Annotated in this window: 48 protein-coding genes; 21 read left to right on the forward strand and 27 right to left on the reverse strand. The window is 36.8% G+C overall.

What is annotated here, in order from left to right; genetic code table 11:
• The 3 genes from ileS to AACZ30_RS01090 all read left to right on the forward strand — a co-directional run.
• Positions 1 to 2,960 (forward strand): isoleucine--tRNA ligase (gene ileS, locus AACZ30_RS01080; RefSeq protein ID WP_339646975.1); only part of this gene is annotated, 2,960 nt, incomplete at its 5' end.
• Positions 2,961 to 2,964: 4 nt separating this feature from the next.
• Positions 2,965 to 3,348 carry a TraR/DksA C4-type zinc finger protein gene (locus AACZ30_RS01085; protein WP_057482722.1) on the forward strand — a complete coding sequence of 128 codons (384 nt, stop codon included), beginning with the start codon at positions 2,965 to 2,967 and terminating at the stop codon, positions 3,346 to 3,348.
• Between the two features lie 159 nt (positions 3,349 to 3,507).
• Positions 3,508 to 4,131 (forward strand): lipoprotein signal peptidase, encoded by a 624-nt coding sequence (locus AACZ30_RS01090; protein WP_339646984.1) that lies wholly within the window; start codon positions 3,508 to 3,510, stop codon positions 4,129 to 4,131.
• Here the strand turns inward: AACZ30_RS01090 and AACZ30_RS01095 are convergent, their stop codons facing one another.
• The 6 genes from AACZ30_RS01095 to AACZ30_RS01120 are packed head-to-tail and all read right to left on the reverse strand — an operon-like array spanning position 4,132 to position 8,910.
• Positions 4,132 to 4,554: a response regulator gene (locus AACZ30_RS01095; RefSeq protein ID WP_208223331.1), complete on the reverse strand. Its 423-nt coding sequence runs from the start codon at positions 4,552 to 4,554 to the stop codon at positions 4,132 to 4,134.
• 18 nt (positions 4,555 to 4,572) lie between these two features.
• Positions 4,573 to 6,021, reverse strand: a complete 1,449-nt coding sequence (locus tag AACZ30_RS01100) for a PAS domain-containing protein (RefSeq protein ID WP_339646987.1) — start codon at positions 6,019 to 6,021, stop codon at positions 4,573 to 4,575.
• Positions 6,022 to 6,069: 48 nt separating this feature from the next.
• On the reverse strand, positions 6,070 to 6,639 hold the full coding sequence (locus tag AACZ30_RS01105) for a 5-formyltetrahydrofolate cyclo-ligase (protein WP_339646990.1): 570 nt from the start codon (positions 6,637 to 6,639) through the stop codon (positions 6,070 to 6,072).
• Positions 6,632 to 7,612: a succinylglutamate desuccinylase/aspartoacylase family protein gene (locus tag AACZ30_RS01110; protein ID WP_339646993.1), complete on the reverse strand. Its 981-nt coding sequence runs from the start codon at positions 7,610 to 7,612 to the stop codon at positions 6,632 to 6,634. Before AACZ30_RS01110 ends, AACZ30_RS01105 begins: the two co-directional genes overlap by 8 nt.
• Before the next feature lie 3 nt (positions 7,613 to 7,615).
• Positions 7,616 to 8,488 carry a 30S ribosomal protein S6--L-glutamate ligase gene (gene rimK / locus AACZ30_RS01115; protein WP_075325212.1) on the reverse strand — a complete coding sequence of 291 codons (873 nt, stop codon included), beginning with the start codon at positions 8,486 to 8,488 and terminating at the stop codon, positions 7,616 to 7,618.
• Complete coding sequence (locus tag AACZ30_RS01120; protein ID WP_075325211.1) at positions 8,485 to 8,910, reverse strand: RimK/LysX family protein; 426 nt, start codon at positions 8,908 to 8,910, stop codon at positions 8,485 to 8,487. The genes rimK and AACZ30_RS01120 overlap by 4 nt, the downstream gene beginning before the upstream one ends.
• 178 nt (positions 8,911 to 9,088) lie before the next feature.
• On the opposite strand from AACZ30_RS01120, the gene uvrC reads away from it, so the two are divergent.
• The 12 genes from uvrC (at position 9,089) to AACZ30_RS01180 (ending at position 29,974) form a co-directional block, all read left to right on the forward strand.
• A complete protein-coding gene (gene uvrC, locus AACZ30_RS01125) occupies positions 9,089 to 10,885 on the forward strand; it encodes an excinuclease ABC subunit UvrC (RefSeq protein WP_339647004.1) in 1,797 nt (598 codons plus the stop codon).
• Positions 10,886 to 10,914: 29 nt separating this feature from the next.
• Complete coding sequence (locus tag AACZ30_RS01130; protein ID WP_339647007.1) at positions 10,915 to 13,143, forward strand: patatin-like phospholipase family protein; 2,229 nt, start codon at positions 10,915 to 10,917, stop codon at positions 13,141 to 13,143.
• A 220-nt stretch (positions 13,144 to 13,363) separates the two neighbouring features.
• Positions 13,364 to 14,530 carry a homogentisate 1,2-dioxygenase gene (locus tag AACZ30_RS01135; RefSeq protein ID WP_075325208.1) on the forward strand — a complete coding sequence of 389 codons (1,167 nt, stop codon included), beginning with the start codon at positions 13,364 to 13,366 and terminating at the stop codon, positions 14,528 to 14,530.
• Positions 14,531 to 14,569: 39 nt separating this feature from the next.
• Positions 14,570 to 15,712: a 4-hydroxyphenylpyruvate dioxygenase gene (gene hppD / locus AACZ30_RS01140; RefSeq protein WP_093304593.1), complete on the forward strand. Its 1,143-nt coding sequence runs from the start codon at positions 14,570 to 14,572 to the stop codon at positions 15,710 to 15,712.
• A 299-nt stretch (positions 15,713 to 16,011) separates the two neighbouring features.
• Positions 16,012 to 16,791 (forward strand): DUF3108 domain-containing protein, encoded by a 780-nt coding sequence (locus tag AACZ30_RS01145; protein WP_339647015.1) that lies wholly within the window; start codon positions 16,012 to 16,014, stop codon positions 16,789 to 16,791.
• A 3-nt stretch (positions 16,792 to 16,794) separates the two neighbouring features.
• The gene (locus AACZ30_RS01150) at positions 16,795 to 17,763 is read left to right on the forward strand and encodes a tryptophan 2,3-dioxygenase family protein (protein ID WP_339647018.1); all 969 of its coding nucleotides are present in this window, start codon (positions 16,795 to 16,797) and stop codon (positions 17,761 to 17,763) included.
• A gap of 4 nt (positions 17,764 to 17,767) precedes the next feature.
• A complete protein-coding gene (locus AACZ30_RS01155) occupies positions 17,768 to 19,012 on the forward strand; it encodes a peptidoglycan DD-metalloendopeptidase family protein (protein WP_339647020.1) in 1,245 nt (414 codons plus the stop codon).
• Between the two features lie 114 nt (positions 19,013 to 19,126).
• Entirely contained in the window at positions 19,127 to 20,758 is a 1,632-nt protein-coding gene (gene pgi / locus AACZ30_RS01160; RefSeq protein ID WP_339647023.1) for a glucose-6-phosphate isomerase, read from the forward strand.
• Between the two features lie 189 nt (positions 20,759 to 20,947).
• Positions 20,948 to 23,494: a carboxypeptidase-like regulatory domain-containing protein gene (locus AACZ30_RS01165; protein ID WP_339647026.1), complete on the forward strand. Its 2,547-nt coding sequence runs from the start codon at positions 20,948 to 20,950 to the stop codon at positions 23,492 to 23,494.
• Positions 23,495 to 23,504: 10 nt separating this feature from the next.
• Positions 23,505 to 25,217, forward strand: coding sequence for a hypothetical protein (locus AACZ30_RS01170; RefSeq protein WP_339647029.1), 1,713 nt, complete (start codon positions 23,505 to 23,507; stop codon positions 25,215 to 25,217).
• 102 nt (positions 25,218 to 25,319) lie between these two features.
• Positions 25,320 to 26,957, forward strand: a complete 1,638-nt coding sequence (locus AACZ30_RS01175; RefSeq protein ID WP_339647031.1) for an Ig-like domain-containing protein — start codon at positions 25,320 to 25,322, stop codon at positions 26,955 to 26,957.
• A 269-nt stretch (positions 26,958 to 27,226) separates the two neighbouring features.
• Positions 27,227 to 29,974, forward strand: a complete 2,748-nt coding sequence (locus tag AACZ30_RS01180) for a TonB-dependent receptor (protein ID WP_339647034.1) — start codon at positions 27,227 to 27,229, stop codon at positions 29,972 to 29,974.
• Positions 29,975 to 30,055: 81 nt separating this feature from the next.
• Here the strand turns inward: AACZ30_RS01180 and AACZ30_RS01185 are convergent, their stop codons facing one another.
• Both AACZ30_RS01185 and AACZ30_RS01190 read right to left on the reverse strand, forming a co-directional pair.
• Positions 30,056 to 31,834, reverse strand: a complete 1,779-nt coding sequence (locus AACZ30_RS01185) for a von Willebrand factor type A domain-containing protein (protein ID WP_339647037.1) — start codon at positions 31,832 to 31,834, stop codon at positions 30,056 to 30,058.
• Between the two features lie 36 nt (positions 31,835 to 31,870).
• Entirely contained in the window at positions 31,871 to 32,587 is a 717-nt protein-coding gene (locus AACZ30_RS01190; protein ID WP_339647040.1) for an energy transducer TonB, read from the reverse strand.
• 207 nt (positions 32,588 to 32,794) lie between these two features.
• Between AACZ30_RS01190 and AACZ30_RS01195 the strand changes: the two genes are divergently transcribed.
• Positions 32,795 to 33,232, forward strand: a complete 438-nt coding sequence (locus AACZ30_RS01195; RefSeq protein WP_339647043.1) for a hypothetical protein — start codon at positions 32,795 to 32,797, stop codon at positions 33,230 to 33,232.
• A gap of 72 nt (positions 33,233 to 33,304) precedes the next feature.
• Here AACZ30_RS01195 and AACZ30_RS01200 read toward each other — a convergent pair whose 3' ends face one another.
• Positions 33,305 to 34,393 carry an endonuclease/exonuclease/phosphatase family protein gene (locus AACZ30_RS01200; protein WP_339647046.1) on the reverse strand — a complete coding sequence of 363 codons (1,089 nt, stop codon included), beginning with the start codon at positions 34,391 to 34,393 and terminating at the stop codon, positions 33,305 to 33,307.
• A 99-nt stretch (positions 34,394 to 34,492) separates the two neighbouring features.
• On the opposite strand from AACZ30_RS01200, the gene AACZ30_RS01205 reads away from it, so the two are divergent.
• Genes AACZ30_RS01205 through AACZ30_RS01215 form a run of 3 tightly spaced genes read left to right on the forward strand, consistent with a single transcriptional unit; the run spans position 34,493 to position 39,134 of the window.
• Complete coding sequence (locus AACZ30_RS01205; protein WP_339647049.1) at positions 34,493 to 37,306, forward strand: TonB-dependent receptor; 2,814 nt, start codon at positions 34,493 to 34,495, stop codon at positions 37,304 to 37,306.
• Between the two features lie 10 nt (positions 37,307 to 37,316).
• A complete protein-coding gene (locus AACZ30_RS01210) occupies positions 37,317 to 38,696 on the forward strand; it encodes a DUF5689 domain-containing protein (RefSeq protein WP_339647052.1) in 1,380 nt (459 codons plus the stop codon).
• A 30-nt stretch (positions 38,697 to 38,726) separates the two neighbouring features.
• Positions 38,727 to 39,134: a hypothetical protein gene (locus tag AACZ30_RS01215; protein ID WP_339647055.1), complete on the forward strand. Its 408-nt coding sequence runs from the start codon at positions 38,727 to 38,729 to the stop codon at positions 39,132 to 39,134.
• A gap of 12 nt (positions 39,135 to 39,146) precedes the next feature.
• Here the strand turns inward: AACZ30_RS01215 and AACZ30_RS01220 are convergent, their stop codons facing one another.
• The 13 genes from AACZ30_RS01220 to AACZ30_RS01280 form a co-directional block, all read right to left on the reverse strand.
• Positions 39,147 to 39,875, reverse strand: coding sequence for a hypothetical protein (locus AACZ30_RS01220; RefSeq protein ID WP_339647058.1), 729 nt, complete (start codon positions 39,873 to 39,875; stop codon positions 39,147 to 39,149).
• A 76-nt stretch (positions 39,876 to 39,951) separates the two neighbouring features.
• Positions 39,952 to 41,172: a GTPase HflX gene (hflX, locus tag AACZ30_RS01225; RefSeq protein WP_075325191.1), complete on the reverse strand. Its 1,221-nt coding sequence runs from the start codon at positions 41,170 to 41,172 to the stop codon at positions 39,952 to 39,954.
• Between the two features lie 223 nt (positions 41,173 to 41,395).
• Positions 41,396 to 42,289: a DUF3078 domain-containing protein gene (locus tag AACZ30_RS01230; RefSeq protein WP_339647063.1), complete on the reverse strand. Its 894-nt coding sequence runs from the start codon at positions 42,287 to 42,289 to the stop codon at positions 41,396 to 41,398.
• A 100-nt stretch (positions 42,290 to 42,389) separates the two neighbouring features.
• Positions 42,390 to 42,902 (reverse strand): DUF2480 family protein, encoded by a 513-nt coding sequence (locus AACZ30_RS01235; protein WP_339647066.1) that lies wholly within the window; start codon positions 42,900 to 42,902, stop codon positions 42,390 to 42,392.
• An 83-nt stretch (positions 42,903 to 42,985) separates the two neighbouring features.
• Positions 42,986 to 43,309 carry an iron-sulfur cluster assembly protein gene (locus tag AACZ30_RS01240; RefSeq protein WP_075325188.1) on the reverse strand — a complete coding sequence of 108 codons (324 nt, stop codon included), beginning with the start codon at positions 43,307 to 43,309 and terminating at the stop codon, positions 42,986 to 42,988.
• Position 43,310: 1 nt separating this feature from the next.
• Positions 43,311 to 43,688, reverse strand: coding sequence for a SufE family protein (locus tag AACZ30_RS01245; protein ID WP_075327872.1), 378 nt, complete (start codon positions 43,686 to 43,688; stop codon positions 43,311 to 43,313).
• Between the two features lie 43 nt (positions 43,689 to 43,731).
• Positions 43,732 to 44,160 (reverse strand): META domain-containing protein, encoded by a 429-nt coding sequence (locus AACZ30_RS01250; protein ID WP_339647070.1) that lies wholly within the window; start codon positions 44,158 to 44,160, stop codon positions 43,732 to 43,734.
• Between the two features lie 9 nt (positions 44,161 to 44,169).
• Positions 44,170 to 45,408, reverse strand: a complete 1,239-nt coding sequence (locus AACZ30_RS01255) for a cysteine desulfurase (RefSeq protein WP_339647073.1) — start codon at positions 45,406 to 45,408, stop codon at positions 44,170 to 44,172.
• 47 nt (positions 45,409 to 45,455) lie between these two features.
• A complete protein-coding gene (sufD, locus tag AACZ30_RS01260; protein ID WP_075325185.1) occupies positions 45,456 to 46,772 on the reverse strand; it encodes a Fe-S cluster assembly protein SufD in 1,317 nt (438 codons plus the stop codon).
• Between the two features lie 118 nt (positions 46,773 to 46,890).
• Positions 46,891 to 47,643, reverse strand: coding sequence for a Fe-S cluster assembly ATPase SufC (gene sufC, locus AACZ30_RS01265; RefSeq protein ID WP_075325184.1), 753 nt, complete (start codon positions 47,641 to 47,643; stop codon positions 46,891 to 46,893).
• A 42-nt stretch (positions 47,644 to 47,685) separates the two neighbouring features.
• Complete coding sequence (locus AACZ30_RS01270; protein ID WP_208223288.1) at positions 47,686 to 48,090, reverse strand: hypothetical protein; 405 nt, start codon at positions 48,088 to 48,090, stop codon at positions 47,686 to 47,688.
• 9 nt (positions 48,091 to 48,099) lie between these two features.
• Positions 48,100 to 49,545, reverse strand: a complete 1,446-nt coding sequence (sufB, locus tag AACZ30_RS01275; RefSeq protein ID WP_208223286.1) for a Fe-S cluster assembly protein SufB — start codon at positions 49,543 to 49,545, stop codon at positions 48,100 to 48,102.
• Positions 49,546 to 49,633: 88 nt separating this feature from the next.
• Complete coding sequence (locus AACZ30_RS01280; protein WP_075325182.1) at positions 49,634 to 49,963, reverse strand: iron-sulfur cluster assembly accessory protein; 330 nt, start codon at positions 49,961 to 49,963, stop codon at positions 49,634 to 49,636.
• Positions 49,964 to 50,238: 275 nt separating this feature from the next.
• Between AACZ30_RS01280 and thiL the strand changes: the two genes are divergently transcribed.
• Positions 50,239 to 51,312 carry a thiamine-phosphate kinase gene (gene thiL / locus AACZ30_RS01285; RefSeq protein WP_339647080.1) on the forward strand — a complete coding sequence of 358 codons (1,074 nt, stop codon included), beginning with the start codon at positions 50,239 to 50,241 and terminating at the stop codon, positions 51,310 to 51,312.
• Positions 51,313 to 51,343: 31 nt separating this feature from the next.
• Here the strand turns inward: thiL and AACZ30_RS01290 are convergent, their stop codons facing one another.
• From AACZ30_RS01290 to AACZ30_RS01310, 5 genes are all read right to left on the reverse strand, one after another.
• Positions 51,344 to 51,595 (reverse strand): DUF1660 family phage protein, encoded by a 252-nt coding sequence (locus AACZ30_RS01290; protein WP_208223283.1) that lies wholly within the window; start codon positions 51,593 to 51,595, stop codon positions 51,344 to 51,346.
• Positions 51,596 to 51,667: 72 nt separating this feature from the next.
• Positions 51,668 to 52,438: an alpha/beta fold hydrolase gene (locus AACZ30_RS01295; RefSeq protein ID WP_339647084.1), complete on the reverse strand. Its 771-nt coding sequence runs from the start codon at positions 52,436 to 52,438 to the stop codon at positions 51,668 to 51,670.
• 168 nt (positions 52,439 to 52,606) lie between these two features.
• Positions 52,607 to 53,899 carry an aminopeptidase P family protein gene (locus AACZ30_RS01300; RefSeq protein ID WP_339647086.1) on the reverse strand — a complete coding sequence of 431 codons (1,293 nt, stop codon included), beginning with the start codon at positions 53,897 to 53,899 and terminating at the stop codon, positions 52,607 to 52,609.
• A gap of 161 nt (positions 53,900 to 54,060) precedes the next feature.
• A complete protein-coding gene (locus AACZ30_RS01305; protein ID WP_339647089.1) occupies positions 54,061 to 54,351 on the reverse strand; it encodes a chaperone modulator CbpM in 291 nt (96 codons plus the stop codon).
• Positions 54,348 to 55,262 carry a J domain-containing protein gene (locus AACZ30_RS01310; RefSeq protein WP_339647092.1) on the reverse strand — a complete coding sequence of 305 codons (915 nt, stop codon included), beginning with the start codon at positions 55,260 to 55,262 and terminating at the stop codon, positions 54,348 to 54,350. Before AACZ30_RS01310 ends, AACZ30_RS01305 begins: the two co-directional genes overlap by 4 nt.
• A 438-nt stretch (positions 55,263 to 55,700) precedes the next feature.
• Here AACZ30_RS01310 and asnB point away from each other — a divergent pair, with 438 nt between their 5' ends.
• Positions 55,701 to 57,371 carry an asparagine synthase B gene (asnB, locus tag AACZ30_RS01315; RefSeq protein ID WP_339647095.1) on the forward strand — a complete coding sequence of 557 codons (1,671 nt, stop codon included), beginning with the start codon at positions 55,701 to 55,703 and terminating at the stop codon, positions 57,369 to 57,371.
• The last annotated feature ends 300 nt before the right edge of the window (positions 57,372 to 57,671 follow it).

A 57,671-nucleotide genomic window follows, 5' to 3' on the forward strand; every position in this document is an offset into this window, starting at 1 on the left:
ATCCATACGTTACCTATAAATCAAAATATATGGAAACAGTTTGGTGGCTGCTTTCCGAAATTTATAAAAAAGACCTTATTTATAAGGGGTACACCATTCAGCCGTATTCGCCAAAGGCAGGGACTGGACTTAGTTCTCACGAACTTAACCAACCCGGAACTTACCAGGATGTTACCGATACCACGGTTACGGCCATGTTTAAAATCACTGATGCTTCAGCAGCTTCGGTTGAAAGGGACCTGGAAGGGGCATTTTTAATCGCCTGGACCACGACCCCGTGGACTTTACCTTCTAACACTGCGTTAACCGTAGGGCCAAAAATTGAATATGTATCAGTAAAAACTTATAATCAGTACACTTTTGAGCCAATCACTATTTTGGTTGCAAAGGCATTGGCTAAAGCTCAATTCGATAAAAAATTTACAGAAGTTCAAACTGAAGAAGAACTTCAAGCTTATACTGAAGGCGATAAAAAGATTCCGTTTTTAATCGGAGAAACTTTTACAGGAAAAGATCTTGTAGGGATTAAATTCGAACAGTTGCTGCCTTATGCATTACCTGCAGAAAATCCTGAAAATGCTTTTCGTGTAATTGCCGGAGATTTTGTGACTACGGAAGACGGTACCGGGATTGTGCATACTTCGCCAACTTTTGGTGCAGACGATGCGCTGGTAGCGAAACAGGCCACGCCGCAGGTTCCACCATTATTGGTGAAAGATGAAAATGGAAACCTTGTTCCGTTGGTAGATCTTCAGGGAAAGTTTAGGCCGGAAATGGGCGAATTTGCCGGGAAGTATGTGAAGAACGAATATTATGACGAAGGGCAGGCGCCAGAGAAATCTGTAGACGTTGAAATTGCTATAAAACTAAAAGAAGAAAATCGTGCTTTTAAAGTAGAAAAATATGTTCACAGCTATCCAAATTGCTGGAGAACCGATAAACCTATTTTATACTATCCGCTGGATTCCTGGTTCATAAAAGTAACCGAATTCAAGGAGCGCATGCACGAATTGAATAAAGGCATTAACTGGAAGCCAAAATCTACAGGAGAAGGCCGTTTTGGAAATTGGCTGGCCAACGCGAACGACTGGAACTTATCCAGAAGTCGTTATTGGGGAATTCCGTTGCCAATTTGGAGAACCGAAGAAGGGAAAGAGGAAAAGCTCATTGGTTCTATTGCAGAATTGAAAGAAGAAATGGCGAAGTCGGTTAAAGCAGGCTTTATGGATAAAGATATTTTTGAAGGTTTTGAACCCGGAAATATGAGTGAAGAAAACTACGATCTGGTAGATCTTCACAAGAACGTGGTAGATGAAATCACGTTGGTTTCAGATTCTGGTAAACCAATGAAGCGCGAAGCCGATCTTATAGATGTTTGGTTCGATTCTGGTTCTATGCCTTACGCACAATGGCATTATCCATTTGAAAATAAAGAAAAAGTAGAAAAAGGTGAACGGCAGGCCGATTTCATAGCCGAAGGCGTTGACCAAACCAGGGGCTGGTTTTACACCCTGCACGCAATAGCTACGATGATCTTTGATGATGTGGCTTATAAAAACGTAGTTTCTAACGGACTTGTTTTAGATAAAAACGGACAGAAAATGTCCAAACGCCTTGGGAACGCGGTAGATCCTTTTGAGACACTTGCGGCTTACGGCCCAGATGCCACGCGTTGGTATATGATCTCTAACGCCAATCCGTGGGATAATTTAAAATTTGATATTGAGGGAATAGCTGAGGTGCGCCGTAAATTTTTCGGTACACTTTACAACACGTATTCTTTCTTTACTTTATATGCGAATATTGATAATTTCACCTATAAAGAAGAGGACGTTCCTTTAGCTGAAAGACCCGAGATAGATCGTTGGATTCTTTCTGAATTACATACTTTAATTGAGAAAGTAGATAAATTCTATGCCGATTATGAACCTACCAGGGCAACCCGTGCAATTTCAGAATTCGTTCAGGAAAACCTTAGTAACTGGTTTGTGCGTTTAAGTCGAAGAAGATTCTGGAAAGGCGATTATCAGCAAGATAAAATTTCGGCCTATCAAACCCTTTATACCTGTTTAGTGGAAGTGGCCAAACTGGGCGCGCCGGTGGCGCCGTTCTTTATGGATAGACTTTACAAAGACTTAAACAAGAGTACACAAAAAGAAAACTTTGAATCTGTACATTTAGCTGAATTTTCAAAGTATGATGATAAGTTTGTTGATAAATCTTTAGAGCGAAAAATGGAGAAGGCTCAAACCATTTCTTCATTGGTTTTATCGCTTAGAAAGAAGGAAATGATAAAAGTAAGACAACCGCTGCAAAGAGTAATGATTCCGGTGCTTGACGAACAGCAGCGTGAAGAAATTCAGGCGGTTGAAGACTTGATAAAGTCTGAAGTAAATGTAAAAGAACTTCAGCTTATAGATGATGCTTCAGGATTACTGGTTAAGCAAATAAAACCAAATTTTAAGGTTCTTGGCCCAAGATTTGGAAAGGATATGAAGCTGGTAGTCAATGAGATAAATAAATTAACTTCTGAAGACATATCAAAGATAGAGCGAGAGGGCAATATTGCGATAAATCTTAACGGAGAAATGATTAAATTAGCTACTGAAGAGGTAGAAATTACTTCCCAGGATATTGAAGGCTGGTTAGTGGCAAGTAGCGGTAATATTACCGTAGCTTTAGACGTTAGTATCTCAGAAGAATTAAAAAAGGAAGGAATTGCCAGGGAATTGGTAAACAGAATACAGAATATGAGAAAAGATTCTGGCTTTGAAGTTACCGATACTATTGATGTGACCCTACAAAAGGACGGTATTGTCGAGGATGCCGTTAACCAAAATATAACCTATATCAAGAATGAAACATTAACTGCAAGTCTCGAATTTGCGGAGGTGGTAACTGAAGGAGCCGAGGTGGCTTTTGATGATATTACCACTAAAATGTTTATTAAAAAACATTAGAATTATGGCAACTGAAGTAAAAGAACGGTATAGCGATGCCGAATTAGCTGAGTTTAAGGCCCTGATTAAAGGCAAAATCGCGAAGGCGCAGGAGCAATTGGAGATTTATCAGAATGCTTATAAAAATGATGGAAACAACGGTACCGATGATACCTCTCCTACATTTAAGGCTTTTGAGGAAGGTAGTGAAACGATGAGTAAGGAAGCGAACTCTCAATTGGCTATTAGACAGGAAAAGTTTATTCGTGACCTCAAAAATGCATTAAACCGTATTGAGAATAAAACCTACGGAATATGCCGTGTAACCGGGAAATTAATTGCAAAAGAGCGTTTAAAACTGGTGCCGCACGCAACATTAAGTATTGAAGCTAAAAATATGCAGAAATAATAAATTTCTGGATTTTATGTATACTACGTCCCTTTGCTTATGCCTTGGGGCGTTTTTATTTGAATAATTAATAAATTTGCTTGCGATAAGCTGATTTTTAGCCGTGTAAAAACTAAATAATATAGTATTTTAGCGGCGTTCTTAAATTCCACAGAGTTCATGTCCTTAAAAAAAGCGAGTGTTATAATCGTTTTGGTACTTTTAATAGACCAAATTTCAAAATTTTATATCAAAACAAATTTTTCGCTTGGCGAGGAAGTTCCGGTTTTTGATTGGTTCAGGATTTTATTTGTAGAGAACGAAGGTATGGCCTGGGGAACCAAGATCCCGGGCGAGTACGGAAAACTTTTCCTTACGCTTTTTAGATTGGTGGCCATTGTTGGTATTGGTTACTGGTTATGGGATTCGGTTAGAAAAAATGGTTCCCGAATTTTAATTACCGCAATAGCCTTAATCTTCGCAGGTGCTTTTGGTAATATTATAGACTCTGTTTTTTACGGGATTATCTTTAATGACAGCTATGGCCAGGTTGCCGAATTTATGCCGGCACAAGGCGGCTACGGCACCTTATTTCACGGTAAGGTGGTAGATATGCTTTACTTCCCACTATGGCAGGGCAATTTACCCGAATGGATTCCCTTCTGGGGCGGAAATTATTTCACTTTCTTCGAGCCGGTATTCAATATTGCCGATACCGCAATTAGCGCAGGTGTAATTTTACTGCTGCTTTTTAATAAAAGAGCTTTTCCAAAAGAGGAAGAAGAGGCTAAAGCAAGCAACTAACTAAGCGGCTGCACTTCCGTTTCTATCAAAAATCTTTTCGAATTTCTTTAATTCTATTGGCTTAATTAGATAATCGGTCACCAAATTAATAGATTTTGCGCGTTCCAAATCTCGCGGATCTATTGAAGAACTTACCACGTAAAGTGTGATCTTCTTTTCAAAGTTATTCTTAATTTTAATAAATTCATTTAGAAACTCCCAGCCATCCATAACAGGCATATTGATATCCAGGAAAATAATATCGGGAAGTCTATCTTCGGTAGCGTTTTCAAGAATCAACTTAAAATGATCTAAAGCTTCCATACCGTTTTTAAAAATGAGAAGATTGTTAGAAAGTTTTTTAATTTCAATAATCTTCTTAACCAGGTTAACGTATATCTTATCATCGTCAATAATACACGCCAATTCTACTTTTTGCCCCATGAGAATTAGTTTAATTTTTTAAAATTTAATTTTAAATGTAGTGCCTACATCTACAGTGCTGGTTACCGAGATTGTACCCCCAAGTGTTTCCACTTGATTTTTTGTAATAAAAAGGCCAATACCACGGGAATCCAGGTTCTCATGAAAGGTTTTATACATCCCAAACATCTTGTCACCATATTGATCCAGGTCAATGCCCAAACCATTATCACTAACCTCCAAAAAAGGAGTTTCATTCTTCAAATAGGTTTGAATATAAATTACCGGTTTTCTACCCGGATGTTTATATTTAATGGCATTTGTAATTAAATTTAGTAAAATACTTTCAAGATATTCAGGTATATAGCTAATTTCTTTTAGGGCGTGAAATTCAGCTACGATTTTTGCATTTTCCCGATTAATTAATGAAGAAGTTGAAGCCATTACCCCACTTAGGGCTTTTTCGAAAGAAACAATTCGGCGTTCTTTTCCTAAAACCGTTTGTTTATTTACAATTTCATTTAACTCATTTATAGCTAAATCCAGATTTTCAGAAATATCGGCTACATTAGGAATTAATTCAATTTTATCTTTATCGGTTTTGGCGTCTTTTAGTAATTCAACAATTAGACACAGGTTACTGCTATGGGAGCGTAGATGGTGGGAGACAATATGTGCGAAATTGAATAAGCGGGAATTTTGGGTGGCAACAAGGTCTAGAGAATTCTGTAAATTCAATTCGTTTATTTTCTGGTTGTTTATATCCTGAAAAACACCCCGAATTCCTATAATATCCTGGTCTTCGTTATAAACGGGTTTTCCGGTGGCGCGAACCCAGAAGTCTTTGTTGTAGAGATTCCGCATTTTTAATTCCACTTTAAATGGAATTCCATATTTCTCACATTTATCAAATGCTGAAGTTACTTCCTGATGTTCCTCGGGCGCATAAAATCTTAAATGTTCATCGTAGGGTGGTTGATAATCCAGGGGGCATCCAATTATCTTTTTTGTCACATTATCCCAATAAATATTCTTGTTCTGGGTGTCTATATACCAACCCCCGGTATTGGTCATTTGCGCGGTTTCGCGATAATAAAAAAAGTTTTCTTCAATAGTATATTGGTCGCGTTTATTTTGATGAATATTTACAAAAAGAAGTACTGCGGTTTCCTTATTATTTTCTTTATTCTTTAAGTTTCGGCATTCGAACCAGCGATATTTACCATTATTAAGTTTCAGTTTAAGCTCTATGCTAAAAGCTTCATTTTCTTCGGTAAGTTTATCAAAATAAAGCCTGAAATCGTAGCGATAATCCTGGTGCAGAATTTCCTTTAAAAAATATTCAAAATGAGATTCAGAAAAAATGGGATTCCCCACAAGTGTATCAAAATGTTCGGACCAGCTCACCTCTTTATTTAGAAGATTGATCTTCCAGTAGGCGATATCAAAATCTTCAAGAATGCTGTTTAATTGAAGGTCGTTTAGCATTAAAGGGGCGAAAGTTTTGTTAAAAATAACAGAATACTTCCTAATTCCCTAATTTTTAAAGCTATATATTTTATTGGGCGTAATGCAATAATCCAGTGGAATATCGCTGCTAAAAACTTCTTTAAATGCCGGCTCTGCTTCGAAGAATGAAAGCCCTACCTTAATTACATCAGGCTTACATTCACTTAAAAAGTTATCGTAAAAACCTTTGCCGTAGCCTATACGGTGGCCGTTTTCGTCAAATGCGAGAAGCGGTACAAAAACCACATCTATTTGGGCTGGAGCGATTGGAATACCACCCTCGGGCTCTGGAATATTCCAGCGGTTCTTTTTTATAACGCTGCTATCGGTAAGTAAAAAATGTTCCAGTTTATGTTTCTTGATATTGGTTTTAGACAGCACCACGTTCTTGTCTTTTCCCTGGAGAATATGCAAGATATTTTCGGTATCGATCTCTTTCTGTTCCGCAATGCTTAGAAAAAGGTGATAAAATTCTTTTTCCCAAACGGGTAATTGGAGTAATTGATTGGCAATTTCAAGGCTAAGCTCTTCTATTTTTGCTTCGGAAAGCTCTAAACGTAAGGCTTTGTATTTTTTTCGTAATTCGGCTTTATTCATCTTTTGGTGGTGCTGAAATATGAAAAATAGCATCTCCCTGGTAAACAATGGGAGATTCGTTAATATTAATTACATAGCCGGTATTTACCGCCTTAATTTTATGCCTAAATTTCCCATAAGGATCGGTAATAGTACCAATGTATTCCCCTTTTTCTACGTGTTTGCCACAAGGAATTTTTATGTGAAGCAAACCGCTGTATTTAGCGCGCATCCAGTTGGTATTTTCAATCACTACTGTTTCGGTGATCGCATCTGGATATTCAAATTTTGGATTTAGCATTTCTAAAAAACTCAAAATTCGCATGGCGCCTTCTACCCCGTGTTTGGCGATATCTTTATTACTGTCCTGAGATTTTCCGCCTTCAAAAAGTAACACCGGAATTCCTTTCTTAGCACAGGTTTCACGATAAGATTTTGTAATGGTTTTTGAATGTATGGTAAAGGGAGCGCTAAAAATTCTAGCGTATTTAAGACTTTGTTCATCGCCTCGCTTCACCCTTATTTGAGGTGCATTAAACCTGCTGGCGCCACCGGTATGAAAGTCTAAACAGAAATTTGCAAGTGGTAATATTTTCTTTACAAACTGAAATGCAAACCGGCTGGCTAGCGAACCGTGTTTGGTTCCCGGAAACATCCTGTTGAGATCACGGCCATCGGGAAATTCCCGGCGTAAATTTAGAAATCCAAAAATATTAACCACGGGAATACAAATAACGGTTCCTTTTTGCGGCCTATTGATTCCTTTGGAGATAAGTTGCCGAACAATTTCTACCCCGTTAATTTCATCGCCGTGAATTCCTGCAGTTATTAACACAACTGGGCCGGGCTTTTTAGAACGTTCAATAATCACCGGTACCTCCACCGAGGTAGTGGTGTAAAGTTTGGCCATATTAAAATTAATAGTGGCGCTCTTTCCCGGTTTTACTTTTTCACCAAGGATTTCCAGAACATTGTCACTGGTTATTTTTGCCATAGGCTAAACGTTCCGTTCTATATATCTTATTATGGATTTCGCGATATCTTTACCGGTAGCTTTTTCAATACCTTCTAAGCCCGGAGAAGAATTTACCTCAAGAATTAGTGGCCCGCGGGCGCTTTGTAGCATATCTACCCCGGCAACCCCAAGCCCCATTGCTTTAGTGGCTTTTACCGCTGCAATTTCTTCTTCGTCGGTAAGTTCAACAACCTCTGCGCTGCCGCCGCGGTGAAGATTAGATCTAAATTCTCCTTCTTTTCCCTGTCTTTTCATGGCGCCAACTACGTGCCCATCTACCACAAAAGCCCTGATGTCTCCACCTTTAGCTTCTTCAATAAACTCCTGTACAATTACCCTGGCCTGTAAACCGTTAAAAGCTTCAATTACAGATTCTGCGGCGTTATTAGTTTCAGCTAAAACAACACCAACGCCCTGGGTTCCTTCTAATAGTTTTATAACTAAAGGTGTTCCGCCAACTTGTTTAATAACTCCCGAAACATCCCGGGAATAATTTGTAAAAACCGTTTTAGGCAGTCCAATTTTTGCACGAGAAAGTACCTGTAAACTTCTTAATTTATCACGGCTTCTTACTAAAGATTCAGATTCTGTTGTGGTGAACGCACCCATCATCTCAAACTGTCTTACCACCGCGGTGCCATAAAATGTTACCGAAGCTCCAATTCTTGGAATTACTGCATCTACACCTTCTATATAGCCACCTTTGTAGTAAATATTAGGTTTACGCTTCTCAATAACAATGTCACACTTTAGAGGATCTATAACTTCTACTTCGTGCTTGCGTTTTGTAGCAGCTTCTACAAGACGTTTTGTAGAATATAAATGGCTATTACGCGAAAGAATTTTTATTTTCATTTTTGTTTAAAATTGTAAGAAACGTCAGTTAATTCGGTGTCCACGATAAATTTTTTGGTAAGGAATTTTCGGCCAATTAGCACCGGAAACCTCATTTCCTGTCGGGAGGACAAAGAAAGGGAAATTTTATAGACCTTATTAAAAATTTTAATAGTGGATATTACCTGATATCTTTTTTGAATAATTCCGTTACTGCTGCGCACAAAAACGATATCATAATCTGTAAAAGTAAATTTTTTTCCGTTGTACAAAGGATGTTCTTCATCCAGAAAAGTGCATTCTAAAACTCCATCTTTTTCAACAATATTTTCACAGTGAATAGATGAAGTATAAGCACCGGTATCAATTTTAATAGCTATATCATTTAAATGCAGTGCAGGGAAATCTGCTTTATCAAAACGCCCAATTACTGTTTTCTCCATACCGCAAGGTAGTAAAATACCCATCTAATTTTTTTATAGAAATTATAAAATTTAATGAACGTCAAGCCCATAGCTAAGCTGAGGAACGGAATTTTGACCTTCAAATTAATATAAATTTAACATTTACTGGCGCTATCAATTTTTACTGCTACGCATAATAAATTCTACCTTTGGGGAAATGGAAACGCCAGCTTTAGAAGTACAATTACAAACCCTCCCCAATAGTCCCGGGGTGTACCAGTATTACGATAAAAACGGGAAAATTTTATATGTAGGGAAAGCAAAAAACCTTAAAAAAAGGGTGACTTCCTATTTTACCAAACGCCACGACAGTCATAGAATTGGCGTGATGGTAAAAAAGATAAAGGAGATAAAGCACATTGTTGTAGAATCGGAAACCGATGCTTTACTTCTAGAGAACAATCTTATAAAAAAGCACCAGCCGCGGTTTAACGTGATGCTTAAAGATGATAAAACCTATCCCTGGATTTGCATCAAAAATGAGCGTTTTCCAAGAGTTTTTCCTACCCGAAAATTAATAAAAGACGGTAGCGAATATTATGGGCCTTTTACAAGTTTTAAAACGGTTAATACGCTGCTTGATCTAATCAAAGGGCTTTACAAGCTTAGAACCTGTAATTATGATCTTTCAGAAGAAAAAATAAGGAATGGGAAATACAAAGTTTGCCTGGAATATCATTTAGGGAATTGCAAAGGCCCTTGTGAAGCGAAACAGCCTGAAGCAGAATACAACAGTAATATTGAAGCGATTCGGCAAATTGTAAAAGGAAATTTTAAAGATTCTTTACAGCAATTTAGAGAGCAGATGAAGTTGCACGCTGAGAAAATGGAGTTTGAAGATGCACAACGAATAAAAAATAAGATTGATGTACTGGAAAATTACCAGTCTAAATCTACAGTGGTTAATCCGAAAATTACCAATGTAGATGTGTTTTCTATAGTTTCAGATGAAGGCTATGGATATGTAAATTTTCTCCAGCTTTCCCACGGCGCAATTATCAGGTCGCATACCATAGAAATGAAGAAAAAGCTGGATGAAACCGATGAAGAATTATTAGAATTAGCAATTACCGAAATTCGGCAGCGCTTCAGCTCAAACTCTAAAGAAATTTATGTGCCTTTTAAGGTTGATGCCGGGGAAGAAGTGAAGGTAACTATTCCCAAACTGGGCGATAAAAAGAAGATTGTAGATTTATCGCTTAGAAATGCCAAATATTACCGCCAGGAACGTTTTAAGCAAATGAAAATTGTAGATCCAGACCGGCACGTGAAGCGTATAATGGCGCAAATGAAAGAAGATCTGCGGTTAAATGTAGAACCAAGATATATAGAGTGTTTTGATAATTCTAATATTCAGGGAACAAATCCCGTAGCTGCTTGTGTGGTTTTTAAAAACGGCAAACCCAGCAAAAAAGATTATCGTAAATTTAATATCAAAACCGTGGAAGGGCCAGATGATTTCGCTTCTATGGAAGAGGTGGTTTTTAGGCGTTACAAACGTTTGCTTAATGAGGGTGAAGAGTTGCCGCAACTTATAATTGTAGATGGGGGAAAAGGCCAGCTTTCTTCAGGAGTAAAAGCATTGGAAGCTTTGGATTTACGAGGAAAAATAGCCATTATAGGAATTGCAAAACGCCTGGAAGAGATTTTTTATCCGGGAGATACCATTCCTCTTTATTTAGATAAAAAATCTGAAACTTTAAAAATTATTCAGCAGCTTAGGAATGAGGCGCATAGGTTTGGAATTACTTTTCATCGTAACAAAAGGAGTAAAACTGCGTTAAATACAGAGTTGGAAGAGATTACCGGCATTGGAGAAAAAACCGTGGTAGAATTATTAAAACAATTTAGATCGGTAAAACGAATAAAAGAAGCTTCAGAAAAAGAACTCGCCGAGGTTGTTGGAGTTTCTAAAGCGGGAATAATTTTCAATCATTATCAAGAAAAAAAATAAAACAGCATTTTGCGCAATATAAATTACAAATGAAAAAACTACTGCTTTTACTTTTTCTGTTTGTAATGCTTCCGGGAATTTCCCAGGAGCAGGAAGATTTAAAAGTTGGACTTGTTTTAAGTGGTGGTGGTGCTAAAGGCCTTGCCCACATTGGTGCGCTAAAAGTGATTGAAGAAGCCGGAATTAGAATAGATTATATTGGGGGCAGCAGTATGGGCGCAATTATTGGCGGTTTGTATGCTTCAGGTTATACGGCACACGAGTTAGATTCAATTTTTCACGAGACTAATTTTAATATTTTAATTCAGGATAATATTCCGCGTAGCGCAAAATCTTTTTATGAAAAGGAAGATGCCGAAAAATATGCTATTAGCCTGCCTTTTGATGATTTTAAAATAGGTTTTCCCGCAGGACTTTCCAGAGGGCAAAATATCTATAATTTAATGTCCCAGCTTACCATGCATTTGGGAAATGTAAATGATTTTGAAGAATTACCTATTCCGTTTTTTTGTGTTGCTGCCGATGTGGAAACCGGGGAAGAAGTGATATTAGACGAAGGTTCTTTTGCGCAGGCGGTTTCTGCCAGTGGCGCAATCCCTTCTATTTTTAGTCCTGTAAGTTTAAATGGAAGATTACTTACCGATGGAGGGGTAGCCAATAATTATCCCGTAGAAGAACTTAGAAAAAGGGGTGCTGAAGTAATTATTGGTGTAGATGTGCAGGATAGCCTGGTAAATAAAGACGATTTGCGCAACGTTTTTGATATTCTTGCTCAAATAAGCAATTTCCGGACAATTAGTGATATGAAGGAAAAAATTCCTAAAACCGATATTTATATCAAACCAGATATTAGTCCATTTTCAGTGTTGTCTTTTGAGAAAGGAGGGGCAATTATAGATTCGGGAAGGGTGGCTTCGCTAAAAAGAAAAGATGATCTGGAAAAGCTGGCTGCACGCCAAAGCACGGGTCCGCGCAATATTGTAATTCCAGAGATGGATACTTTGCAAATAAGTACGCTTACGTTAGAGGGTAATAATAATTATCCGCGGTCTTATATTCTGGGAAAATTAAGATTGAATTACTTTACAGATTTCACCTTTAAAGAACTCAACGAAGGGATAAATAACCTATCTGCTACCGGGAATTTTAACCGAATTAATTATAGGTTAATTCCTAATAACGACGACCAACTTTACACTTTAAGCCTGCAAATAGAAGAAAGTAAAAATAAGAGCTTGCTAAGATTGGGAGTACATTATGACGAACTTTACCAAATTGGTGCCCTTATTAATTTTACCCATAAAAGTTTGTTGTTTACTAACGATGTAACTTCTTTGGATGTAGTGGTGGGAGATCAATTTAGGTATAATTTTGACTATTATATAGACAAAGGTTTTTACTGGAGTATTGGTGTTAAATCGCGATATAATAATTTTGATTATCCGGTTTCTTTTGATTTTGCCAGTGAAAATGCCGAATTGCAGGATATTGGGGTAAACAGGATAGATATAGATTACCGCGATTTTACCAACCAATTTTATGCGGAAACTTTATTTAAGCAGGTTTTTTCCTTCGGACTGGGAGCCGAACATAAATTTTTAAAAATTGCTTCTGAAACTTTAAATAATCCCAATCCTGAAATAAGCGATACCCGCCTTTTTGAAAATAGCCATTATTACAGTGCTTTTGGATATTTAAAATACGATTCTTACGATAACAAATACTTTCCATCCCGCGGCGTTTATTTTGATGGGAATTTTCATCTTTACTTGTTTTCTTCAGATTTTAATAATGATTTTTCTGAATTTTCTATCGCAAAAGGAACTTTGGGCTATGCTTTTTCTCCCATCAATAGATTTTCTACCCGAATTGTAACTGAAGCTGGATTTAAAATAGGAAACGACGGTGTAAATACGTTGGATTTCTTTTTGGGAGGATATGGAAATAACCTAATCAATAATTTTGTTCCATTTTACGGCTACGATTTTATTAGTCTTTCGGGAGATAGTTATATAAAAGGACTCGTGGAATTTGATTATGAAATTTTCAGAAAAAATCATGTGATTGCAAGTGCAAATATTGCCAATGTGGGCAATAAATTATATTCTTCTGGAGATTGGTTTACCATGCCAGATTTTACCGGCTATGCCCTTGGTTATGGTATAGATACTTTTATAGGTCCGTTGGAGGTAAAATATACCTATTCTCCCGAAATTAAATCCAGCCAATGGTTTTTTAGCCTTGGTTTTTGGTTTTAGGATATTCAGAACAAATTCTATTTTTCAAATAATCGCCTACATTTTCTGATGCTAATTTATCTTCTAAAGTTTGCTTTTTTGCTACAGGTTTTTAGAGATGTTTTAAGAATGTTTCCTTAAAAATTCCCGATATTTGTTTTAAAGTAAAATAACACTGAAAAAAATAACAAATTCTCAATATTCTTTTAGAAATTGGGGGTTGAATTAAAAATATCAGATTATGCCTTTTTATCATAAACTCGGTAAAATTCCTCATAAACGCCATACGGTTTTTAAAAAACCAGATGGCAGCCTTTATTACGAACAGCTTTTTGGAACTATTGGTTTTGACGGGATGTCTTCTAATCTCTATCACGAACACCGGCCAACGCAGGTGAAAGAGGTTAAAGGAAGTTATAGTGTGAAACCAAAAATTGCTTCAGAAAACAATATAAAATCTTATCGTTTTAAAGGTTTTCAGGTAAAACCAAATCCCGATTATCTTGAAAGTCGAAAAGTGGTTCTAACCAATAGTGATGTAGATATCACCCTGGCTTCTCCACAAGGTTCTACAGATGATTATTTCTATAAGAATTCAGATTCAGATGAATTGCTTTTTATTCATAAAGGAAGTGGTAAGTTAAGAACACATCTTGGAAATCTTGATTTTAAGTACGGCGATTATTTATTAATTCCGCGAGGAACTATTTATAAAATTGATTTTGACGATGAAGACAATCGCTTATTTATTGTAGAATCAAGAAGGCCAATTTATACGCCTAAACGCTACAGAAACTGGTTTGGGCAATTGCTAGAACATTCGCCATTTTGCGAGCGCGATCTTAGGCAACCGCACGAATTAGAAACCAATGACGAAAAAGGAGATTTTTTAATTAAAATTAAAAAGCAGGGAGAAATATTCGATATGGTTTACGCTACGCATCCTTTTGATGTAGTAGGTTACGATGGTTATAACTATCCGTATGCTTTTTCAATTCACGATTTTGAACCTATAACGGGCAGAATTCACCAACCGCCACCGGTGCATCAAACTTTTGAGACCGATGCTTTTGTGGTGTGCAGTTTTTGTCCGCGTAAATACGATTATCATCCAGAAAGTATTCCGGCGCCATATAGCCACAGTAATATAGATAGCGATGAGGTGTTATATTACGTAGATGGTGATTTTATGAGTAGAAACGATATTGAAGCCGGCCATATTTCGTTGCACCCGGCGGGAATTCCGCACGGGCCGCACCCGGGAGCCGTAGAACGAAGCATTGGCCAGGTAGAAACCGAGGAATTAGCGGTTATGGTAGATACTTTTAAGCCCTTAATGCTTACCGAAGATGCAATGGAAATTGCCGATGAAACCTACCATAAATCCTGGTTGGATGAAAATCATTAAGATTTATAATTAAAAATATTAGCAATAAAAAATATAAAAATGAGTACTGATAATACATCACTTAAATTAGAAAAGGTAATGCAGGATGCTGAAGATTTTCTTCCTATCCTGGGAACCGATTTTGTTGAACTTTATGTAGGTAACGCCAAGCAGGCAGCTTATTACTACCAACATGCCTGGGGTTTTCAGCCTGTGGCTTATTCTGGTTTGGAAACAGGTAGAAAAGACAGCGTTTCTTATGTGCTTCAACAGGGAAAGATAAGAATTGTACTTACTTCCCCGCTTCAGCCAGAAGGTGATATTAATGCCCACATTAATAAGCACGGAGATGGTGTGAAAATGGTGGCACTTTGGGTAGACGATGCCAGGAAAAGTTATGAAGAAACCACTAAAAGAGGTGCTAAATCTTATGTGGCACCTTATGAAATGGAAGACGAACACGGGAAAGCTGTGATTTCAGGAATTCATACTTATGGAGAAACTATTCACCTGTTCGTAGAACGAAAAGATTACGAAGGTCCATTTCTTCCCGGTTATAAAACCTATGCTACAAAAGTGCAGGCAGAAGATACAGGCCTAAAATACATAGACCATATGGTGGGAAATGTAGGCTGGAACGAGATGAACAAATGGGTAGATTTCTATGCTAAAGTAATGGGCTTTGCACAAATGGTATCCTTTGATGATAAAGATATTTCTACAGATTATACGGCTCTAATGAGTAAGGTAATGAGTAACGGGAATGGTAGGATTAAATTCCCAATTAACGAACCTGCAGAAGGAAAGAAAAAATCTCAGATAGAAGAATATATAGATTTTTATAATGGTGCAGGAGTGCAGCATATTGCGCTGGCTACAGATAATATTATTGAAACCGTAACTCAACTTAGAGATCGCGGCGTAGAATTCCTGTATGTTCCCGAGACTTATTATGACACTCTATTAGATAGAGTGGGGAAAATAGATGAAGATCTAGAACCCTTAAAAGAACTTGGGGTATTGGTAGATCGTGACGATGAAGGTTACCTTTTACAGATATTTACCAAACCGGTTTTAGACCGTCCAACAATGTTTTTCGAGATAATTCAGCGAAAAGGTGCCCAATCTTTTGGAAAAGGAAACTTTAAAGCACTTTTTGAAGCTATTGAGAGAGAGCAGGATTTGCGAGGAACCTTGCAATAAATTCTAAAATAACTTAATTAACTAAAGTTTATAGTTAAAAAATTAAATTACTGAAAAATTTTGTGTTAAACTCAATTTTATGGTTGCTATAACTCTATTAAATACGGACTTTTGCGCTCGCATTTTTGGAGTGGTTACCAATAATGTATTTAATTTTTCATAATTTAAGTTTTAGTTGGTTAATAAGACAAAAACCCCGTCATTAATTTGATGGGGTTTTTTGTTTTAATACATTTGGAATAGAAATTGTAAATATCCATAGCCCAAGCACTCTGTAAATCAGTATTTAAAAATTTGGTATGAAAAAAAGTATATTTACAATATTCCTTCTACTTTTAACCGGCTTCGCACTTCAGGCTCAATCTCAAAAGGCATTTGGCGCGGGCGAATGGTTTAAATTCCGCATACATTATGGCCCTTTTAATGCAAGTTTCGCCACTTTAGAGGTAGATGAAACCAATATAAAAGGCAAACCCGTTTATCATATTGAAGGGAAAGGGAAATCTACCGGATTACTACACTGGTTTTTTAAGGTAGATGATAACTATCAAACTTATATAGATAAACAAGACGGGAAACCTTATAAATTTATTAGAAAAATAGATGAAGGTGGTTATACCAAAGACCTGGAAATAGACTTTGATCATAGCGATAATAAAGCATACGTTTTTAATAAAAAACACAACGAAAATCATACCTATACGACCAAGCCGAATGTTCACGATATGTTATCGGCATTTTATTATATTCGCAACAATATTAAAAACGACGAACTTCGCCCTGGAGATGAAATGCGCCTCAATCTATTTATAGATGATGAGAACATGGATTTTAAACTAAAATTTTTAGGCCGGGAGGTTATAAAAACCAAGTTTGGTAAGGTGGCTACTTTAAAATTCAGGCCGTATGTTATGGCCGGCAGGGTTTTTAAAGAAAAAGAAAGTCTTACTTTTTGGGTTAGTGACGATGCTAATAAACTGCCTATTAAAATTGAAGCAAATCTTGCAGTTGGATCTTTAGATGCCGATTTAGATGAATATAAAGGCCTAAAGCATCCGTTTAAAATAATTATGGAATAATACATGGAAATAAAGCCGGAAATTGCAGAACGTATTTTTGCATTAGAGGAAAAGTTTAAAAATTCAGGTCAGGATTTGGCTTCCTATTTAGATGGACTTTTATATGATAGGTACCTTACGTATTGGGATTATTTAAGTATAGACACTTTATTGAGTCTGCAAAAAACCTTAACTCATTTTCCAGACGAAAAAATCTTTATTTCTTACCATCAAATTACCGAACTTTATTTTAAACTCATTATCCATGAGCAGAAGCAAATAATTGAGGCTGAAGCTCCTGATGCTAACTTTTTAATTGAAAAATACAATCGTTTAAATCGTTATTTCAGGATTCTAACCGATTCTTTTGATGTGATGATTAAAGGAATGGAGAGAGAGCAGTTTCTTAAATTCAGAATGTCTTTGTTACCTGCCAGTGGATTTCAATCTGCACAGTTTAGAATGATAGAGCTTTATTCTACTCCTTTAGAGAATTTGGTTTCATTTAAAATAAGAGAGAAATTTTCTGAACAAAGTAGTTTAGAAGATTTGTACGAAAATATTTACTGGAAAAAAGGTGGTATCGATTTAAAAACAGGGGAGAAAACTTTAACCTTAAAACAGTTTGAGAAACGCTATACGGCGCGTTTTCTTAGAATAGCTTCAGAATTTAAGGGGAGAACCCTTTACCATAAATATCAACAACTTCCAGATTCGGTTAAAAATAATAAGGGATTAAAAGAAGCATTACGTAATTTTGACGCCAATGTAAATATAAATTGGCCCCTTATGCATATGGGTGCTGCTTACAGATATTTAAATAAGGATAAAGAAACTATTGCTGCTACGGGAGGCACAAATTGGAAAGAATTTTTGCCCTCGGGATTTCAGAGAGTTAGTTTTTTTCCTTATTTATGGAGTGAAGAAGAATTAGAAGATTGGGGCAAAGAATGGGTAAACCATATGTTTAACACACAGAAAGAAAATTGCTAAAAAATTGAAGAAAATAAGTTTCCTACTGGTATTGATGTTGGCTTTCACAGCCTGTGAAGATGACGCTAAAGAAACCGCCCTTAATGAAGAAAAGGTAGAAAAGAAAGTGCCTAAACCTGTTGAGAAAGAATTCGGGTTTATCCTGGATAATTTCGAAGTTGTAAATGGCACTGTACAGTCTGGAGATAACTTTGGTTATATTCTAGATCAACACGGGGTAGATCGCGGCAGGATTTACCAGATTTCAGAAAAAGTAAAAGACACCTTTAATTCCGCTAGAATAACCGCCGGGAAAAAATATAAAATTCTTAAAGCCAAAGATTCTGCTAATACCCCACAATTTTTCATTTATCAACATGACAGGGTTAATTATACTGTGTTGGGAATTGGTGATAGCATTAGTGTAGAGCGAAAAAAGAAGCCGGTAAGTGTAAAGAGAAGAGAAGTGTCTGGAGTAATTACATCTTCCCTTTCAGAAGCCGTCCAGGCGCAGGGTTTAAGCAATCTATTGGTTTATGAACTTTCAGATATTTACCAATGGAGTATCGATTTTTTTAAACTTCAGAAAGGCGATCAGTTTAAAATGATTTATTCTGAAAAATATATTGATGATACCATTTTTGTGGGTATTGAAAATGTGGAAGCCGCTGTTTTTAAACACGGCGATAAACCTTTTTATGCTTTTGAATACGAAACCGATTCACTAACCGGGCAACCCAGTTTTTACGATGAGGAAGCAAAGGCACTGCAAAGTTTTTTTTTAAAAGCACCATTAAATTATAGCCGAATTTCTTCCAGGTATACCAAAAGAAGATTTCACCCGGTTCAAAAACGATGGAAAGCGCACCTGGGAACAGATTATGCTGCTGCCCATGGAACGCCAATTGTAAGCACTGCCGATGGAACGGTAATCGCTTCCAGTTATACTTCAGGAAACGGGAATTATGTAAAAGTGAGGCATAACGATAAGTATACCACGCAGTATTTACATATGAGTAAACGAAATGTGCGTAGTGGCCAAAGAGTAAAACAAGGCGATGTTATTGGTTATGTGGGGAGTACCGGTCTTGCTACAGGTCCGCATGTGTGCTATCGCTTCTGGGTTCACGGGAAACAGGTAGATCCTTATCGCCAAAATTTACCCACTGCAAAACATATAGAACCCGAGCATAAGGAACAGTATTTTGCCGCCATAGAAGATTTAAAAACTTCGCTGGATAAAATTCCTTATAAAGAATATAAAAAATAGGTTCCAATAGGAACACCCTTAATATTAGAGTGAAAAGATTGGTTCAATCTTAAATCACTCATTTTAAATAAAAATTAAAAGTTTTAGGCCAAGGCCAGGAAAAGAAAAATTTAAATGAAAAATATAAATCCAACCCAAACAACAGCCTGGAAAAAATTAGAAAAGCATTTTAACGAAGTGCAACAACTGCAGTTAAAAGAGCTATTTGAAAAAGATCCTGAAAGGGCTTCTGCATTTACCATTGCCTGGGAGGATTTCTACCTGGATTACAGCAAAAACCGAATAACTAAAGAAACTCGTGATTTACTTCTTGAACTGGCTGAAGAATGTGATCTGCAATCGGCAATAGACTCTTATTTTAATGGAGATGCGATTAACAAAACCGAAAATCGCGCAGTCTTACACACGGCATTAAGAGCTCCTGCTGGGTCTGAAATTACCCTGGATGGTGAAAACGTAGTGCCTGAAGTGCAGGAAGTAAAAGAAAAGATCAGGAAATTTTCTGAAAAAATTATTAGCGGAGAGAAAAAAGGGTTTACCGGGAAAGCATTTACCGATGTTGTAAATATTGGGATTGGAGGTTCAGACCTTGGTCCGGTGATGATCACAGAATCGCTACAGTATTATCAAAACCATCTTAAAGTTCATTATGTTTCTAATGTAGATGGGGATCACGTAAACGAAATCTTAAAAAATTTAAATCCTGAAACTACTTTATTTCTGGTAGTTTCAAAAACCTTTACTACCCAGGAAACCCTGTCTAATGCTACCACAATTAGAAATTGGTTTAGAAAAACTGCTCCCCAGGAAGCAGTTGCAGAACATTTTGCGGCAGTTTCCAGCAATTTAAAAAATGTTGAAGAATTTGGTATCGCTATAGAAAATGTATTTCCTATGTGGGATTGGGTTGGCGGTCGTTTTTCTTTATGGAGTGCGGTTGGACTTTCTATAAGCCTGGCAGTAGGTTATAACAACTTTGAAGCTTTATTGAATGGAGCCCATAAGATGGACCAACATTTTAAAACTTCAGATTTTAAAGAAAATATTCCTGTACAATTGGCATTGCTAAGCATTTGGTACAACAATTTTTATAAAGCAGAAAGTGAAGCGGTAATTCCATATACGCAATATTTACACAGGCTTCCCGCATATTTGCAGCAGGCAATTATGGAGAGTAATGGAAAAAGTGTAGACAGAAACGGTAAAAAAGTTGATTACCAAACGGGCACTCTAATTTGGGGTGAGCCAGGAACCAACTCCCAACATGCTTTCTTTCAATTAATTCACCAGGGCACCAAACTGATTCCTGCAGATTTTATAGGATTTAAAAAATCCCTGCACCAAAATGAAGATCATCATAATAAATTGATGGCGAATTTCTTTGCACAAACCGAGGCCTTGCTTCAGGGAAAATCTAAAGCCGAAGTAAAACACGAACTCGAGGCCCAGGGATTATCTAAAGATGCGGTAGAAAAGTTATTACCATTTAAAGAATTTGATGGGAATAAACCAACCAACACATTGCTTATAGATAAACTTACTCCTGAAAGTTTAGGAAAACTTATCGCGATGTACGAGCATAAGATCTTTGTGCAGGGTGTAATTTGGAATATTTTTAGCTATGACCAGTGGGGTGTGGAATTAGGAAAGCAACTTGCAAGTAAAATTCTTGCGGAAATCGAAAGCAAATCTCCAGATTCTCATGATTCTTCTACTAAAAATCTATTAACCTTCTTTTTAAAGTAATAATTCTAATTTTGTTAACAAAATGTTGAGATCAATAGGCCTCAACAAATCAATTAGTTAAAATTTTGTTTTAGTTTTGCGGCGGAACAGATGTTAAAGTTAATTTCTTAACATTCCAGTGATACTGGCCTGTGAGTATTTAGCTTTTTTTGCATCGAAATTTAAACTCAAAACAAACAAATTTTAAGCATGAGGAAATTATTACTCCTGGCCTTGTTTTTAACTTCGGCCACAATTTTTGCTCAAGGAACGCTTACCGGAACGGTAATCGATTCTGAAATGGATGGTCCCCTGCCCGGTGCAACCGTAATGGTAGAGGGAACAAACAATGGAACTACCACCGACTTTGATGGGAATTTTTCTTTGAATGTAGATTCAAATTCAGGAAAAGTAAAAGTTAGCTTCGTTGGGTACACTACAAAAACTTTAGATTTTAACCTTACCAATGGTACGCAGAATTTAGGTGAAATAGTCCTTAATGCTGATGCAGGTGCTTTAGAAGAAATTGTAATAACAAGTTTTTCTCTGGCGATAGATAGAAAAACACCGGTTGCGGTTTCTACTATTAAAGCAGAAGAAATTGAATTAAAATTAAGTAACAAAGAATTCCCTGAGATCTTACAATCTACACCCGGTATTTTTGTTCACAAACAAGGTGGTGGATTTGGAGATGCAGAACTTAGATTAAGAGGTTTTGATTCTGAAAACGTTGCGGTAATGATTAACGGTGTTCCGGTAAACGACATGGAAAACGGTAATGTTTACTGGAGTAACTGGGCAGGACTTTCAGATGTTACTCAAACTATGCAGGTGCAAAGAGGTCTTGGAGCTTCTAAAGTAGCTGTACCTTCTATTGGAGGAACTATAAACATTGTTACAAAATCTACTGATGCCGAAGAAGGTGGGAGTATTTTTGCAACAACTGGTAATGACGGTTATCAAAAATATGGCGGAACAGTTTCTACAGGTTTGTTAGATAATGGTTTTGCTGCTACAGTTTCTTTATCTAAAACTACTGGTAACGGGTACGTAGATGGAACTGAGTTTGAAGGTTACTCTTATTTTGTAAACCTTGCAAAGAAATTTAATGAAGATCATGAATTGTCTTTTACAGCTTTTGGAGCACCGCAAGAACACGGGCAAAGAGAAACTTCTCATTTAATTGAAACTTTTCGCCAGAGTGAAAGAGGAAGAAAGTTTAATGGTGATTGGGGTTATTTAAACGGTGAGGTTACTCACGTACAGGATAACTTTTACCACAAGCCTCAAATGTCTTTAAACCACTACTGGGATATTTCAGATAAAACTGAATTATCTACAGCTTTGTACGCATCTTTCGGTACAGGTGGTGGCGGTGGCTACGATGGTGCTGCTAACCTAAGAAGTATTGATTCTCCATATAGAAATGGATATCTACAGCCTTTTAATTTAGATTTAGTAGTAGATGAAAACGTGGCAAACGGCGCGCTTGGTTCTGAAACTATTCTGTATAACTCAAGAAACGACCATAACTGGTATGGTGCACTTTCTACCTTAACTACAGAAATTACTGAAGATATAGATTTATTAGCCGGTATAGATCTTAGGTATTATAAAGGAGAACATTTCCAGGAAGTAAAGAATCTTCTGGGTGGTACTTACTGGTTAGACGATAGTAATGCGAACAACCCGGTAAATGTTGCACAGGTAGGAGATAAAATTAACTATCATAATGATGGCTTGGTACATTGGGAAGGTGGATTCCTTCAGGCAGAGTACTCTAAAGACGATCTTTCTGCATTTATCTCGGGTGCTGCTTCAAATACTTCATATAAAAGAATTGATTATTTCAATTACCTTGATTCTGATAACCTTCAGGAAACAGATTGGGTAAGCTTTTTTGCCCCAAGTATAAAAGGTGGTGCGAACTATAACTTAAACGAAACACACAATGTTTTTGCAAATATTGGTTACTTTGAAAGAGCGCCTTTCTTTGACCAGGTTTTTCTAAACTTTGTTAATGATGTGAATGATGAAGCGGAAAATCAAAAGATATTCAGTACCGAAATTGGGTATGGGATTAGAAGCTCAAAATTTAGAGCTAACTTAAATATTTATAGAACGAGTTGGCAGGATAAACCTTTCACGCAAACTATTTTCGATACTGAATCGGGTGAGAATTATACGGCTAATATTCTTGGGGTAAATGCTTTGCACCAGGGTATTGAATTCGATTTTAGTTTCAAACCTATAGACAATCTTACTATTAACGGTATGGCTTCTATTGGAGACTGGAAATGGGATAGTAACGTGCAGGATGTAATGATCTTTGATGAAGAACAAAACCCAATTCTTGAAGAAGGAATAGATCTTTATCTTAAAGATATTCCTGTAGGAGGTAGTGCACAAAATACCTTTGCACTTGGTGGAGACTATGAAGTACTTCCCGGAACGATTATTCGTGCTAATTGGAATTATGTAGATAAGTTGTATACTCAATTCGATATCCTTGGCGTGAGCTCAGGAGATGATTATGAGCCCTGGGAAATTCCATCCTACGGACTGTTAGATGCTGGCCTTACTCATAAATTTGAGTTTGGAGGTTTTGAAGCTACGTTAAACGGTAACGTAAATAACATACTGGATACCGAGTATGTAAGTTTTGGTTTTGATGGCTCTAACTCTAATGCAGAAACTGCATCGGTATGGTACGGGTTTGGTCGTACATATACTGTAGGAATGAAAATAAATTTTTAAAAACATAGAGATGAAAAATACTTTTTACCTTTTAATGCTTTTCATAGGGATCGCCATCACGGGTTGCGAGCCTATGGAAGACATCCATAATGACATTGATGAGAAAATCAGCAATGTTGAGGGGTCTATGGACTATACCCTGCAAGAAGAAGACTATACCGATAATCTTGGTTTAAGTTTTACTAGCTTTGATTCTGAAGACGATGCACGCGAATTAATTCCTGCACTATTATCAGATCTTTATCCTGCTTTGGGAAAAAATTCTTCAGTAAATGTAACTTTTAACGTTTATGATCCAATTAGGGTAGAAGAATATGTGGTTACAGCAACAGATTATGAAGCTGTTGGATTAACTGAAAATTATTTTTCGGGAATGGGAGATATTGTAGACTTCCTTCAATTTCAATTTCCACAGGCAGAACAGGGAGATTATGTAGAATTAACTTATAACACTCTTGCAGATGAAGAGGCTTATATGCTTAATGATGCAGATTTCAGTTTAATTGGGGAGGAGTTTGAAGATGAATATCCTGATCCAGCATCAAGCGCAGGGGAGTATGGAAACTTTGAAAGAAGAGAAACCAATGATGCTTACTGGAGTAACGAGATGATCCTTGAAGCGATTAATGAGGTGCTTTTAGAAAATATAGACGGCGTAGAAGGTCAGAAATATAACGTATCCTACGATATATATAATGGAAGTGCAGGGACCGAGAGTATGACGGTTCAGTTCAATGGGAATGCCTATGTAGCTGTAGGAGGAACTCCTTATGAATTAACAACCGATGATTATGACCTGGCTGGTGCAGAATTAGCTGAAGCCTATCCTGAACCTGCAGGGAATGCTGCACAGTACCACAGTTTTGCAATTGATGAAGACAGTGAGAATTACTGGAGCATGGATATGATCTTGGAAGCTTTTAATATTGTTTTAAAAGAGAATTTTCCTGATGCAGTAGATGGAGATAAGTTTGAAATAAGCTATGATGTATATAGCGGCGGTGTTTCTACCAAATTACAGGCTGTTATTTTACAAGATGGCACTTATGTAATAGATGAAAGTGCTGCAGTATCTACTATTGAAGAAACAAAAGTATTTGCTTTTACTAACAATAGTTGGAATACTCCGCTTATACTGGAAGAGGAAGATTATACCGAAATGGGGCAGAGTTATCCAAACTTTGACGATGAGGATGAAGCTATTTATAAACTGGCTATTTTCTTAGAAAACCGATTTCCTTATGCTCAGGATGGTGATTTTGTAGCCCTTGGTTACGATTTTTATTCTGGCGAAACTACTAGGGAATATGCTAATTTCGTTTTTGAAGATGGTGAGTTTAATTATATTCCAAGTGTAGTAGAAAGTAGCCTTCAGTTTGGAAATGATGGTACACAATGGGTTCCAGACAATACAATTAGATATTCTCTTAGCGGGGCTGACTATGGAATTATAGCTTCTGCTTTAGAAGACGATTACGGAAATCCGGTAGAAAGTATGGAGAATTACTCTAACTTTGATAGAAGAGAAGGTAACTCGGCTTACTGGAGTGATGAAATGTTATTGGAAGCTATGCAGGCCCTGCTTAACGAAATTGCGCCAAATGCAGAAGTAGGTCAGCAGTATGTGTTAACTTTCGATATCTATAACGGTACAAATACTACTGAATCTTTAAGCTTAATTAAGGATGAATCTGGAACCTGGGTTCTTAATAATGAAGAGTAAATTTCAGATTTCATAAAAGTATAAACCTCTTATCGGTCAATGCCGGTAAGAGGTTTTTGTTTATAGAATAATTATCAAATTTCAATTTTTTAAAATTTTTAAATGAAAAAGTTTCTTTTTTTAGCTTCAACGATCCTCTTTTTTGCAGGATGTAGTAGTGACGACGATGTTAGCCCGGTAGTAAATCCGGAAACTAAAAATCCTGTTGCGACAGCCGATGCGGTGTCAACTTCAGAAAATGAAGAATTAAAAATAGCAAAAGATTTTTTGCTTGAAAATGATGAAATTGTAGATCTATCCCGAATCAGTGATTTTGATTCTGAAACTACCGAAGGTGGTGAGGTTGTAGATAATCGTGACGGAACCTTTTCATATTTCCCACCAGAAGATTTTCAGGGAGAAGACAGTTTTTCCTATGATTTGTGTGTGCCTGGAAGCCAGGATCGTTGTGCTTCGGCAGTAGTTACTATTGCTGTTGGAGATGCCGGTTCTCCTGTTGCCGAAGATGATTCCTATGAGACCAATGAAGGAAGTGAACTTCGCATTAACAATCATTTATCTAACGATAATTTGATAGATAATGCCGAATTAAGTTCTGTTAACAGTGACGATACCGCTGGTACAGTAGTCTTAGAAGATGATGGCAGTATAACTTATACTCCTGCTGAAGGTTTCTCAGGAGATGATACTTTTACTTATACTATTTGCGATAATGATGAGGAAGCCGAGTGTTCTACAGCTACCGTTACCATTAATGTGATAGATGAAGGTTCACCTGTTGCTACAAATGATACTGTAGTAATTGATATGAATACTTCAGAATTTACTATTAATAGTTTACTAAATAATGATGAGGTTATAGATGATGCCGAAATCACTTCTATAGACGATACAGAAACTCGCGGAGCGTTAACTTTAAATGATGACGGAAGTATATCTTATATTCCTGAAGTTGGATACCTTGGTGAAGATACTTTTACCTATACACTTTGCGATGACGACGAAGAGGCAACCTGTTCTACCGCTACAGTAACCCTAACCCTTGTAGACCCTGTTAGTTTCAATATACCTTCAGAACTGGAAGATTATTATGATGGTCTTGCGATTTCTCAAAACGAAGATCTTAATTATAAGGTAATTTCAGATCTTACAGATAAAATGCATACTACCATTCTTTCTTATGGTCAGCGTCACGATTATCTCTATAATGCCGATGAAGATTTGGAAAATGAGGATAATGTAATTCTAATTTATTCTGGTGAAAGTAGGTATTGGGAAGAATATTCTTCAGGAAATAACTCATACTCTCCCCAAACTTTTAATACAGAACACGTTTTTCCACAATCACTTTTGGTTAGTGAGATAGCTCGTACAGATCTACATCATTTAAGAGCTGCAGATGCAGATGTTAACGAATTACGTTCAAATAATCCATATACAGAAGGTAGTGGAGATTACAAATCTGTAGATGATACTGCTTTCTTCCCGGGTGATGAATGGAAAGGAGATGTAGCACGTATGATTCTTTATTTAAATGTGCGTTACAATGAAGATATTAGTAAAGTTGGAAACCTGGAACTTTTCCTTAAATGGAACAGGGAAGACCCGGTTTCGGCTTTTGAAATACAAAGAAATAATGTTATAGAAGGAGCTCAGGGTAACCGTAATCCTTTTATAGACAATCCATACCTGGTAACCCTTATTTGGGGTGGCGATGCAGCTGAAAATACCTGGGAATAATTTAATTTATTTCTTATTCTTAAAAACCAGCCTATATAGGCTGGTTTTTTGTTTTAACTAATCTTAATTTTTTTAACATAAATTGGTTTATTCTCTATCATTTCTAATTTTTTATCTCACTAATATTTAAGTTGTTAAGAGATAAGTTGTTTCTATTGTATAAAAGTTAAAGTTAAAAACCTTAACAATCAGATAAACTTAGCAGACGATAATTTGAGTTCTTTTGCAGTGATTTTAAACTCAAAAAACAAACAACTTAAAATTCAAAAATGAGGAAATTACTCGCATTAGCGTTGTTTCTAACATCAGCTACAATTTTTGCTCAGGGAACTCTTACCGGAACGGTGATTGATTCTGAAATGGACGGTCCCCTTCCGGGTGCAACCGTTATGGTAGTTGGTACTAACAATGGTACTACTACAGATTTTGATGGAAATTTCTCTTTAGATGTAAAAGCTGCTTCGGGGAGAATAAGCGTAACCTTTATTGGTTATGAAAGACAGACCATTAACTTTAATATAACTGGTGGGGCTACACAGGATTTAGGTACGATTACTTTAGGTCCAGATGCCGATGCATTGGCCGAGGTGGTCATTACCGGTATTGCCGATTTAGCTAAAGATCGTGAAACTCCTGTTGCTGTTTCTACCATTAGAGCTGCCGAAATTCAAGAGAAGTTAGGTTCGCAGGAATTTCCTGAAATTTTGAACAACACGCCTTCTATCTACGCCACCAAACAAGGAGGTGGATTTGGAGATGCCCGTATTAATATTAGAGGGTTTGACACTAATAACTCTGCGGTGATGATTAACGGTGTGCCAATTAACGATATGGAAAATGGTTCGGTTTATTGGAGTAACTGGGCTGGTTTAAGCGATGTAGCTTCGGCTATTCAGGTTCAAAGAGGATTAGGTTCTTCTAAATTAGCGGTATCTTCTGTAGGTGGAACCATCAACGTGGTAACAAGAGCCGCAGATAGATCTGAAGGTGGATTTGTAACAGCTATGACGGGTAATGATTCTTACTTAAAAACTGTTGCTTCTTATAATACGGGTCTAATGGAAAGTGGTTTTTCAACAACTGTATTATTAAGTCAAACTCAAGGAGATGGCTATGTTGACGGAACCGAATTTCAGGGGTACAACTATTATTTAGGTTTTGGATACAGACCTAATGATACGCATGATTTTCAGTTTACAGTAACTGGTGCACCACAATGGCACAACCAACGTAGCAGAAGTAGCTCGATTGATGTTTATCAACAATATAGTGATGATGAAGATCCAAATATAAAATATAATGAAAACTGGGGTTATAGGAATGGAGAAGAGTTTTCTTTTACCAGAAACTTCTACCACAAGCCAATTATGTCTTTAAACTGGGATTTCGATATTAATTCTGCCACTAAACTTTCTACTTCAGCTTACGCTTCTTTTGGACGTGGAGGTGGAACCGGAGAAATTGGTACTATAAATGGAAGAAGACAATTTGCGCTTCCAAGAACCGATAACGGTTTAATAAGAGTAGACGATATTTTTGCTTATAATAGTGGGCAGGCCGTTCCAGATTTTGGAAATGACGCTAACCCAGAAGGACAGAGAACACTTACCGATGGTATTTACCTTAACCAGGGTAATGGAGATAGATCTTCGGCTAATGGAATTACAAGAAGAGCTTCTATAAACTCTCACAACTGGTTTGGGGTGTTATCTAACATAAGTAACCAGTTAACAGATGAGCTTACTTTAGATGTAGGTGTTGATTTAAGAACTTACAAAGGTATTCACTATAGAAGAGTTAATAATTTAATGGGAGGTGACGCTTATTTACAAACCGATAACGTTAATAACGACCCTAATCCTGTACAACGTCAAACGTACGATGCAGATCCTAACTTCTGGGTATTCTCTGATATTGATGCCGAAGAAAAAATAGATTATTATAACGATGGTTTAGTAAGATGGGCTGGTACTTTTGGACAGTTAGAATATAATAACGACGTAATTTCAGCATTCGTTCAGGGATCTATCTCTAACCAGGGCTTTAAAAGAGTTGAGTATTTTGGAGAACTTGAAGGTAGCCAGGAAACTGATTGGGAAAATATAATTGGTGGAAATATTAAAGGTGGTTTAAACTGGAATATTGACGAAAGACATAACATCTATGCAAACGCGGGTTACTATTCTAAGCAACCTCTTTTTGATGCAGTGTTCATTAACTTCGGAAATAATTTAAACCCAGATCTTCAAAACGAGCAGGTAATTGGTACCGAGATTGGGTACGGCTTTAGATCCAGTTTCTTTAGTGCCAACGTGAACCTTTACAGAACTTCATGGGCAGATAGATTTGAAAGTACAGGAGCTGTATTTAATGCAGAAACTCCGCAAGAAGTTAGAGGAACTGCAAACCTTTATGGAATTACCCAGGTGCATACTGGTTTTGAATTAGACTTTACCGGTAGAATTTCAGATAAATTAAGATACAATGGGATGATGTCTATTGGTAACTGGGAATATCAGGATGATGTTGAAACAGCATATTTTGATAATGATCAAAGCCCTATCTTAGACGAAAACGGAAATCCACAAACTGCAACTTTAGCTTTAGATGGTGTAAAAGTTGGAGATGCTGCACAATTTACTGCCAGTCTTGGAGCAGATTATACCATTATTGAAGGTTTAAGAGTAGATGCTAATTACAGGTATGTAGATAATCTTTATGCTGACTTTGATGCTACTGATGCTTTAGGTGAGGAGAATTTTGAAGCTTTAAAATTACCTTCGTTTGGATTGGTTGATGCAGGTGCTTCGTTTAGATTGCCAATTGGGCAAAATAACAATAACCTGAATTTTAGAGTTAATGTAAATAACGTATTTGATACAATGTACATTTCTGAAGCTGATACCAACCTTTTAGCGGGTGCTGGTGATGAAACGTACCAGGGAATTAATGTTAATAACAGGGTATATTTTGGATTCGGAAGAACCTGGAATGCCGGAGTTACTTTTAACTTCTAAATAAAAGAGATTAATTTTCAAAAAAAAACCACCCCAATTTGGGGTGGTTTTTTTTTAAAGGTGGTTTGAAAAACCTGTTTATTAATTTACTTCAATTTTTACAAGTCTTGTAAATTCCGCTCTGTAACCTTCCTTATCCTCTCCACGACCTTTTTCGGCAAGATCTAATATCAATCCAGTATTATGATTTTTTACAAATTCTGAATCGGTTAATTTCATTCCATAAAGTGCTACAGCAGCAGCAAACTTAAAATCGGTGCTGGCTTCTTCAAAATCCTTTTCAGTATCTGCTACCGTCTTGGTAATGAGCTTGCTTTTTGCACCCTCTGGATCCTTATACCTAAATTTTACCGTAAATAACTCACCGCTATTATTTTTTAATTCGGTGTTAGTATACTTCAGTGAGTCTATTTCTTTTAAATACACACTTTCAACTCCTACAGGAATTAGCTCATAAAGAGCTGTAACGGTGTGGCCGCTTCCAAGTTCCCCGGCATCCTTTTCATCATCATTAAAATCTTCTGCATTCAGCAATCGATTTTCATAACCAATTAATCGGTAGGCCTGGATTTTTGCGGGATTGAATTCTACCTGGATTTTCACATCTTTGGCAATGGTGTGAAGTGTTCCTCCAAACTCGGTTCCCAGAACTCGTCTGGATTCCTGCATGCTATCTATATAAGCGTGGTTGCCATTCCCGGCCTGGGCAAGGCTTTCCAGTTTTGAGTCCTTGTAATTTCCCATTCCAAAACCTAAAGCGGTTAGAAATACACCGCTTTCCCTTTTTTCTTCAATTAATTCTTTCATTGCGCTATCACTGCTGCTGCCAATATTAAAATCACCATCTGTTGCGAGAATCACCCTGTTGTTTCCGCCTTCAATAAAGTTCTCTTTTGCAATTTTATAAGCTAGTTGTATGCCTTCACCTCCGGCGGTGGAGCCCCCTGCATTTAGGTTATTAATCGCTTCCAGGATCTTTATTTTTTCACTGCCGGGTGTAGATTCTAAAACAACCCCTGCAGCCCCCGCGTAAACTACTATGGCTACCCGATCTTCTTCCCGTAACTGGTTCACCAGAATTTTAAAAGAAGATTTTAGTAAGGGTAATTTGTTAGGGGAATTCATAGAACCTGAAACATCTAATAGGAATGTAAGATTAGATGCCGGGATATCTTCAGTAGGAATGTTTTTACCCTGTAAGGTTATTTTCGCGATTTTTGTTTGTTGGTTCCAGGGAGATTTTGCTACCTCTGTATGTATGGCAAAGGGATGTTCATCTTTAGGCCCGGCATAATTGTAGTTGAAATAATTTATCATTTCCTCTATTTTAACGGCGCCTTTAGGGATTTCCTGCCCATTGTTGACCATCCTCCTAATATTGCTGTAAGAAGCACGGTCTACATCTATAGAAAAGGTAGAAAGTGGTGCGGTCTTAACACTTTTAAAAATATTCTCGTTTCTTTCTTTATAAGCTTCTGTGTTAGTTCTATTGTTATAGCCATAGCCAGTCTGTAAACTTGAAGTTCCTCGAATTCTTATCGTTTCTGAAACCGCTACTACTTCTTCGTTCAAAGAAACATTGTCAGGCTCTAAAGAGACATTAATCACCTTTTTATCTTTAACCTTAACCTCTTTGGTTTTATAACCAATAAAGCTGAAGGTAAGAAGATCTCCTTTTTCAGCTTTAATGCTGTATTTTCCGTCGAAATCGGTTTGTGTCCCGGAATTTGTGCTCTTATTAAGAATGTTAACGCCGGGAAGTGGTGTTGAATTTTCATTACTTACCGTTCCGGTTATTGTCTGGGCCGAAATCGTGTTGCAGAGAAATAGGCTTAAAATAAATAGTAAATTATACTTCATAAATTGAATTTTATAGGTGTTGTAGAAAGTTGATTTTTATTCCTGAACCTGGAAAATTATGGGTAAGGCATAATTTACATTAACAGGCTTTCCGCGTTGTTTGCCGGGTTGCATTTTTGGTAGGGCTTCAATTAGCTTTTTGGCTTCTTCTTCCAGTTTTGGATGTGGCGCTCGTGCCTGTATATCTACGATATCTCCTTCAGTATTTATTTGAAAAAGAATATTGATACGATTTACTCCTGAAAGACCTAATTCACTTCCCAGCTCTTTATTGAAATTCTTATTTACATAAGTGGTTATTTTTTCACTCATGCAGTTCTTTCTCGCGGTATTATCTTCTAATGCTTCACAACCCGGAAATATTGGTACATCTTCAATTAACGTAAAAGGAACTGTTTCTACTTCTTCATTGGGTTTATGATCAATTATTTCCTCCGGTTCTACAATGTCGTCAAGGTTTGCTTCTGTAGACTCAATTTCGTCTTCTTTGGCTTCGGGATCATCTTCAATGACCTCTATTTCATCTGGAATTACCGGAGCTTTTGGTGGCGGAGTGTTTGCTAACTCGGTAATGGGAATAACTTCTTCTTCAAGATCATTTAAATAGACCTGCTCTTTTGTAAATTCCTCCTTGTCGTAGGTTTTCCATTCTATTAATAATAAGCTGGCCAGTAAGGCTACAATGAGTCCGAATGATAAAAACAGGTTGGATTTTTTCCGAAGATCGGCTTTGGCATTTTTCTTAGGTTTCATAAGATATTAGATTAATAGTTAGTAAATAAATAATAAGAAACTTAATAGAATGGCTGGTATTTTAGATAACTATCAATTAAAATGCCAAAAAACTAAAAAATATGATTTTAGTTAATATTGAAAAACTGGATATTCAATTCTAAACTTAGAAGTACAATGCCGCTACAATTTTATAGAAAATCCTATCTTTACTAAAAATTTACTCTTATGTATCCAACTGTACAATTCATTCATTCTTATTGGGCTTATTTAGTATTGATAGTTTTATTTGTAGCCTCTATAAATGCAATTATTGGTTATGCTTCTAATAAAGAGTATGGAGCAACTAATTTTAGGATTGCACTTTTCACACTTATCACTTCACATATTCAGCTTTTAATAGGAATAGTTTTATACTTTGTATCTCCTTATTTTTCAGTACTTCTGGAAGAAGGAATGGGTACGGTAATGCCAGATCCTACTTTGAGACTTTACATTCTGGAACATCCGTTAATGATGATTATTGCGGTAACTTTAATTACCATTGGATATTCAAAACACAAGAGTAAACTCACTTCAAAGCCTAAGTTTAAAATCCTTGCTATATTTTATACCTTAGGATTATTGATAATGTTATCCCGTATTCCCTGGAACGCCTGGTTTTAAAACTGTATAATTAAATTATTTCTAAGGTTTTACTTTCACCCAATCATCGAGATTTAAAGGCTACGAGGTAATTTATTTATTGTCTCGGTTTGGATTTGAAGAGACTTCTTTAAGCAGGTAAATATAAACCGGAAAATGGTCACTGTAACCGCCCTGGTAACCCGAATAGCCATAACTCCTGAAAGGATAACCTTTATATTGACCTTTCTCAGTAATGAGGTGTTTTTTATTAAAGATACCTGCTTTATAAAACTGAAATGTAGAATAATCTCTCCCGGTTAAACCGCCAGAAACAAGAATTTGATCAAATAAATTCCAGCCATCCCGGTAGGCAAGGGTACCCATTCCTTTCTTTAGCATTTTTTCCATGGGGTTATATAATTGATGTGGGTTTATTCCATTTTGAGTAGCTACAGTTTTTAATACTTCCTTGAAACTTTTATTGGTGGGATCATCGTTAAAATCGCCCATACTTATAATCTTAGCCAAAGGCTGTTTTTTAAATATAGAATCAAGGATAATTTTATTTAGAGCCGCTGCCTTTTCCCTTTTATAGCTACTCGCCGCTTCTCCACCACTTCTGGATGGCCAGTGATTGACAATAAAATGCAGTTTTTCTCCATCAATTTTCCCGCTTACTACCAATTGATCTCGGGTGTAAACGCGTTTATCGGGTTCGTTACTATTGTTTATTAATAGCTCGTGAGAAACCGAATTTTCTAATCTAAAAATTTCCTTTCTATATAATAAGGCTACATCAATCCCCCGCCTATCTGGAGAATCGTAATGCACAATATTGTAATTGTAGTGCTTCAGTTGGGGCTCATTGATTAGATCTTCTAAAACTCCTCGATTTTCAACCTCACATAATCCTATAATTACCGGAGGTTGTTTTGTGGCGTCATAGCCTATTTCAGCCATAACTCCCGCCAGTTTTTGGAGTTTGTCGCGGTATTTTTCCTGGGTCCATACATCATCTCCTTCAGGCGTACGATCGTCATCAAAAGTGAACGGATTATTTTCTGTGTCAAAGAGATTCTCAACATTATAAAAAGCAATACTTAGTATTTTATATTCAGTTTTTGGCTGTGAGAAAACACTTTCAGTAGAAATCAGAAATAAAAGATAAACGCTCAATAAGGGAAAAATACGGGTAATCATAGTCTTACAAATTCTTTAAAATATTCACATAACGTGCTAATTCTTTGATTTTTGTGTCTAATTTATCTAAACTTATAATAAATATGGAAATAAAACCTGATGAAATCTTTCTTTTTTCTTCTCATTCTGGGACTGGGATTCTCAGTCTCATTTGCCCAGGAAATTTCCGTGAGAGGAAAATTGGTAGATGCGCAAACCTATAAAGAATTGTCCCGCGCCAAAGTGCTTATTGAAGGAAGTGTTTTCGAAACAATTTCAGATGAACACGGGGATTTTATTTTTATTTCTGAAGAAATTCCCCTTGGAGAACAGGTTTTAAAGATCACACTTCAGGACTATAAAGAGCTCCGGCTGCCGATAATAATTGAAGCTGAAGCTAGCAAAGACCTTGGTTTAATTCTGATGCCACCTATTCTAGCAGATTATGCGAATCAAATTAGCACCATTAGCCTTTCTGATGCCGAGCTGGATGAAGATGAAGCACATATTGATAATCTTTCGGGGCTTTTGCAGGCTTCACGGGATGTATTTTTAAATGCAGCTGCTTTTGATTTTAGCCAGACATTCTTTAGACCTCGCGGGCTCGATAGTGAACACGGCAAAGTTTTAATAAACGGGATAGAAATGAATAAAGCCTATACCGGCCGGCCGCAGTGGAGCAATTGGGGCGGACTCAATGATGTGCAGCGTAACCAGGTTTTTTCTATGGGTTTAAGTCCGTCTCCTGTGAGTTTTGGAGGTTTGGCCGGTACTACAAATATCATGATGCGCGCTTCAAAATATGCTAAAGGAGGCAAAGCATCTTTAGCCGCCGCCAACCGAAGTTATAACGGCCGATTAATGGCTACTTATGGTTCTGGAGAATTAAAGAATGGCTGGGCTTATGCAATTTCAGCTTCCCGAAGGTTTGCAAAAGAGGCCTTTATTGATGGCACTTTATATGATGCAAATGGATTTTTTCTTTCGGTTGAAAAAACCTTTAGTGAAAAGCATAGTCTAAATTTTACGGGATTTTATACGCCTAATATCCGCGGAAAATCATCTCCAAATACGGCGGAAGTCTTCGAATTAAAAGGTAGAAAATACAATGCCTATTGGGGTTACCAGGATGGGAAAATGAGAAATTCCAGAGTAAGGGAGATAAAAGAACCAATCTTGATGCTTAATCATTTTTGGGAATTTTCAGAAGAAATAAGCATTAATAATAATATCGCTTTTCAATTTGGCAAAACCGGGAATTCCAGGATTGATTTTGGTGGCACCCGCCTGGCCGAAATTAATGGGCAGAATAGTTATGTAGGTGGCGGCACAAATCCAGACCCAACCTACTATCAAAAATTACCCAGCTATTATTTACGTTTTTCAGATAATCCAAATTATGAAGCTGCTTACCTGGCGCAGCAAGATTTTAAAGAAAACGGGCAATTAAATTGGGAGCAGTTGTATAATGCAAATAATGCCGCTGGCTATACTGTTTATGCCCTGGCGGAAGACAGAAATGATGATATTAAATTAGATTTTAATTCTATTATTTCTGCGAAAATTAATGATAATATAGATCTGGATGGAAAGCTGGCATTTTCCTATTTGAACTCCCATAATTTTGCTTCGATTAAAGATATGCTGGGCGGCAATACTTTTCTGGATGTCGATTTTTTTGCCGAAGGTGATGAGCAAACTTCCCTTGAAGATAGAGCTCAAAGTGATCTCCAAAATCCAAACCGAAGTGTTTCAGAAAATAAACCTTATAAATATAATTTCAGGTTATATGCGAATTCTGCCAAAGCTTTTGCTCAAATGAATTTCGATTACGACAGGCTGGATTTCTATGTAGGAATTACTGCTTCCCAAACCGCTTATCAAAGAGAAGGATTATTTCAAAATGGCAATTTTCCCGATAATTCCCTGGGTAAAAGCGAGCAATTAAACTTTACCGATTTTGGAGGGAAACTTGGAGCAAATTATAAACTTACAGCAAAGCATTTATTCGGCTTTAATGCAGCCTGGTATACCAAACCGCCCAACCTTCGCAATTCGTTTTCTAATTCGCGTCAAAATAATGATGTGGTAGTGAGTCTTGCAAGTGAGCAAATTCAAAATATAGATATAAGCTACAGGTATAGGTCCAGCACAATCAAAGCCAGGCTTTCTGCTTACTACACGCAAATTAAAGATGCAACTGAAATTTCCTTTTATTATGCCGATGGACTTTCAGGATTGGGTAGAAATAGCACTACGGCATTTGTGCAAGAGGTTTTAAGCGGAATTGATAAACAACATTTAGGTTTGGAAATGGGAGTTGAGGCCCAATTAACTTCAGCCATAAAATTAAAAGCGGCGGCGGCATTGGGACAATTTGTTTATAGCAATAGTCCTGAACTCTATTTAACTTCAGACGATTTTAATGAGATAGTAGATTATGGAACTTCTTATTTAAAAAATTATAGGATAGCCGGTGGCCCGCAAAGAGCGGCTCAAATTGGGTTTGAATATCGAGATCCCGATTATTGGTGGTTTGGAACTACAATAAATTTTTTCTCCCAGGCTTTTCTGGATGTAAGTCCGTTAACTAGAACTGCGAATTTCCTGAATGATAGCGATGGTTTACCTATACTTAATTACGATGCAAGTATTGCAGCAAACCTTTTAAAACAAGAACAATTTAAAGATTATATGCTTGTAAATGCCATAGGTGGCAAATCCTGGTTGGTAAAAGGAAAGTTTATCGGCTTCTTTGTGAGTCTCAATAATATTTTTGATAAACTCTATAAAACCGGTGGTTTTGAACAATCCCGAAATGCCAATTACCGCACTTTAAAACAAGACCGGGAGAGGGAAAACCCCATTTTTGGACCCAAATACTGGTATGGCACCGGTGCTTCCTATTTTGCTATGATTTATGTTAGATTTTAAAATTATAGGTATGAAAAATTTCAATTTAATTATAACTGTTTTATTCTCTTTTTTAGCTATTTCTTGCGTGAAAACTGACGATTTTGAGCTGCCGGAATCCAAAACTAAAGAGATAAATATTGAAGGAAATATTACCGGAATTTCTGCTGTAAAAAGCAATTTTAATCCAGAAACTGAAGAAATCTATGTTTTTTCTGAAACCAATACAGTAATGGAAGCTTATGTAGTTTCCAGTGATGAGGGTGGAAATTTTTATAAAGAACTGGTTTTGCAAGATAGACCTGAGAATCCAACCGCAGGGATATTGCTTCTGGTAGATGATAATTCGCTTTTTGAAACCTATAATTTCGGAAGGAAAATCTATGTAAAGTTAGACGGTCTCGCTTTATGGTCTAACAATGGAGTGCATCAATTAGGAGTTCAAAATAGGGGAGACGTGGTGGCAATCCCACCTTCAAGGATAGACGATCATATTATTAGAACTATGGAAACTGCGGAAATTTTTCCACTACAACTTGAGATTTCAGAATTTAATGAAAGACACGAAAATTTATTTATTAAAGTTAAAAATGTCCAGTTCAATCTAAACCTACTAAGGGAACAGCATCATTATACTTTTGCAGGAGAAGTAACCGATGAGTATGATGGTGAAAGACAGCTGGAAAGTTGCAGTACAGGTGCAAGTGCGATGTTAAGCACTAGCACTTTCTCTGGTTTTAAATCCCTTTATTTGCCTGAAAATTCCGGAAGTGTAAAGGGGATTCTAACCCGTAATTTTTACGATGATTATTTTGTGATCGCGGTAAATTCACCCGATGATTTTAATTTTGATGGAGATCGGTGCGACCCGGAATTTCTAAAATGCGAGGGTAATAACATAACGGGTGGTACCCTTATTTTCGGAGAAAATTTCACTAATGTAGCAAGTCTTTCTGCATTAGAAAATAAAGGCTGGACCAACATAAATATAAATGGCGACAAAGCATTTGAACCGGGAACATTTGATGGGAATAGGTATATTCGGGTTTCAGCATATAATACTGATGAAACTTCTATGGAAGCCTGGCTGGTGAGTCCGCCCATAAATTTAGACGATGTTTCAGGAGCTCAATTGGCTTTTGAAATTATGTCTTCTTATGATAATGCCACCATTCTAAGCGTGCTCGTTACAGAGGAATTTACCGGAAATGTTTTAACCACTAACTGGACTCCGCTGAATGCGATAATTCCTATTGGTCCTACTAATCAATACGGAAAAAGATTTGTAAAAAGTGAAATAGATATTTCCTGTTTAAAAGGTGATATCCATTTCGCGTTTAGATATTTAGGTGGGGCACCAGATAAAAGCACAACTTATGATATTGATAACATACGAATAAGCGGGAATTGAGTAAATTGGGAGATTATTTAAACTCGGCGTATGAAGCAAAAATTACTCTTTTTATTCTTGATAATTACATCTCTAAGCTCTGCTCAACATTCCCAGGATTTTACCGGAAATTGGTTCTGGAAATCTCCAGATGGGCAGAATACCATGGAATTAGAACTGGAGTATGAAAGCCAGGGAAGTATTAAAGGTAATCATTGCGTGATCTTCTCACAGGGTGAAAATACCGATTGTAAAATAAAAAATGGAAATTCGTTTACAATCAATTTGGTTAAAATCGCTGAAGGTGTTTACGACGGAACTATAGAAAGTGCCGTAAGTTATACTTCAGGAAAAATACGTTTGCAATATATAGACAGTGAAAAAGCTATTCGTTTTTATCTAAAAGAAGTGCCTCCCGGAGAATTCTATATGCCCAAGGAGGCTTTTTTAGTTAGATGATTTTCTCAAATATTATTTCTGATAAGCTTCGCTGTAAGGCGACCAGATTTCATAAATAGGATCTCCTTTAGAGCTTTTTCCTTTATGATGCCATTTGCCATCTTTTACTTCATATTGAAATTCTAAACTCGCGCCTACACGGCTGGCATCTCGTGAAAAGAATTCAATATTTTCAGTATATGTGCCGTTTTCAGCAGAATAAGTTCCTCCGCCCGTTCCATTAAATTCTTTGGTGGCCGAATTAAAGGCAATCCATTGAAATCTTCCACCGCTTAAAATTTTTACCGTGCGCCTGTCACCTGGGGTCATTGTATTCATTTCCCCGTTTCTTTCACGGCCGGTAATTACCCAGTTTCCTGTTAATGCATCAGATTTATCTGAAACACGTTCCCATATTTTAGTAGTATTTCCGTCAGAAATTTCCATTTTGTTTTCACCTTCCCATGAAATATTATATTCCCGTTCAGTCCCAATGTTTTCGGCATCGTAGGTGTCAAAATCCCTAATTTCGGTAAGGGTTTCATCTTCCAGGCTAAGTTCTCCTCCTGCAGCTCCTAAAAATTCATTATTACTTAAATTTTTAGAACCCAGGGCAAAATAACCGTCCTGAACTATTTTAATCACTTCACGATCGCTTACCGTTTCACCATTTTTTTGAATTAGTTTCCAGGCGCCATCAAGCTCCTGAGCTCCCATTATTCCGAAGAAAAAAAATAGTGGTAATAAGATTAGTTTTTTCATTGTAGTAAATTATTGGTCTACCCTAATTTACTGAAAATACCAATAAAAAGCCCCGAAATTTTCGGGGCCGTATTCTTTATTTTTCTTCTCCGTATTTATCGTATTCCGGATATAGAAAATTGTTATAAGGAAAACGGGTGATATGAATTTTACGAACAGCTTCATAAACTTTTCTGCGGAAATCTTCCATATTCTCTTTATTCAAAGCAGAAATGAACAGAACGTTATCTCCCATTTTATTCATCCAGGTTTGTTTCCATTCTTTCAACGTATAATGCGCTTTTGTCCTTTCGGTCATCAAATCATCATCTTCAATTTCTTCAGCTTCATATTGATCAATTTTATTAAAAACCATAATCGTTGGTTTGTCATTACTCTTAATCTCACTCATAATCTGGTTAACTGATTCTATGTGGTCTTCAAAGTTTGGATGAGAAATATCTACAACGTGTAACAGTAAATCGGCTTCTCTAACTTCATCTAAGGTAGATTTAAAAGACTCTACCAATTGAGTAGGCAACTTCCTTATAAATCCTACCGTATCGGTTAAAAGGAAGGGTAAATTTCGAATTACCACTTTTCTTACCGTAGTATCTAAAGTTGCGAAAAGTTTATTTTCGGCAAAAACCTCACTTTTACTAATGGTGTTCATTAAAGTAGATTTCCCAACATTGGTGTAACCTACCAGTGCAACCCTTACCAACTGCCCGCGGTTACCGCGCTGCACCTCCATTTGTTTATCTATGGTTTCAAGTTTTTTCTTTAAAAGGGAAATCTTATCTCTAACAATCCTACGGTCAGTTTCAATTTCTGTTTCCCCTGGCCCACGCATTCCAATACCACCACGCTGGCGTTCAAGGTGAGTCCACATACCGGCAAGTCTCGGTAATAAATATTCATATTGGGCAAGTTCTACCTGCGTTCTCGCGTAACTGGTTTGTGCTCGTTGAGCAAAAATATCGAGGATAAGTGTAGTTCTATCTAAAACTTTACATTTCAGGATTTTCTCAATATTTTTCTGTTGAGCAGGAGAAAGTTCATCATCAAAAATAGCGGTACCTACGTCATTTTCATCTACGAACTGTTTAAGCTCGTTCATCTTCCCTGTCCCTATAAAAGTTTTGGGATTGGGCTTGTCCATATTCTGGCTAAAACGCTTTATCACCTCCCCGCCTGCGGTATAGGTAAGGAATTCTAATTCGTCCAGGTATTCTTCTAATTTATCATGCCCCTGCTCTTTGGTTACAATACCAATTAGAACGGCTTTTTCGTGGGTTAGGTCGGTTTTTTCAATCATAAATACAAAGTTACACAATAGATTGCTACTGCGATTTTTGCGGAAATTATTTCAACATATATTTAACTAAAATGGGCTCATAAACAACAAACCCGCCGGAAAAGGCAGGTTGTATTTTTAATTTTGTGGTGGTTTGGTCTTCACGTTCAACTCCTTTCAGTATCTAAATAATCAAAATAGCTACGGAAACAAGTTCAGCATAAATTATGGGTTTGTTTATTGATTAAAACCCATAATTAAACCCTAAACCAAAAACTTCTCTAATTTGAAAACCTTTTACTGCATTGTCGTCGTAAATAGCCTGGAAAATAAGGTTTGTAGAAAGGTAATCGTTAATCTTCATTTTCATGTTCATCGTATAATCGATATCTACGTTTTGAGGATCTTCTAAATAGTTGGAGTAGAGGTTAATCAAATTCTCCATAGTTACATTCTCAATTATATCGAATTGCGCGTAACCCGAAACCGATGCACCAAGTTCAAAACGCATGGCTTTCCCTGCATCTACGCCAAAATAATCACCATCTACATAATCTGGGCCTGAAGTAAAATCTTTATCTACAAAGACCATTCTTCCAGTAGCCGGTGCAAGATTTATATAGAAATTTTCACTTTTTTTCCACATCATACCGGGACCAAATTGAAGGTAAGCGGGAGATAGAAAATTGGTGTATTCTCTTCGGGTTGTTTGACCGCTTTCAGCGTCTTCACCGAATTTATAGCCCTTTGTAATTTGCGTTCTAAAATTAAGAAAAAGTGAGTAATACCAGTTTGATTCCTGTACCTGCTTTCCCGCAATCGAGTTAAATTCTAAGCGGTCACTTGTTTTCCTGGCAAATTCGTCACTTCGCTGCTTAGTCATTCCATAATCAAGAAGTAATTTATTATCCCAGGTAAAATCTTCTTTTAGATAATTAAAATCGTAATTAAAAAGAAGATTTCCGGCAATATTGGAAGTTCCACCGCCTGTCCACTCTTCATTAAAGGCTGACTGATTAAAAAGAATGGCTATGTTTCCTTCTTTTGTCCATCCTTGTTTTTGTTCTTCCTCTTCTTCCTGAGCCGATAAATTAAAAATCCCGCCACAAAGGGCGAGAGCAAATAATAATTTTTTCATTTGTTTATAATTTAAGATCCCTATCTGGATGTTTACCACTATTTTGTATTTACTTCCTGCGTTTTGCTAATTGTAACAGTATACATCCAGAGGGTTCAACTTAATTTTTTGGTTTTTTATACAAAGGTACCGACGAGCAAGCCTCACCATACATTAAACTTTTAACTACCGGCTGTAGTTTTTCTATTAAAAGTAAATAGGCATTTTTTGGAACCGGTTTGTGAGAGCAACCTTTAACGATCACAGGTTTATCTGTAAGATCACTAACATCCATTTTATTAATAGCTTCGGTATAAAGTACGGTTTCCAGCGTTTCCAGGTCACCAGTGATTACTTTTTTTGCATATGGGTGTAAATAAGTAGCCAGTAACATAAATGCCCAGGCAGGGATTATTGCATCGCTGGAGCAGGTAAGGGCTATAAATTTATCCTGGTATTGACTCCAGTCGTGGTTTTTGGCCTGTTCTCTAAATTCTCCTTCCCGCAGCACGAAACCTTCCAGAAGCCAGTCTTTTACATCAAACAATACGCGTTCCCCCTCAGGATAATAATCCTCCAGGTTAAAGGTAATAAGTTTACTGTTGGCTATTCGGTTTACTATTTCTTCGGCCATAAAATGGGTTAAGTGTTAATGGTTAAAAGCTAATAAACATTTAAAGTAAAAGTTTTTATCCCCCTTTGGGGGCGAGGAGACTTTTATAAAAGACCTAATTCCAGTTTTGCTTCCTCGCTAATAAGGTCCTGGTTCCACGGCGGATCGAATGTAATTTCTACTTCTGCATCTTTTACCGTATCTATAGAAGCTACCCTCTCCTTCACTTCCTGCGGCAAACTCTCTGCAACAGGGCAGTTTGGTGTGGTTAAGGTCATTAATATTTTCACTTCGTGATCGGTATTTACCATTACGTCGTAAATAAGGCCTAATTCGTAAATATCTACCGGGATTTCTGGATCATAAATAGTTTTTAAAACCTTTACGATCTTTTCTCCCAATTCCTGTGTGTCTATTTCCTGTTCCATTTTAATTAAGTTGTGTTTGGTATGCTACAGCATACATTTTAAGTTGTTTGATCATACTCACCAAACCATTGGCGCGGGTAGGAGACAAGTGCTCTTTAAGGCCAATTTCATCAATAAATTTCGTGTCGGCTTCAATAATTGCTGAAGGATGATGATTGGAAAATGCCCTAATTAAAATGGCTACAATTCCCTTGGTAATAATCGCATCACTATCGGCCGTAAAAACCAATTTCTCATCTTCAAGTTCAGCGTGAACCCACACTTTACTTTGACAACCTTTAATAAGGTTTTCGTCTATTTTATATTTTTCGTCTATAAGCGGAAGCGCTTTTCCAAGCTCTATCATATACTCATAACGCTGCATCCAGTCCTCGAACATTGCAAATTCGTCTACAATTTCTTGCTGTATTTCCTGTATCGTTTTACTCACTATCTTCTGTTTTTTGCAGGTTTAAAAGCTCCTGATTTTCTTTAGATAAAAATATTAAATCTTTATCGCTAATTCTAACATTTCTAATTTCGGGAATTACTTCATTTATAATCTCTTCATATTCCATTTGCCCTTCGCAGTACATTTTGGTTCCCAACGGCGAATTGAATTTCACGATAGAATCCTGAATTTTATAGGTGGCTACAAAATTGTTGCAACCGGTTTTTCCCGATAACCTTTTTTCTGTACCATTAAAATTTAAAATGAAACCTTCTGAAGAAATATCTTCTCCATCCATTTCTACTAAATTATAATCGCCACTTAATGAATTCATGTCTGCTGGATCTTCCGAAATTTTTTCTTCTGAATTTCCGCAGGAAATCATTAAAAATGCGCTGAATATAAATAAGATCTTTTTCATTTAATATATTTAGGAAAGCATTGATTTTGCTTTTATAACTGCATCAATAAACCGGTCTATTTCTTCTTTGGTATTATAAAACGAAAAAGAAGCCCGAACAGTACCTGGAATTTTATAAAAATCCATAATAGGCTGTGCGCAATGGTGGCCGGTCCTTACCGCGACCCCCATTTTATCTACGAGCGTCCCAATATCATACGGATGAAGCCCTTCAATATTAAACGAAATAACTGCGGTCTTTTCTCTTGAAGTCCCGTAGAGTTTCATCCCTTCAATTTCCTGAAGTTTTAAAGTAGCATAATCCAACAATTCTTCCTCGTAACGGGAAATTGCTTCAAAACCAATACTATTCATATAATCTATAGCTGCGCCAAAAGCAATGCCACCACAGATATTAGGCGTACCCGCTTCAAATTTATGAGGAAGACCGGCATAAGTTGTTTTTTCAAAGCTTACCGTAGCAATCATTTCGCCACCACCCTGGTAGGGGGGGAGTTTATTTAACCACTCTTCTTTGCCATATAAAACGCCAACACCTGTCGGGCCACACATTTTATGTGCAGAAACCACATAGAAATCCACATCCAGTGCCTGTACATCTGCTTTAATATGCGGGGCGGCTTGCGCGCCATCTATTAAAACGGCGGCGCCTTTTTCGTGGGCTTTATCTATGATCTTTTTAATAGGATTTATGGTTCCTAAAGCGTTTGAAACGTGGTTTAGGAAAACCATTTTTGTTTTTTCTGAAAGCAATTCTTCAAAAGATTCGTATACAAGTTCTCCCTGTTCGTTCATAGGAATAACCTTCAGTTTTGCGCCCGTTTTTTCGCAAAGCATTTGCCAGGGCACAATATTGGAATGATGTTCTAATGCTGAAACCAGAATTTCATCGCCTTCTTTTAGAATAGATGCAAAACCGCTGGCAACAAGATTAATCCCATGGGTGGTGCCTGATGTAAAAATGATCTCATGAGATTTTTCAGCATTAAAATGTTGCTGAAATTTTTTTCTGGCACCTTCATATTTGTCGGTTGCTTCCTGAGACAGACTGTGCACACCGCGGTGAATGTTAGCATTGTAATTAGAATAATAATCTACAATAGCATCCATTACCTGTTTCGGCGTTTGCGAAGTTGCGGCGTTGTCAAAATAAACCAGGGGGTAACCATTAACTTCCCTATTTAGGATAGGGAAGTCTTTTCTAATTTCGTCAACGTTAAATGCTATATTATTAGTAGCAATGCTCATTTTTATATTTATTTGAGGATTCTATTAAAGCTACTTTTAATAGCGATTTACAGGTTGAATCCTAATTCTACGCCCAATTTAAGGGCTATAAGTTTATTGATTCTCTTCTTAATCTCTGGGATTTTTACACTTTCCAATACATTATTGGCAAATGCGTACATTAAAAGTCCGCTGGCTTCTTTTCTTGGAATACCACGAGATTGAAGATAGAATAAAGCTTCTTCGTCTAACTGTCCAATAGTACAACCGTGGCTACATTTTACATCGTCTGCAAAAATTTCCAGCTGAGGTTTTGAGTTTATGGTTGCTTTATCGTTTAATAAAACATTATTGTTAGACTGGTAAGCATTTGTCTTTTGCGCTTCTTTTTCAACCACTACTTTCCCGTTGAAAACACCAACCGATTTTTCATCAAAAATACCTTTGTAATCCTGGTGCGATTCACAATTTGGTTCTATGTGATGTACCAAAGTATTGTGATCTACGTGTTGTTTTCCTTCAATGATGGTAACACCTTTCATAGTAGAATCTATGCGTTCTCCTCTTTGGTAAAAATTAAGGTTGTTACGCGTTAATTTTCCGCCAAGTGAAAAAGTATGTACAGAGCAGAAGCTTTCCGATTTCTGTTCTATGTAGGTATTATCAATTAAAGACGCCGAAAGTTTATCGTTCTGAATCTTATAATAATCTACTATAGCACGTTTATCAGCAAAAATTTCGGTAACCGAATTAGTAAGCACCGGTTGATCTGTTAAACTTTGGTGACGCTCAATAATCTGGCAATGGGAATTTTCGTCTACCACAATTAAATTACGAGGCTGCACTAATAAAGAAGATTCGTTTCCGGTAGAGAAATTAATGATCTGAATTGGTTTATCGGCCATCGTATTCTTGTGAATATGAATAAAAGCCCCTTCTTTGGTGAAAGCAGTATTCAACGAGTTTAGTCCATTTTTTGGAGCAATTTTGTTGAAATAATTATCAATTACCGGTTTGTAAAGATCTTTATTTAAAGCCGAAGACATTAAGCAAACATCAATCTTATCATGCGTGGTGCTAGATAAGTGTGATGAGTAAATACCATCTATAAACACTAAATCGTAAGTATCTATCTCGTGTATAAAATACTTTTTAATGTCTTTATATTCAAGCGTATTTTCCTGTTTTGGAAAAAGACTATAATCTTCCTTTAAAATTGATTTAAGGGAAGTGTATTTATAATCTTCCTGCTTTCGGTTTGGGAAACCTATAGTTTCAAAATCCTTAATCGCCTGATTTCTTATTTTATGAAGATCATCGTTAGATCCCGTGTACTCTTCTTCAAAAGCCAGGAAAGATGATACTAATTTCTCTTTTAATTCCATGATAATGTATTTTGTCTTTCCCGCAGCTTGTGCTGAATTTATTTCAGTATAGGCGGGAAACTTGACCAGTCTTCAAAAAGACTAAAATAGCTTTTCTTACTTTTTTCGAAATAAGTTATTAAACCGCTTTTTCGGCTTTAACCCATTCGTAACCTCTTTCTTCCAGCTCTAGCGCAAGTTCTTTACCGCCAGATTTCACTATTTTACCGTCTATCATTACGTGAACTACATCTGGTACAATATAGTTAAGCAAACGTTGGTAGTGAGTAATTAGCAAAACTGCGTTGTCTTTGCTTCTTAATTTGTTTACCCCGTCGGCAACAATTTTAAGGGCATCAATATCCAAACCTGAATCGGTTTCATCAAGAATAGCCAATTTTGGTTCTAACATTGCCATTTGGAAGATTTCATTTCTTTTCTTTTCTCCACCTGAAAACCCATCGTTTAAAGATCTTGATAAAAATTTACGGTCAATTTCCAAACTTTCAGATTTCTCTCTAATCTTTTTCAGCATTTCATTTGCCGGCATATCTTCCAGTCCATTAGCTTTTCTATGGGCGTTGATGGCGGTTTTCATAAAATTGGTAACTGAAACTCCTGGGATCTCCACCGGATATTGAAAAGAAAGAAATATACCTTTATGAGCTCTTTCTTCAGGATCCATTTCTGAAATTTCTGTGTTTTCAAAAATAATTTCTCCCTGGGTTTGTTCAAACTCCTCTTTTCCCGCAATTACCGAAGAAAGTGTACTTTTTCCTGAACCATTAGGTCCCATAATAGCGTGAACTTCTCCGGGATTAATATCAAGATTAATTCCTTTTAAGATTTCTTTATCTTCTATACTTGCGTGTAAATTCTTTATTTGTAGCATAAATTATCTGTATGCATCCCGAATAAATTTGGGATTGGTTTATTATTCTTCTTCCTGTTCTTCTAAAGCCTTCTCAGACTCCAGAATTTCTATAATTTCTCTTATTTCTATATTCTCATCCCAGCCTTCCTGTCTTGGGTTGGGCACAATTTTTCCTTTAACCTTTACTGGAACCATATCAAATTCTTCCTTCTGAAATGGTTGTATCTGCTCGGCGAGTACTTTAGACATCGAGTCTATAGTTACGCCATAAACAAAATCGCTTCCTCTTAAAATTGCTGCATCGCCGGCATAAATAAATTCACCGGTTAGCGTTTGAATGCTATCGGGAACTTTTTCTGCTTCAGGCTGGTTCATTAGATCCTGGCGGCCTTCGTCCTGGCAGGAAAAAGCCGTAAAAGCAAGGCTAAGAATTAGCAAAAACTTCTTCATTTCTTCAATCTTCATTTGCCCAAATTATCCTACAGATCCTTCCAGAGAAATTTCTAATAGTTTTTGTGCTTCCACTGCAAACTCCATAGGTAGTTTGTTCAATACCTCTTTACTAAAGCCGTTTACAATAAGAGCAATAGCTTTCTCGGTATCAATACCACGTTGGTTACAGTAGAAGATTTGGTCTTCTCCAATTTTACTTGTGGTGGCTTCGTGTTCTACCTGCCCGCTTTTGTTTTTAACTTCAATATATGGGAAGGTATGCGCGCCACATTTATTTCCCATTAAAAGGGAATCACATTGTGAAAAGTTACGGGCATTTTCAGCTCTGCCGTTTATCTGTACAAGTCCGCGATAAGAGTTTTGCGACTCTCCTGCTGAAATACCTTTGGAAATAATGGTGCTCCTGGTGTTTTTTCCAAGGTGAACCATCTTTGTCCCGGTATCTGCCTGTTGGTGATTATTAGTAACTGCAATAGAATAAAATTCCCCAATAGAATTATCTCCTTTTAAAATACAGGATGGATATTTCCAGGTTACTGCAGATCCCGTTTCAACTTGCGTCCAGGAAATCTTAGCTCCTTTCTCACAAAGTCCACGTTTGGTTACGAAGTTATAAACTCCTCCTTTTCCTTCTTTACTTCCCGGGAACCAGTTTTGAACGGTACTGTACTTAATTTCAGCATCATCTAATGCTATAAGTTCTACAACCGCCGCGTGTAATTGATTTTCATCACGGGTAGGTGCAGTACAACCTTCCAGGTAACTTACGTAACTTCCCGGTTCTGCAACTACAAGCGTACGCTCAAATTGCCCGGTACCAGCCTGGTTAATTCTAAAATACGTTGAAAGTTCCATTGGGCATCTAACGCCTTTTGGAATGTAACAGAACGAACCATCACTAAATACTGCAGAATTTAATGCTGCGTAAAAGTTATCTGTAGTAGGTACTACTGAGCCTATGTATTTCTTAACAAGCTCAGGATGTTCCCTTATTGCTTCTGAAATTGAACAAAAAATAATTCCTTTTTCAGCTAGCGTCTTTTTAAATGTTGTGGTTACAGAAACAGAATCCATAACTACATCTACAGCAACACCGGCAAGTTTTTTCTGTTCGTCTACAGAAATTCCAAGCTTTTTAAAAGTATCCAACAATTCTGGATCTACTTCGTCTAAACTCTCGTATTTAGGTTTTTTATTAGGAGCCGAATAGTAAGAAATATTCTGAAAATTTGGCTTTTCGTAATGCACGTTAGCCCATTCAGGTTCTTTCATAGTTTTCCAGTGGCGATATGCTTTTAGTCGCCATTCAGTCATCCATTCCGGTTCTTCTTTCTTTTTGGAGATCGCTCTAACAATATCTTCATTTAATCCCACAGGAAATGTATCCGATTCAATATCAGTATAAAACCCGTACTCATATTCTTTCGTTTCGAGCTCTTTTTTTAAATCATCTTCAGTATATGCCATCTCTTATTTATTCAAAATTATTTAAGGTTCAAAAGTTTAAAAATTCGAGGTTTAATTCTTGTTTTTAAATTCTGTTCCTTTTAATTAATTACAGAGAAAAACTTTCTCCGCATCCACAGGTTCTTTGGGCGTTAGGATTATTAAATACAAATCCCTTGCCGTTTAATCCGCCAGAAAATTCTAAAACAGTTCCGGCCAGGTATAATACGCTGCGTTTATCTACTACTATTTTTATATCGTTGTCTTCAAAAAGTTTGTCATCTTCGGCCTTGGATTTGTCAAAATTTAACTCGTAAGACAAACCAGAGCAGCCTCCGCTTTTTACACCTACCCGAACAAAGTCTTTCATATTGTCAAAACCCTCTTCACTCATAAGTGTGGCAATCTTTTTTTTAGCGCTTTCGCTTACTTTTATCATAGCTTAAAAAGATTAATTCTAAATTGGGTACAAATATACTATAAAACAAGCGGTTTACCATAGCGCTGGTATATGTTTTAAGAATACATTGATAAGTCTTGCCAATTCTAATTTATAAAAGATTATTAAATTATAAATAACTGAAAATTAAACTTTTTAGTGTTAATTCTGCCTTGTTTTTAAATACGCAAACTGGTGTTTTTTTTAATCTAAGCTCATCTTTATAAGGGCAGTTGAATAATATTCAGTTATTTTGCAAATTAAAATAATTAGTTATGTTTCAGGATAGTCAGGATATGCGTACAAACCTTTCAGAATTAGGTGAATTTGGATTAATAGATCACCTTACCAAAGGTTTTGAACCCAAACTTTCTTCAACTGTAAAAGCCATTGGCGACGATGCTGCAGTATTAAATTTTGAAAATAAACACACCGTAGTAACTACAGATCTTTTGGTAGAAGGTGTTCATTTTGATCTGGCTTATATGCCTCTTAAACATTTGGGGTATAAGGCGGTAATGGTAAATGCTTCAGATGTTTATGCAATGAATGCTAAAGCCACCCAAATCACTGTTTCTATAGCAGCTTCAAACAGGTTTCCGGTAGAAGCGCTGGAAGAATTATACTCCGGTATTGAACTTGCTGCGAAATTATATAATATTGATGTGGTAGGTGGTGATACTACTTCTTCAACTTCAGGCTTATTAATTAGTATCACAGCACTCGGCATTGCTGATAAAGAAGATATTGTTTACCGTAGCGGTGCTAAACCAAATGATTTGCTTGTGGTGACCGGCGATCTTGGTGCGGCTTATATGGGTCTGCAAATTTTAGAGCGTGAAAAGGAGGTTTTTAAAGCCAATCCGAACGCCCAACCAGATCTTGATCCTTATACTTATTTAATTGAAAGACAATTGAAGCCGGAAGCAAGGAAAGATATTGCGCCTTTGTTGAAAGAACTTGGTGTAAAACCAACTTCTATGATAGATATTAGTGACGGACTATCTTCTGAAATCATCCATTTATGTAAAAATTCTGAAGTTGGAGCAAATTTATATGAAGAGAAAATTCCGCTAGATCCGGCAGTGATTTCGGTTTGTGAGGAGTTTGATTTAGATAGTACTACTATTGCTTTAAGTGGTGGCGAAGATTACGAATTACTTTTCACTATTTCCCAGGAAGATTATGATAAAATAAAAGCAAATCCTAACTTAACCGTAATAGGTCATATGGCAGAGGAAAAAGAAGGAATGCATTTAATAACTCGTGCAAACCAGAAGTTGCCACTAATTGCAAGAGGCTGGAATTCTATGGAAGATAAAAATGAAAAGTCTGATAAAAAGGAATAAACTTTCGGAAATTTAATTCCGAAAATAAAGCTTAAGAAGCGTGGGCGTAATGCTTACGCTTTCTTTTTTGGTGAATTTTGGAAATATAATCGTTGGTTTCTTTAAATTTTGGGGTTAAGCGAGCTAAAAAACCATTCGCGGTATCGGTCATTTCCATGCCGCATTTCTCGCATTTGTATTCGTGAACGTGATCTGTAACATTTTTAGACACGCGTAACTTATGCCCGAAAATGCTGCAAAGAACTTTTCCGAATGAAAACCTTGTAGGGTGTTTTTCTCTCATAAGAGCTTGATTTTCTTATTTCTGAAAGTCTAAAGTATAAAAAAAAGTTAAACTTTCGACAAAAAGTTAAAATTAATCGACGAATTGCAAAATTTTAAAAAGTTCATTTTTATCTTCCAAAAAGGCTAAATGCCCACCCGGAAGACTTTCAAACTCACTTCCACAACGTTTAGCTATGGCTTTTATTGTGTTAAAATCCATAACAGGATCATTTTTTCCTGCAATCACAATTTTTTGTCCTTTAAAATTTGCAAAAAGCCCGGTGTGATCTGTACGAATTTTCATTCCTTTAATTGCAGCGTAGATTCCTTCCGTAGAAAACTTAAGGGCGCGATTTTTTAATTCTTCAATTTGAGGTTTGAATAACTTATTATTTTCTGGCATCAATAAATTTGAGATAGCCATACTTACAAAAGCCCTTTTGTTTTTTAGAACCAAAGCAGCCGCGCGGTCGCGATTTGCTTTTCGTTCTTCAGAATCTGCCTGCGGAGTAGAATTTACCAGCACCAGACTGTTGCACATTGTAGGAAAAATATTTTGGAATTCCAAACTTATATATCCACCCATAGAATGACCTGCAAAAGAAGCTTGTTGAAGATCAAGTTCATCTAAAACCGTTTTTACTGCCTGGGCCATCTCAGCCATAGTATGAATTTCTGCGAAGTTTCCAGATTCTCCGTGGCCTGGAAGGTCTATGCAAATAACCTGTCGTTTTGCTGAAAGTTCTGCAACAAAATCCTGCCATATTTCTTTAGACTCTAAAAAGCCGTGCAAGAGAACTAGAGGATTTCCTGTTCCCTGTGAGGTAAAAGAAATAGGTGTGTTTTTGTAGGTTGTTTTCATTAGTGCTTAAAATAGAAAAAGCCACGAATTCACAAAATAATTCGTGTATTCGTGGCTTTAAAAAAAACGTCATCCTGAATTTATTTCAGGATTTAATTTCATTATCAATAGTCTCATATTTGAATCTGAAACAAGTTCAGATACGTAAAAAGTAATTGACCTATTCTATTAAGAATTCATAATATCCTCAATCTCCTCAATTTCAATTGGGATATTGCGCATTAAGTTGAAAGGCTCGCCTTCTGGCTGAATTACCACATCATCTTCCAAACGAATTCCGAAACCTTCATCGGGTAAATAAATTCCCGGTTCTACGGTGAAAACCTGGTTGGGCTTCATGGGTTCGGTTAAAATCCCGTAATCGTGGGTGTCTAATCCAATATTATGCGCGGTCCCGTGCATAAAATATTTTTTATAAGCAGGCCATTTTGGGTCTTCATTTTGAACATCGGCTTTATCCAATAAGCCATGATCTAGTAATTCTGATGTCATTAATTTACCGACTTCTTTATGGTATTCTGCCCATATTGTTCCGGGAACCAACCATTTTGTAGCTTCTTTTTTAACCTTATTTACAGTGTTGTAAATCTGTTTCTGTCTATCAGAAAACTTTCCTGAAACCGGAATAGTTCTGGTCATATCACTAGAATAATTGGCATATTCTGCCCCGGTGTCTAAAAGGATTAAATCTCCTTCTTTACATTGTTGGTTATTCTCGGTATAATGCAGTACGTTGGCGTTATTTCCACTGGCAATAATTGGAGTGTAAGCGAATCCGCGGCTACGGTTTCTAATCATTTCATGCCAGTATTCGGCTTCAATTTCGTGTTCCCACACTCCGGGTTTTGTGAATTTTAATGCCCTGCGGAAAGCTTTTTCGGTAATATCGCAAGCTTTTTGCATTAGATCCAGCTCAATAGGGTCTTTTACTGAACGTAGACGCTGCAAAATAGGATTACTTTTCGCTACCTGGTGTGCAGGATATTTTTCTTTACACCATTTTATAAATCTTTCGTCACGAGTTTCGGTTTGTACATTCGCACGATAATGCTCGTTGGTATTGAAATATACTGTCTCGCATTGGGACATTACTTCAAAGAAAATCTTCTCAAAATCCTGAAGCCAGTAAACCGTTTCTATACCGCTAACTTCTAAAGCTTTTTCCTTATCTAATTTTGCGCCTTCCCAAACTGCGATATGCGGATTAGTTTCCGTAAGAAATAAAATCTCACGATGTTCCGGTTTTGGGGCATCCGGGAAAAGTACCAAAATTGCTTCTTCCTGGTCTACACCGCTTAAATAAAATAAATCCCTGTTTTGTTGAAAAGGCATGGTGCTATCGGCACCAATAGGATAAATATCGTTAGCATTAAAAACCGCCAGGCTGTTAAGCTTCATTCCGGCCGTAAAGCTTTTTCGGTTTTTTATAAATAATTTACTGTCTATTTGATCGTATCTCATTTGTTTATATTTTAAACCTCACTGGTTCTGGAAAACTGTGAGGTTTGTTCGTTTGTAAAGTCTTCCTGCAAAGTTATCATTATCTCCCAGAGGAAAAAACCTCCAGGTAAACCTATAAGTATTATCTGGAACTATAATTTGATTTCGAGAGAAGTCCTGCCTTACTCATATAAACCCAAACGGTTTTTAAGCTCTAGATTTTTCTTTTGTAATTTTCGTACCTGCTCCAATAAATGCTGAATAGCTTCAAGCCCTTCCAAATTTATATCGAGGTCGTAATGCAGTCTCCATAACCTTTCAAATTCCGAAATCTCATCGCAATGCACATATTCTGTTTCTTCTACGGTAATAATTTCTATCAAACCGCTTTCGTAAAGCGAACTAACAAAATTGCGTTTCACTTTATACTTTGCGCAAATCTCATCAGTTGGTATTAATTCTTCTAAATTCATGGGCGTAATTTTTGAAGTTCTTGAAACAGTTCTTTTTCTCTCGCACTTAAGTTTGTCGGCATTTTCACATCATAAGTAATAATTAAATCCCCAAACTGATTTTCCTTTTTATATTTCGGAAATCCTTTGCCTTTTAATTTAACCTTGGTTCCCGTTTGAGTTTCAGGCTTTACGTTTAACTTAACCTTTCCGCCAAAAGTGTCTACGGTGAGTTCTCCGCCAAGTAAAGCGGTATATAAATCCAGGTTTACAGTGCTGAATAAATTCTCTTTTTCTCTTTTGAATTTTGTGTTGTTTATAATATTAAAAGTGATATAAAGATCGCCTTTAGGGCCACCCTGAACGCCCGGCCCGCCGTGACCTTTAATTTTAATGGTCTGCCCATTCTCAACTCCGGCGGGTATTGTAAGCCGGATGTTCTTTCCGTTTACCGTTAACGTTTGTTTGTGACTGGTATACACATCGCTTAGATTTAGCTGAAGCTCCGCATTAAAATCCTGGCCTTTAAAATGACGGCCGCGGCCTGAACCGTGAGCTCTTGCGCCACTGCCAAACATTTCCTCAAAAAAGTCTGAAAAAGTATCATCGTCAAAATTCCCTGAATAGGAATAACCACCCTGGCCGCCCGAGTAAGCCCTGCCACCAGAGGCTTGCTGTTGTTTTTTAGCTTCTTCGTAGGCATCGGCGTGTTGCCAGTCTTTCCCGTATTGATCGTATTTTTTTCGTTTTTCGGGATCGCTCAAAACTTCGTTGGCTTCGTTTATTTGCTGAAACCTGAGCTGAGCTTCTTTATTATTGGGGTTGAGATCTGGGTGATATTTCCTGGCCAGCTTCCGGTAGGCTTTTTTAATATCAGCCTGGCTGGCAGATTCATCTAATTCCAGCAGTTTGTAGTAGTCTATAAAATCCATGAAAACTTATGAATTAATGTTGAAATTCTATCTCCTGAAATTACTAAAAAGCTGGCTTACTTCCCATTAAGTTTTTGCAAAATCGGGGAAATAAGGAGAAATTCAACAAAAAGGTGATTTTCGCAATCTTCAAGTTTGGGAAGAATATTTTTAATGTTTCCCGAAAATTTTACCCGATAAGCGAGATTAAATGCTCCGTCCCGAAGTATCGGGATGGCTGGAAATCAAATTATATTTTCAATAATAGTGTTACGTGAGCTTGCTCTGAAGTAGTTTACTGCTGAAATTAAATCGTAATTATTATTAAATTTAAATTTTGATATGAAGTTAATATGAAATTTTTAGTTTTCGTATGTAACCAAATATACTCTATTAGCTTTTTTTATGAAATATTTATTCAATATTTGTTTCAATATTAATACTTAAAACTTTAATGCTGTGTGTGGAATTGTTTGTGCATTCGATTTAAAAGAGAAGTCTGAAGACTTAAGACCTCAAATATTAGAAATGGCTAAATGTTTAAGACATCGTGGCCCAGACTGGAGTGGAATTTATAGTGATGAAAAGGCGATTTTGGCGCATGAGCGTCTCGCTATTGTAGATCCAATTTCTGGTGGACAGCCATTATTGTCTGACGATAAACAGCTAGTGCTTGCTGCAAATGGCGAGATCTATAACCATAAAGAATTAAGAAGTCAGTTTCCAAATTATAATTTTCAAACAAAATCTGATTGTGAAGTTATCCTTGCACTTTATAAAGAAAAAGGAGATAGCTTTTTAGATGAATTAAATGGGATTTTTGGTTTTGCTATTTATGATGCCGAAAACGATGAGTATTTTATTGCTCGCGATCATATGGGAATTATTCCTTTATATATAGGCTGGGATCAAAACGGAACCTTTTATGTAGCTTCAGAACTTAAAGCTTTGGAAGGAAAATGTACTAAGATTGAATTATTTCCTCCCGGGCATTATTTATCCAGTAAAAAGGAAGGTTTTCAAAAATGGTATGAGCGTGACTGGATGGAATATGATGCCGTAAAAGATAATGAAACCAGTATAGAGGATTTAAAGGAGGCTCTTGAAAAAGCGGTACACCGGCAGTTGATGAGTGATGTGCCTTATGGGGTTTTACTTTCAGGTGGCTTAGATTCTTCAATTACTTCTGCAGTTGCCAAATTATATTCAGAAAAAAGAATAGAAAGCGACGATAAAGACGCAGCATGGTGGCCAAGATTGCACTCTTTTGCCATTGGTTTAGAGGGTTCGCCAGATCTTGCTGCTGCACAAAAAGTGGCCGATCATTTAGACACGGTGCATCACGAAATAAAATTCACTATACAAGAGGGGTTAGATGCGATTAAGGATGTGATTTATCATTTGGAAACTTATGATGTAACCACAATTAGGGCGTCTACTCCTATGTATTTAATGGCTAGAACTATCAAATCTTTGGGAATCAAAATGGTGCTTTCGGGTGAAGGTGCAGATGAAATATTTGGTGGATATCTTTACTTTCACAAAGCTCCAAGTGCAAAAGATTTTCACGAGGAGACTGTTCGAAAATTAGATAAATTACATCAATATGATTGTTTACGGGCTAATAAATCTCTTAGCGCCTGGGGTATAGAGGGTCGTGTTCCATTTTTGGATAAAGAATTTATGGACGTAGCGATGAGAATAAACCCGAAAGATAAAATGATTACCAGCGAACGTATTGAAAAGTGGGTGCTAAGAAAGGCATTTGAAGATTATTTGCCAGAAAGCGTTGCCTGGAGACAAAAAGAACAATTTTCTGATGGAGTTGGTTATAGTTGGATAGATACTCTAAAAGAATTGGTTAATGCCGAGGTGAGCGATGAGCAGCTTAAAAATGCACACTTCAAATTTCCAATTCAGCCACCATCTAGCAAAGAAGAATATTATTACCGATCTATTTTTACCGAACATTTTCCAAGTGATGCAGCAGCAATGTCAGTACCATCTGTACCTTCTGTAGCTTGTAGTACACCAACCGCTTTAGAATGGGATGAGTCTTTTAAAAATATGAACGATCCATCGGGTAGGGCAGTAGCTAATGTTCATTCTGATAGTTACCAAAAAGCTTAGAAAAATAATTTCGAAAATTAAATTTTATTAAAAAGCTACCTAAATCTACGGGTAGCTTTTTTTTATGGAGTTTTAATTCCTAACCTGGTTTGTGAATTGTGTAGCCGTATTTATATGAATTGTCAGCAAAAAGAATTGAAGTGCCTTGGAAGATAGCATTAGGTAAAGGTTTTAAGCTTTGGTATTGTGTTAATTCGGAATAATAATCTTCAACAAAATTATCGCTTACTTATACTTGTTCTAAATAGTCCTATAAACAGCCTTGAAAGTTTGTCCGTAAGTGATTTGGAGTGTATTTTT

This window comes from uncultured Salegentibacter sp. (genome assembly GCF_963972535.1).
Classification (GTDB): domain Bacteria; phylum Bacteroidota; class Bacteroidia; order Flavobacteriales; family Flavobacteriaceae; genus Salegentibacter.

Coding starts and splice junctions, on each gene's coding strand:
- AACZ30_RS01085 (WP_057482722.1), top strand. CDS start 2,965: ATGGCAACTGAAGTAAAAGAACGGTATAGCGATGCCGAATTAGCTGAG.
- AACZ30_RS01090 (WP_339646984.1), top strand. CDS start 3,508: ATGTCCTTAAAAAAAGCGAGTGTTATAATCGTTTTGGTACTTTTAATA.
- AACZ30_RS01095 (WP_208223331.1), bottom strand. CDS start 4,554: ATGGGGCAAAAAGTAGAATTGGCGTGTATTATTGACGATGATAAGATA.
- AACZ30_RS01100 (WP_339646987.1), bottom strand. CDS start 6,021: ATGCTAAACGACCTTCAATTAAACAGCATTCTTGAAGATTTTGATATC.
- AACZ30_RS01105 (WP_339646990.1), bottom strand. CDS start 6,639: ATGAATAAAGCCGAATTACGAAAAAAATACAAAGCCTTACGTTTAGAG.
- AACZ30_RS01110 (WP_339646993.1), bottom strand. CDS start 7,612: ATGGCAAAAATAACCAGTGACAATGTTCTGGAAATCCTTGGTGAAAAA.
- rimK (WP_075325212.1), bottom strand. CDS start 8,488: ATGAAAATAAAAATTCTTTCGCGTAATAGCCATTTATATTCTACAAAA.
- AACZ30_RS01120 (WP_075325211.1), bottom strand. CDS start 8,910: ATGGAGAAAACAGTAATTGGGCGTTTTGATAAAGCAGATTTCCCTGCA.
- uvrC (WP_339647004.1), top strand. CDS start 9,089: ATGGAAACGCCAGCTTTAGAAGTACAATTACAAACCCTCCCCAATAGT.
- AACZ30_RS01130 (WP_339647007.1), top strand. CDS start 10,915: ATGAAAAAACTACTGCTTTTACTTTTTCTGTTTGTAATGCTTCCGGGA.
- AACZ30_RS01135 (WP_075325208.1), top strand. CDS start 13,364: ATGCCTTTTTATCATAAACTCGGTAAAATTCCTCATAAACGCCATACG.
- hppD (WP_093304593.1), top strand. CDS start 14,570: ATGAGTACTGATAATACATCACTTAAATTAGAAAAGGTAATGCAGGAT.
- AACZ30_RS01145 (WP_339647015.1), top strand. CDS start 16,012: ATGAAAAAAAGTATATTTACAATATTCCTTCTACTTTTAACCGGCTTC.
- AACZ30_RS01150 (WP_339647018.1), top strand. CDS start 16,795: ATGGAAATAAAGCCGGAAATTGCAGAACGTATTTTTGCATTAGAGGAA.
- pgi (WP_339647023.1), top strand. CDS start 19,127: ATGAAAAATATAAATCCAACCCAAACAACAGCCTGGAAAAAATTAGAA.
- AACZ30_RS01165 (WP_339647026.1), top strand. CDS start 20,948: ATGAGGAAATTATTACTCCTGGCCTTGTTTTTAACTTCGGCCACAATT.
- AACZ30_RS01170 (WP_339647029.1), top strand. CDS start 23,505: ATGAAAAATACTTTTTACCTTTTAATGCTTTTCATAGGGATCGCCATC.
- AACZ30_RS01175 (WP_339647031.1), top strand. CDS start 25,320: ATGAAAAAGTTTCTTTTTTTAGCTTCAACGATCCTCTTTTTTGCAGGA.
- AACZ30_RS01180 (WP_339647034.1), top strand. CDS start 27,227: ATGAGGAAATTACTCGCATTAGCGTTGTTTCTAACATCAGCTACAATT.
- AACZ30_RS01185 (WP_339647037.1), bottom strand. CDS start 31,834: ATGAAGTATAATTTACTATTTATTTTAAGCCTATTTCTCTGCAACACG.
- AACZ30_RS01190 (WP_339647040.1), bottom strand. CDS start 32,587: ATGAAACCTAAGAAAAATGCCAAAGCCGATCTTCGGAAAAAATCCAAC.
- AACZ30_RS01195 (WP_339647043.1), top strand. CDS start 32,795: ATGTATCCAACTGTACAATTCATTCATTCTTATTGGGCTTATTTAGTA.
- AACZ30_RS01200 (WP_339647046.1), bottom strand. CDS start 34,393: ATGATTACCCGTATTTTTCCCTTATTGAGCGTTTATCTTTTATTTCTG.
- AACZ30_RS01205 (WP_339647049.1), top strand. CDS start 34,493: ATGAAATCTTTCTTTTTTCTTCTCATTCTGGGACTGGGATTCTCAGTC.
- AACZ30_RS01210 (WP_339647052.1), top strand. CDS start 37,317: ATGAAAAATTTCAATTTAATTATAACTGTTTTATTCTCTTTTTTAGCT.
- AACZ30_RS01215 (WP_339647055.1), top strand. CDS start 38,727: ATGAAGCAAAAATTACTCTTTTTATTCTTGATAATTACATCTCTAAGC.
- AACZ30_RS01220 (WP_339647058.1), bottom strand. CDS start 39,875: ATGAAAAAACTAATCTTATTACCACTATTTTTTTTCTTCGGAATAATG.
- hflX (WP_075325191.1), bottom strand. CDS start 41,172: ATGATTGAAAAAACCGACCTAACCCACGAAAAAGCCGTTCTAATTGGT.
- AACZ30_RS01230 (WP_339647063.1), bottom strand. CDS start 42,289: ATGAAAAAATTATTATTTGCTCTCGCCCTTTGTGGCGGGATTTTTAAT.
- AACZ30_RS01235 (WP_339647066.1), bottom strand. CDS start 42,902: ATGGCCGAAGAAATAGTAAACCGAATAGCCAACAGTAAACTTATTACC.
- AACZ30_RS01240 (WP_075325188.1), bottom strand. CDS start 43,309: ATGGAACAGGAAATAGACACACAGGAATTGGGAGAAAAGATCGTAAAG.
- AACZ30_RS01245 (WP_075327872.1), bottom strand. CDS start 43,688: ATGTTCGAGGACTGGATGCAGCGTTATGAGTATATGATAGAGCTTGGA.
- AACZ30_RS01250 (WP_339647070.1), bottom strand. CDS start 44,160: ATGAAAAAGATCTTATTTATATTCAGCGCATTTTTAATGATTTCCTGC.
- AACZ30_RS01255 (WP_339647073.1), bottom strand. CDS start 45,408: ATGAGCATTGCTACTAATAATATAGCATTTAACGTTGACGAAATTAGA.
- sufD (WP_075325185.1), bottom strand. CDS start 46,772: ATGGAATTAAAAGAGAAATTAGTATCATCTTTCCTGGCTTTTGAAGAA.
- sufC (WP_075325184.1), bottom strand. CDS start 47,643: ATGCTACAAATAAAGAATTTACACGCAAGTATAGAAGATAAAGAAATC.
- AACZ30_RS01270 (WP_208223288.1), bottom strand. CDS start 48,090: ATGAAGATTGAAGAAATGAAGAAGTTTTTGCTAATTCTTAGCCTTGCT.
- sufB (WP_208223286.1), bottom strand. CDS start 49,545: ATGGCATATACTGAAGATGATTTAAAAAAAGAGCTCGAAACGAAAGAA.
- AACZ30_RS01280 (WP_075325182.1), bottom strand. CDS start 49,963: ATGATAAAAGTAAGCGAAAGCGCTAAAAAAAAGATTGCCACACTTATG.
- thiL (WP_339647080.1), top strand. CDS start 50,239: ATGTTTCAGGATAGTCAGGATATGCGTACAAACCTTTCAGAATTAGGT.
- AACZ30_RS01290 (WP_208223283.1), bottom strand. CDS start 51,595: ATGAGAGAAAAACACCCTACAAGGTTTTCATTCGGAAAAGTTCTTTGC.
- AACZ30_RS01295 (WP_339647084.1), bottom strand. CDS start 52,438: ATGAAAACAACCTACAAAAACACACCTATTTCTTTTACCTCACAGGGA.
- AACZ30_RS01300 (WP_339647086.1), bottom strand. CDS start 53,899: ATGAGATACGATCAAATAGACAGTAAATTATTTATAAAAAACCGAAAA.
- AACZ30_RS01305 (WP_339647089.1), bottom strand. CDS start 54,351: ATGAATTTAGAAGAATTAATACCAACTGATGAGATTTGCGCAAAGTAT.
- AACZ30_RS01310 (WP_339647092.1), bottom strand. CDS start 55,262: ATGGATTTTATAGACTACTACAAACTGCTGGAATTAGATGAATCTGCC.